At 59.6% G+C, this 57,671-nt stretch carries 57 protein-coding genes; 47 read left to right on the top strand and 10 right to left on the bottom strand.

The genetic code is table 11. From position 1 onward, the window contains the following. Window positions 1-135: 135 nt before the first annotated feature. The gene (rpmB, locus tag ABG996_RS02495; protein WP_022094725.1) at window positions 136-324 is read right to left on the bottom strand and encodes a 50S ribosomal protein L28; all 189 of its coding nucleotides are present in this window, start codon (window positions 322-324) and stop codon (window positions 136-138) included. Between the two features lie 451 nt (window positions 325-775). On the opposite strand from rpmB, the gene pyrR reads away from it, so the two are divergent. From pyrR to hflX, 42 genes are all read left to right on the top strand, one after another. Beyond that, window positions 776-1,360, top strand: coding sequence for a bifunctional pyr operon transcriptional regulator/uracil phosphoribosyltransferase PyrR (pyrR, locus tag ABG996_RS02490; protein ID WP_347478502.1), 585 nt, complete (start codon window positions 776-778; stop codon window positions 1,358-1,360). A gap of 4 nt (window positions 1,361-1,364) precedes the next feature. Continuing rightward, window positions 1,365-2,309 carry an aspartate carbamoyltransferase catalytic subunit gene (locus ABG996_RS02485; protein ID WP_035138537.1) on the top strand — a complete coding sequence of 315 codons (945 nt, stop codon included), beginning with the start codon at window positions 1,365-1,367 and terminating at the stop codon, window positions 2,307-2,309. Then, complete coding sequence (locus ABG996_RS02480; RefSeq protein ID WP_161161343.1) at window positions 2,293-3,582, top strand: dihydroorotase; 1,290 nt, start codon at window positions 2,293-2,295, stop codon at window positions 3,580-3,582. The genes ABG996_RS02485 and ABG996_RS02480 overlap by 17 nt, the downstream gene beginning before the upstream one ends. 116 nt (window positions 3,583-3,698) lie before the next feature. Beyond that, window positions 3,699-4,466 (top strand): dihydroorotate dehydrogenase electron transfer subunit, encoded by a 768-nt coding sequence (locus ABG996_RS02475; RefSeq protein ID WP_320678110.1) that lies wholly within the window; start codon window positions 3,699-3,701, stop codon window positions 4,464-4,466. Between the two features lie 14 nt (window positions 4,467-4,480). Continuing rightward, a complete protein-coding gene (locus tag ABG996_RS02470; RefSeq protein WP_192934394.1) occupies window positions 4,481-5,389 on the top strand; it encodes a dihydroorotate dehydrogenase in 909 nt (302 codons plus the stop codon). Then, window positions 5,383-6,099, top strand: coding sequence for an orotidine-5'-phosphate decarboxylase (gene pyrF, locus ABG996_RS02465; RefSeq protein ID WP_195233596.1), 717 nt, complete (start codon window positions 5,383-5,385; stop codon window positions 6,097-6,099). The genes ABG996_RS02470 and pyrF overlap by 7 nt, the downstream gene beginning before the upstream one ends. Window positions 6,100-6,339: 240 nt before the next feature. Next, window positions 6,340-6,648 (top strand): integration host factor, actinobacterial type, encoded by a 309-nt coding sequence (gene mihF / locus ABG996_RS02460; RefSeq protein WP_006236130.1) that lies wholly within the window; start codon window positions 6,340-6,342, stop codon window positions 6,646-6,648. After that, a complete protein-coding gene (gene gmk / locus ABG996_RS02455) occupies window positions 6,649-7,218 on the top strand; it encodes a guanylate kinase (protein ID WP_099431806.1) in 570 nt (189 codons plus the stop codon). Window positions 7,219-7,223: 5 nt separating this feature from the next. Beyond that, the gene (locus ABG996_RS02450) at window positions 7,224-7,505 is read left to right on the top strand and encodes a DNA-directed RNA polymerase subunit omega (protein WP_055250050.1); all 282 of its coding nucleotides are present in this window, start codon (window positions 7,224-7,226) and stop codon (window positions 7,503-7,505) included. Further along, on the top strand, window positions 7,506-8,750 hold the full coding sequence (thiI, locus tag ABG996_RS02445) for a tRNA uracil 4-sulfurtransferase ThiI (protein ID WP_118079857.1): 1,245 nt from the start codon (window positions 7,506-7,508) through the stop codon (window positions 8,748-8,750). Between the two features lie 214 nt (window positions 8,751-8,964). Continuing rightward, window positions 8,965-9,675 (top strand): helix-hairpin-helix domain-containing protein, encoded by a 711-nt coding sequence (locus ABG996_RS02440; RefSeq protein ID WP_329738166.1) that lies wholly within the window; start codon window positions 8,965-8,967, stop codon window positions 9,673-9,675. 350 nt (window positions 9,676-10,025) lie between these two features. Next, a complete protein-coding gene (locus tag ABG996_RS02435) occupies window positions 10,026-11,975 on the top strand; it encodes a DNA internalization-related competence protein ComEC/Rec2 (RefSeq protein ID WP_347478501.1) in 1,950 nt (649 codons plus the stop codon). Window positions 11,976-12,053: 78 nt separating this feature from the next. Continuing rightward, window positions 12,054-13,016 carry a DNA polymerase III subunit delta gene (gene holA, locus ABG996_RS02430; RefSeq protein WP_347478499.1) on the top strand — a complete coding sequence of 321 codons (963 nt, stop codon included), beginning with the start codon at window positions 12,054-12,056 and terminating at the stop codon, window positions 13,014-13,016. 133 nt (window positions 13,017-13,149) lie between these two features. After that, window positions 13,150-13,416, top strand: coding sequence for a 30S ribosomal protein S20 (gene rpsT / locus ABG996_RS02425; protein WP_022094714.1), 267 nt, complete (start codon window positions 13,150-13,152; stop codon window positions 13,414-13,416). A gap of 96 nt (window positions 13,417-13,512) precedes the next feature. After that, entirely contained in the window at window positions 13,513-15,324 is a 1,812-nt protein-coding gene (lepA, locus tag ABG996_RS02420; protein WP_347478498.1) for a translation elongation factor 4, read from the top strand. Between the two features lie 5 nt (window positions 15,325-15,329). Further along, entirely contained in the window at window positions 15,330-16,373 is a 1,044-nt protein-coding gene (gene dusB / locus ABG996_RS02415) for a tRNA dihydrouridine synthase DusB (RefSeq protein ID WP_347478496.1), read from the top strand. Window positions 16,374-16,375: 2 nt separating this feature from the next. After that, the gene (locus ABG996_RS02410; RefSeq protein ID WP_347478495.1) at window positions 16,376-17,608 is read left to right on the top strand and encodes a coproporphyrinogen-III oxidase family protein; all 1,233 of its coding nucleotides are present in this window, start codon (window positions 16,376-16,378) and stop codon (window positions 17,606-17,608) included. 58 nt (window positions 17,609-17,666) lie between these two features. Further along, window positions 17,667-18,770 carry a DnaJ domain-containing protein gene (locus ABG996_RS02405; protein WP_320678003.1) on the top strand — a complete coding sequence of 368 codons (1,104 nt, stop codon included), beginning with the start codon at window positions 17,667-17,669 and terminating at the stop codon, window positions 18,768-18,770. Window positions 18,771-18,851: 81 nt separating this feature from the next. After that, a complete protein-coding gene (dnaJ, locus tag ABG996_RS02400) occupies window positions 18,852-20,000 on the top strand; it encodes a molecular chaperone DnaJ (protein ID WP_195192322.1) in 1,149 nt (382 codons plus the stop codon). Between the two features lie 9 nt (window positions 20,001-20,009). Further along, entirely contained in the window at window positions 20,010-21,296 is a 1,287-nt protein-coding gene (locus tag ABG996_RS02395) for a MiaB/RimO family radical SAM methylthiotransferase (protein ID WP_347478494.1), read from the top strand. Then, on the top strand, window positions 21,283-22,269 hold the full coding sequence (locus ABG996_RS02390) for a PhoH family protein (protein ID WP_347478493.1): 987 nt from the start codon (window positions 21,283-21,285) through the stop codon (window positions 22,267-22,269). The genes ABG996_RS02395 and ABG996_RS02390 overlap by 14 nt, the downstream gene beginning before the upstream one ends. Further along, on the top strand, window positions 22,266-22,775 hold the full coding sequence (ybeY, locus tag ABG996_RS02385; protein WP_347478492.1) for an rRNA maturation RNase YbeY: 510 nt from the start codon (window positions 22,266-22,268) through the stop codon (window positions 22,773-22,775). The genes ABG996_RS02390 and ybeY overlap by 4 nt, the downstream gene beginning before the upstream one ends. A gap of 9 nt (window positions 22,776-22,784) precedes the next feature. Next, window positions 22,785-23,162 (top strand): diacylglycerol kinase family protein, encoded by a 378-nt coding sequence (locus ABG996_RS02380; protein ID WP_022094706.1) that lies wholly within the window; start codon window positions 22,785-22,787, stop codon window positions 23,160-23,162. 12 nt (window positions 23,163-23,174) lie between these two features. Beyond that, on the top strand, window positions 23,175-24,251 hold the full coding sequence (gene era, locus ABG996_RS02375; RefSeq protein ID WP_347478491.1) for a GTPase Era: 1,077 nt from the start codon (window positions 23,175-23,177) through the stop codon (window positions 24,249-24,251). Window positions 24,252-24,266: 15 nt separating this feature from the next. Beyond that, window positions 24,267-25,016, top strand: coding sequence for a DNA repair protein RecO (gene recO / locus ABG996_RS02370; protein ID WP_347478490.1), 750 nt, complete (start codon window positions 24,267-24,269; stop codon window positions 25,014-25,016). A gap of 138 nt (window positions 25,017-25,154) precedes the next feature. Then, complete coding sequence (gene rpsO, locus ABG996_RS02365) at window positions 25,155-25,433, top strand: 30S ribosomal protein S15 (protein ID WP_035138510.1); 279 nt, start codon at window positions 25,155-25,157, stop codon at window positions 25,431-25,433. Between the two features lie 150 nt (window positions 25,434-25,583). Further along, complete coding sequence (locus ABG996_RS02360) at window positions 25,584-27,830, top strand: polyribonucleotide nucleotidyltransferase (RefSeq protein ID WP_347478489.1); 2,247 nt, start codon at window positions 25,584-25,586, stop codon at window positions 27,828-27,830. Between the two features lie 648 nt (window positions 27,831-28,478). Further along, the gene (locus ABG996_RS02355) at window positions 28,479-30,149 is read left to right on the top strand and encodes a ribonuclease J (RefSeq protein WP_347478488.1); all 1,671 of its coding nucleotides are present in this window, start codon (window positions 28,479-28,481) and stop codon (window positions 30,147-30,149) included. Between the two features lies 1 nt (window position 30,150). Further along, a complete protein-coding gene (locus ABG996_RS02350; protein ID WP_347478487.1) occupies window positions 30,151-32,928 on the top strand; it encodes an FtsK/SpoIIIE family DNA translocase in 2,778 nt (925 codons plus the stop codon). Next, on the top strand, window positions 32,928-34,442 hold the full coding sequence (locus ABG996_RS02345; protein ID WP_347478486.1) for a helix-turn-helix domain-containing protein: 1,515 nt from the start codon (window positions 32,928-32,930) through the stop codon (window positions 34,440-34,442). Before ABG996_RS02350 ends, ABG996_RS02345 begins: the two co-directional genes overlap by 1 nt. A gap of 26 nt (window positions 34,443-34,468) precedes the next feature. Beyond that, on the top strand, window positions 34,469-34,966 hold the full coding sequence (locus ABG996_RS02340; protein ID WP_347478485.1) for a YajQ family cyclic di-GMP-binding protein: 498 nt from the start codon (window positions 34,469-34,471) through the stop codon (window positions 34,964-34,966). A gap of 26 nt (window positions 34,967-34,992) precedes the next feature. Then, on the top strand, window positions 34,993-36,342 hold the full coding sequence (rimO, locus tag ABG996_RS02335) for a 30S ribosomal protein S12 methylthiotransferase RimO (protein ID WP_347478484.1): 1,350 nt from the start codon (window positions 34,993-34,995) through the stop codon (window positions 36,340-36,342). Window positions 36,343-36,351: 9 nt separating this feature from the next. Further along, on the top strand, window positions 36,352-36,990 hold the full coding sequence (pgsA, locus tag ABG996_RS02330) for a CDP-diacylglycerol--glycerol-3-phosphate 3-phosphatidyltransferase (RefSeq protein WP_118079882.1): 639 nt from the start codon (window positions 36,352-36,354) through the stop codon (window positions 36,988-36,990). Between the two features lie 27 nt (window positions 36,991-37,017). Beyond that, window positions 37,018-37,533 carry a CinA family protein gene (locus ABG996_RS02325; RefSeq protein ID WP_347478483.1) on the top strand — a complete coding sequence of 172 codons (516 nt, stop codon included), beginning with the start codon at window positions 37,018-37,020 and terminating at the stop codon, window positions 37,531-37,533. A 257-nt stretch (window positions 37,534-37,790) separates the two neighbouring features. Next, window positions 37,791-38,939: a recombinase RecA gene (gene recA, locus ABG996_RS02320; RefSeq protein WP_118079887.1), complete on the top strand. Its 1,149-nt coding sequence runs from the start codon at window positions 37,791-37,793 to the stop codon at window positions 38,937-38,939. Window positions 38,940-38,950: 11 nt separating this feature from the next. After that, a complete protein-coding gene (locus ABG996_RS02315; RefSeq protein WP_347478481.1) occupies window positions 38,951-39,643 on the top strand; it encodes a regulatory protein RecX in 693 nt (230 codons plus the stop codon). A gap of 257 nt (window positions 39,644-39,900) precedes the next feature. Continuing rightward, the gene (gene rny, locus ABG996_RS02310; protein ID WP_115596193.1) at window positions 39,901-41,451 is read left to right on the top strand and encodes a ribonuclease Y; all 1,551 of its coding nucleotides are present in this window, start codon (window positions 39,901-39,903) and stop codon (window positions 41,449-41,451) included. A gap of 1 nt (window position 41,452) precedes the next feature. Beyond that, window positions 41,453-42,538 carry an ATP-binding protein gene (locus tag ABG996_RS02305; protein WP_347478480.1) on the top strand — a complete coding sequence of 362 codons (1,086 nt, stop codon included), beginning with the start codon at window positions 41,453-41,455 and terminating at the stop codon, window positions 42,536-42,538. Window positions 42,539-42,612: 74 nt separating this feature from the next. Then, window positions 42,613-42,930 (top strand): stage V sporulation protein S, encoded by a 318-nt coding sequence (locus ABG996_RS02300; RefSeq protein WP_006235982.1) that lies wholly within the window; start codon window positions 42,613-42,615, stop codon window positions 42,928-42,930. A gap of 45 nt (window positions 42,931-42,975) precedes the next feature. Beyond that, window positions 42,976-44,346 (top strand): tRNA (N6-isopentenyl adenosine(37)-C2)-methylthiotransferase MiaB, encoded by a 1,371-nt coding sequence (miaB, locus tag ABG996_RS02295; protein WP_347478479.1) that lies wholly within the window; start codon window positions 42,976-42,978, stop codon window positions 44,344-44,346. Further along, window positions 44,346-45,284, top strand: coding sequence for a tRNA (adenosine(37)-N6)-dimethylallyltransferase MiaA (gene miaA, locus ABG996_RS02290; RefSeq protein ID WP_347478478.1), 939 nt, complete (start codon window positions 44,346-44,348; stop codon window positions 45,282-45,284). Before miaB ends, miaA begins: the two co-directional genes overlap by 1 nt. Beyond that, on the top strand, window positions 45,284-46,573 hold the full coding sequence (gene hflX, locus ABG996_RS02285; protein ID WP_347478477.1) for a GTPase HflX: 1,290 nt from the start codon (window positions 45,284-45,286) through the stop codon (window positions 46,571-46,573). Before miaA ends, hflX begins: the two co-directional genes overlap by 1 nt. Here hflX and ABG996_RS02280 read toward each other — a convergent pair. Beyond that, window positions 46,558-47,262, bottom strand: coding sequence for a heparan-alpha-glucosaminide N-acetyltransferase (locus ABG996_RS02280; RefSeq protein ID WP_347478476.1), 705 nt, complete (start codon window positions 47,260-47,262; stop codon window positions 46,558-46,560). The two genes, hflX and ABG996_RS02280, sit on opposite strands and share 16 nt — an antisense overlap. After that, window positions 47,262-47,906 carry a transcriptional repressor LexA gene (gene lexA, locus ABG996_RS02275; RefSeq protein WP_347478475.1) on the bottom strand — a complete coding sequence of 215 codons (645 nt, stop codon included), beginning with the start codon at window positions 47,904-47,906 and terminating at the stop codon, window positions 47,262-47,264. The genes ABG996_RS02280 and lexA overlap by 1 nt, the downstream gene beginning before the upstream one ends. 163 nt (window positions 47,907-48,069) lie before the next feature. Between lexA and ABG996_RS02270 the strand changes: the two genes are divergently transcribed. The 3 genes from ABG996_RS02270 to dut are packed head-to-tail and all read left to right on the top strand — an operon-like array spanning window position 48,070 to window position 49,462. Then, window positions 48,070-48,519, top strand: coding sequence for a LysM peptidoglycan-binding domain-containing protein (locus ABG996_RS02270; RefSeq protein WP_347478474.1), 450 nt, complete (start codon window positions 48,070-48,072; stop codon window positions 48,517-48,519). Between the two features lie 51 nt (window positions 48,520-48,570). Next, entirely contained in the window at window positions 48,571-49,014 is a 444-nt protein-coding gene (gene nrdR / locus ABG996_RS02265) for a transcriptional regulator NrdR (RefSeq protein ID WP_022093781.1), read from the top strand. A 4-nt stretch (window positions 49,015-49,018) separates the two neighbouring features. Beyond that, window positions 49,019-49,462, top strand: a complete 444-nt coding sequence (dut, locus tag ABG996_RS02260; RefSeq protein ID WP_347478473.1) for a dUTP diphosphatase — start codon at window positions 49,019-49,021, stop codon at window positions 49,460-49,462. Between the two features lie 391 nt (window positions 49,463-49,853). Here the strand turns inward: dut and ABG996_RS02255 are convergent, their stop codons facing one another. After that, window positions 49,854-51,050, bottom strand: coding sequence for an MGDG synthase family glycosyltransferase (locus tag ABG996_RS02255; RefSeq protein ID WP_347478472.1), 1,197 nt, complete (start codon window positions 51,048-51,050; stop codon window positions 49,854-49,856). A gap of 222 nt (window positions 51,051-51,272) precedes the next feature. On the opposite strand from ABG996_RS02255, the gene ABG996_RS02250 reads away from it, so the two are divergent. Together ABG996_RS02250 and ABG996_RS02245 are read left to right on the top strand one after the other, a co-directional pair. Beyond that, on the top strand, window positions 51,273-52,211 hold the full coding sequence (locus ABG996_RS02250; protein ID WP_347478471.1) for an NAD(P)/FAD-dependent oxidoreductase: 939 nt from the start codon (window positions 51,273-51,275) through the stop codon (window positions 52,209-52,211). A gap of 154 nt (window positions 52,212-52,365) precedes the next feature. Beyond that, on the top strand, window positions 52,366-52,977 hold the full coding sequence (locus tag ABG996_RS02245; protein WP_347478470.1) for a DUF1836 domain-containing protein: 612 nt from the start codon (window positions 52,366-52,368) through the stop codon (window positions 52,975-52,977). A 72-nt stretch (window positions 52,978-53,049) separates the two neighbouring features. Here the strand turns inward: ABG996_RS02245 and ABG996_RS02240 are convergent, their stop codons facing one another. From ABG996_RS02240 to ABG996_RS02215, 6 genes are all read right to left on the bottom strand, one after another. Then, entirely contained in the window at window positions 53,050-53,916 is an 867-nt protein-coding gene (locus ABG996_RS02240) for a DegV family protein (RefSeq protein WP_347478469.1), read from the bottom strand. Between the two features lie 164 nt (window positions 53,917-54,080). Continuing rightward, a complete protein-coding gene (locus tag ABG996_RS02235) occupies window positions 54,081-55,208 on the bottom strand; it encodes a coiled-coil domain-containing protein (protein ID WP_347478468.1) in 1,128 nt (375 codons plus the stop codon). 32 nt (window positions 55,209-55,240) lie between these two features. Beyond that, complete coding sequence (locus ABG996_RS02230; RefSeq protein WP_347478467.1) at window positions 55,241-55,771, bottom strand: adenine phosphoribosyltransferase; 531 nt, start codon at window positions 55,769-55,771, stop codon at window positions 55,241-55,243. Between the two features lie 40 nt (window positions 55,772-55,811). After that, the gene (ftsR, locus tag ABG996_RS02225) at window positions 55,812-56,690 is read right to left on the bottom strand and encodes a transcriptional regulator FtsR (protein ID WP_195233683.1); all 879 of its coding nucleotides are present in this window, start codon (window positions 56,688-56,690) and stop codon (window positions 55,812-55,814) included. A gap of 3 nt (window positions 56,691-56,693) precedes the next feature. Further along, window positions 56,694-57,128 (bottom strand): FHA domain-containing protein, encoded by a 435-nt coding sequence (locus tag ABG996_RS02220; RefSeq protein ID WP_347478466.1) that lies wholly within the window; start codon window positions 57,126-57,128, stop codon window positions 56,694-56,696. Window positions 57,129-57,194: 66 nt separating this feature from the next. Then, a partial coding sequence (locus ABG996_RS02215; RefSeq protein ID WP_347500963.1) for a CDP-alcohol phosphatidyltransferase family protein occupies window positions 57,195-57,671 on the bottom strand: 477 nt, incomplete at its 5' end.

Below are 57,671 nucleotides of genomic sequence, written 5' to 3'. Positions count from 1 at the left end.
AAAGCACTCATGTAAGCCCGTCCCCAATGAGCGCAAAAAGGCGCCCTCTACAAGAGAGGGCGCCTTTGGTAAGTTCTATGTGAACGCGAGGTCTTTGACCCGGAGAGTCCGAGGTACTTGTTGGTAAGACCTTATTTAGGAGCGCGCAACCTTGCCGGACTTGAGGCAGGTGGAGCAAACGTTCATCTTGCGACGGTGACCATCGACGACGACGTAAACGCGCTGGATGTTGGGGCGGAACTTACGGTTGGTGACGCGGTGAGAGTGGCTGATGGAGCGACCGGCAACGGGGTGCTTACCGCAAACTTCGCAAACTTTGGACATAACTGACCCTCCTTGGGCGACAAACGAACATGTCGCGTTAACAAACAAGCCTGAACTATAGCACAGAAGCAGCTCCCTGTGCGTAATCTACACAGAGATATTTCTCTTTTGGCGATAGTGCCCACGCCACGGCCCTGGACGTAGATCCGATTTGCGTGCAGCAGAGGGGATTATGCCAGCTCGTGTGTGCGTTTTCAAGCTCGTCCCACAAATATATATAGGTTTATTGAGCATTGGGCTCCGTTTACGGATTGCTCTGTATTTATGCTCGCAATTAAGCTCGAGGTTGGCTACACTATCCCTTGACCATTAAAGGGGTACGAGATACCCACATGGAATTACATAGCTGCCAAAGAGCAGCCCTTCCTGTGGGTGTCTGGTCCGCTTTGAGCGGTCGGGCATCTATTTTTTTGACTGTGTCAGCAGTCAAGACATGTGAGGAAGGAGATCGATGGGCACGACTTCCCCCAAGGCGGTCATCATGGACGAGACCGCCGTCAATCGAGCGATGACCCGCATCGCGCACGAGATTCTCGAGCGCAACGAGGGCTGTGAAGACCTCGCTCTGGTCGGCATCGTCACGCGCGGCGACCTTCTGGCAAATAAGCTCGCCGAGGAGATCAAGGAGATCGAGGGCGTCGACGTTCCGCTCGGCAGCCTCGACATCAGCTTCTACCGCGATGACTACGCTACCAATTTCGCTCCCGCGATCCACGCCACCAACATTCCCTTTAGCGTCGACGGCAAGCGCGTCGTGCTGGTGGACGACATCCTGTATACGGGCCGTACCATTCGCGCCGCTCTCGACGCCGTCATGGACTTGGGCCGTCCGAGCCGTATTGAGCTGGCAGTCCTCGTTGACCGCGGCCACCGCGAGCTCCCCATCTCGCCGGACTTTGTCGGCAAGAACGTTCCCTCGTCGCATGAGGAGAACGTGCACCTATATATGAAGGAAGTCGACGGCCACACCGCCGTCGAGATTAACGACGTCGCGCCGGGTTCCCACGTGGGCTCCGCGCCGCTGGGAGGTGAGTAGTACCGTGGCGTTCAACCATAAGCACCTGATCGACATTACCGAGTACTCCGAAGAGGACATTAAGCTCATCCTCGAGACCGCCAAGGCGTTCTCCGAGGTCAACGAGCGTGCGATCAAGAAGGTCCCCACGCTCAAGGGCAAGACCATCGTCAACATGTTCAACGAGCCCTCGACGCGCACCCGCAGCTCCTTCGAGCTCGCCGAGAAGCGTCTTTCGGCCGACAGTCTTAACTTTGGCGGCTCCTCGACCTCCACGGTCAAGGGTGAGAGCCTCGTCGACACCGTCGAGACCCTCAACGCCTATAAGATCGACTGCATCGTCGTTCGCGATAAGCACGCCGGTGCTCCCTACATCGTCACGCAGAACTCGCCCGCAAGCGTCATCTGCGCCGGTGACGGCAAGCACAACCATCCCACGCAGGCCTTGCTCGACCTGTACACCATCTGGGAGCACAAGGGTGACTTCCACGGTCTGAAGGTCGCCGTCGTCGGCGATATCGCCCACTCCCGCGTGTGCGGCTCGCTGATCCCCGCCCTTAAGATCATGGGCTGCGAGACCTACGCCGTCGCCCCCGGCACGCTGCTGCCGCCGGCGCCCGAGGTCCTGGGCTGCGACCACGTGACGAGCGACCTCGATTCCGTCCTGCCCGAGCTGGACGTCGTCTACATGCTGCGCGTGCAGCAGGAGCGCCTCGAGGGTGCCCCGTTCCCGACCATTCGCGAGTACCACAAGCTCTTCGGCCTGACCAAGGACCGCGAGAAGCTCATGAAGCCCGATGCGATCATCTGCCACCCGGGCCCCATCAACCGCGGCGTTGAGTTCGACTCCTATATGGCCGACCACCCGCAACGCTCCGTCATCCTGGAGCAGGTCTACGCCGGTATCTGCGTGCGTATGGCTATCCTGTATCTGCTGCTTGGAGGTGCCGATAATGGCCTTGCTTCTTAAGAATGCCCACGTCGTCGACCCGTCCGTCGAGCTTGACGGTGTCGTTGACGTCCTGATTGACGGCGACAAGATCGCCGAGGTCGGCGAGAATCTCGCCGTCGAGGGAGCCGAGGTCCGCGACCTTTCCGGCAAGTACCTCGTCCCTGGCCTGGTGGATATGCACGTTCACCTTCGCGAGCCCGGCTATGAGGTCAAAGAGGACATCGAGAGCGGTACCCGCGCAGCTGCCAAGGGCGGCTTCACCGGCGTGTGCGCCATGCCCAACACCGATCCCGTCACCGATAACGGCACCGTCGTGGAGTTCGTCAAGTCCCGCGCTGCCGAGGTCGGTCACTGCCGCGTCTATCCGTCGGGCGCCATGACCCGCGGCCTTAAGGGCGAGGCTATGTCCGAGATGGGCGATATGGTCGCCCACGGCGCCGTCGCCTTTACCGACGACGGTCGCGGCGTACAGGGCGCGGGCATGCTCCGTCGCTGCATGGACTACGGCAAGATGTTCGGCAAGGTCTTTATGAGCCACTGCCAGGACGAGGACCTGGTCGGCCACGGCCAGATCAACGAGGGCAAGGTTTCGACCCGTCTGGCCCTCGAGGGCTGGCCGGCTGCCGGCGAGGAGCTCCAGATCGCTCGCGACATCGAGATCGCTAAGCTGACCGGTGCCAAGCTGCACATCCAGCACATCTCCACCGCCCATGGCCTGGAAATCGTGCGTGCCGGTAAGGCCGCTGGCGTTCAGGTTACCTGCGAGGCCACCCCGCACCACATGTTCCTGACCGAGAACGACCTGGACGAGACCTACAACACCTCGCTCAAGGTCAACCCGCCGCTGCGTACCGAGGAGGATGCCGAGGCTATCCGTCAGGGCGTCATCGACGGTACCGTCGACGTTATCGTCACCGATCACGCTCCCCACACCCCGTGGGAGAAGGCCCGCGAGTTCGAGCTTGCGCCCTTTGGCATGATCGGCCTCGAGACCTCGCTGTCGCTTGTACTTACCGAGCTGGTCAACACGGGCAAGATGAGCATGGGCCGCATGGTCGAGCTCATGGCCATCAAGCCGCGTGAGATCCTGGGCCTCGACCAGGTTCAGGTCAAGGCGGGCTCCGTTGCCGATCTGACCGTGTTCGACGCGTCCGCCACCTGGACGGTCGGCGAGGACGGTTACGAGTCGCGCGCCGAGAACTCCGGTTTCGCCGGCCGCACGCTCACCGGTCGTGCCACCGATGTGTTTGTCGGCGGCAAGCAGACGCTCGCCGACGGCTGCATCTGCTAGCATTGCCTTATCGCTTATGTGCGCGGCGCCCTTGCGGTGCCGCGCTTTCTGTTCGTTTTGACCATGCAACCGCATGGGGGATTGGAGCGTCTATGCCCACACCTTCCACTGCACGCATGCACGACTTCGAGGTCGTCTCGAACCAGGAGATCGCCGACGGCATCTTCTCGCTCGTCATCTCGGCCCCCAAGCTTGCAAGTGCGCTCAAGCCCGGTCAGTTTGTGAACATTGCCGTGCCCGGTGATGCGTCCTCGCTGCTTCGCGTGCCCCTGAGCTTCTATCGCGCCGACGCCCAGGCCGGCACCGTCGAGCTGTGGTACGCCGTCGTGGGCGACGACACCCGTCGTCTGTCGCAGATGGGCCCCGGCTCCACCTCTAATCTGCTGGGTCCTGGCGGCCGCGGCTGGTTCGTGCCCGAGGGCACCAGGAAGGCGCTGCTCGTGGCGGGCGGCATCGGCGTTCCGCCCGTGCTGTGCCTTGCCGGTAAGCTTGCCGAGCAGGGTGTGGCCGTCGACGTGTGCCTGGGCTTTGGTACCGCGTCCAAGGCCGTGGGCATCGATGAGTTCCGCGCTTTGTGCGACACGGTCAGCGTTTGCACTGACGACGGTTCGCTTGGCACGCACGGTTTTTGCACCGATCCTGCCGCCGAGCTGCTCGGCGAGGGCGGCTACGACTACGTGGCCAGCTGCGGTCCCGCCGTCATGATGAAGAAGGTCGCCGCCGCTGCCGCCGAGGCCGGTGCGTACTGCGAGGTTTCGCTCGAGCGCATGATGAGCTGTGGCTTTGGTGCCTGCAACACCTGCAATGTCGAGACGGTCGACGGTATGAAGGGCGCCTGTATGTGCGGCCCCGTGTTCGATGCTTCCAAGGTGGTGGTCTTCTAGTGGGTACCGTGAACATGGCCGTCGACTTCGGCGGCGTCAAGATGCAGAACCCCATCAACACCGCAGCCGGTACCTTTGGCTACGGCTGGCAGTTCCAGAACTTCTTTGATGTCTCCCAGCTGGGCGCCATCACCACCAAGGGTTGTGCTGCCGAGCCCTGGCCCGGCAACCCCGCGCCCCGCATGGCCGAGATCCCGGGCGGCATGATCAACTCCGTGGGCCTTCAGAACCCCGGCGTGGCTGCCTTCGCCCGTGAGTCCGGTCCCTGGCTCGAGCAGCTCTCCAAGGACGGTTGCCAGGTCATCTGCCAGGTCGCCGGCCACTCCGTTGACGAGTTTGTGCGCGCGCTCGAGATGTATGTCGAGCTGTGCCCCTGGGCTGCCGGCTACGAGATCAACGTCAGCTGCCCCAATATTGCCGCCGGCGGTGCCGCCATGGGCTCCTCGCCCGAGGGCGCCTCTGCCGTTATGGCTGCCTGCCGTAAGGTGACCGATAAGCCGCTGTTCGTGAAGATGGCGCCGGTTAACGTCGCCGAGATTGCCAAGGCTCTCGAGGCCGCGGGAGCCGACGGCCTTTCGGTCATCAACTCCATCCAGGGCATGGCCATTGACGTTCATACCCGCAAGTCCCGTGTGGCCAAGCCCAAGGGCGGCCTTTCGGGTCCGCTGTGCCACCACATCGCCGTTCGCATGGTCTGGGAGGTCGCTCAGGCCGTCGATATCCCCATCAACGGTGTCGGCGGCGTCATGACGGGCGAGGATGCGGCCGAGTTTATCCTGGCCGGCGCCACCTGCGTGTCGGTCGGCATGGCCAATTTCGTCGATCCGTGCGCCTCAATTAAGATCGCGCACGAGCTCGAGGCCTGGGCGGAGTCCCAGGGCGTGAAGGACATCAACGAGCTGGTAGGTGCTTTCGAATGCTAGAGACCGACGCCCGCGACCGCGTTATCGTCGCCCTCGACTGCGACCGTGAGCGTGCGCTCGAGCTCGCCCACGAGCTTTCTGGTCATGCCGCTTGGCTCAAGGTGGGCATGACGCTCTATTACGCCGAGGGGCCCGAGATCGTCAAGACGTTCAAGGACCTGGGCTTTAAGGTCTTCCTCGACCTCAAGTTCCATGACATTCCGCATCAGGTGCGCGGTGCCGCCCGTTCGGCCTCGCTTGCCGGTGCCGACCTGCTCTCGGTCCACGGCCTGGGTTCTGGTGCTATGCTCGCTGCGTGCCGTGAGGGTGCCGAGGAGGCGCGCGAGGACCGCGCCAAGCTCGTCGCCATCACCGTGCTCACGAGCATGAACCAGGATTCGCTGGCTGAGATCGGCGTCGAGTCACCCGTGGCCGAGGAGGCCGCCCGCCTGGCAAAGCTTGCCCAGGCCAACGGTATCGACGGCATCGTGTGCTCGCCGATGGAGGCCCATGACATGCGCGAGCTGCTCGGCCCCGACGCGTTGATCGTGACTCCGGGCGTTCGTCCGGTGGGTGCCGCCCTTGGTGACCAGTCCCGTGTGGCGACGCCTTCTCAGGCTATCGAGCGCGGCGCGAGCCATATCGTGGTGGGCCGACCCATCACCGGTGCCGACGACCCGGTTGCCGCCTTTGACGCTATCGTTGCCGAGCTGGTCGAAAACGTCGCCTAAAAGATTCCCTCAAGTCACCACTTTTGGGTCTCATTAGCACAAATTAGCCCCTGTGCCTGCGAAAACTTTCCCATCCTTTGTGTGGAATCGCAGGTCAGGGGCTCAACTTTAACCTCCGTATATTGCACTTTTCGCAGGTATCGTCTAACCTATGGTGCCGTCGATTGGGCATTTAGTGCGTTTGACGTGCTAAAATGCCAATTATTGCATCAGATATAACCCAACTATTTGGAGGTTCGAATGGCACTCCCTCAGCTTACCGACGAGCAGCGCAAGCAGGCTCTTGAGAAGGCTGCCGCCGCACGTCACGCCCGCGCTGAGCTTCGCGAGCAGATCAAGAAGGGCGAGAAGTCCCTCGAGTCCGTGCTCAACTCCGATGACCCCATCGCTTCCCGCATGAAGGTTTCCACCCTCATCGAGTCTCTCCCCGGTTATGGCAAGGCCAAGGCCGCCAAGATCATGGAGGAGCTCGGCATCTCCGCTACCCGTCGCGTCCAGGGCCTCGGCGTCCGCCAGCGCGAGCAGCTCCTCGAGCAGCTGACCAAATAAGTGAGCGCTCAGGATTCAAAGCTCTTTGTGATTTCTGGACCGTCAGGTGCAGGCAAGGGCACGCTCGTCACTCGTGTGCGCGAGCGTCGCTCGAACCTGGGCCTGACGGTTTCGGCTACCACGCGAGCACCACGCAAAGGTGAGGTCGACGGCGTCAACTACTTTTTCCTGACGCGCGAGGAGTTCGACCGCCGCGTGGCAAACGGTGAGTTTGTTGAGTGGGCCGAGGTCCACGGTAACTGCTACGGCACCTTGGTGAGCGAGGTCACATCCAAGCTCGCCTCTGGCTCGTCTCTGATCTTGGAGATCGATGTCCAGGGAGCCCTGCAGGTCAAGGAGCGTTTCCCCGAGGCCGTGTTGATCTTTATCAAGCCGCCTTCGCTCGAGGTGCTCCGCGAGCGTCTGGTCGGTCGCGGTACCGAGACGCCCGAGACGATTGAGCTGCGTATGGCAAACGCCGCCGATGAACTTGCCCTTGCCGACCGCTACGACGACGTCGTGGTGAATGACGATCTCGACCGCGCGACCGATGAGCTCGTTCGCGTTCTCGATATGCATGAAAGGATCTGAGGTCCGTGTCCGTTGTAAAGCCTTGCATTGACGATCTTCTGGAGAAGACCGATCACAACCGCTTCCTGCTCGCCTCGCTTGCCTCCAAGCGCGCCTGCGACATTAACAGCATGTTGCGTGGCCAGCACAACCGCGTGCTCGCCGTCCAGGATGTCGATGACATCACTATTGCGCTTTCCGGCGCCGATACCATCTCGATGGCTATGGACGAGATTGTCGACGGCGACATCTCCTACGACGAGGCCCGTTACGAGAAGGCACTCGGCCATAAGGTTGCTGAAGCCTAAATGGCAGCCCGCGTCTGCCTGGTCCACTATCACGAGGTTGGACTAAAGGGCAAGAACCGCGCACATTTTGAGCATATCCTCATGGATAACATCAAGGCGGCCTTGGCCGCCTTTTCCGTGAATGCCGTGTCTCGAATTTCCGGTTATATCCTCGTGACCTTTAACGAGCATCAGGCCGACGAGGCGGCGCGCGTCATTCGCACCGTCCCCGGCGTTGCTCGCGTGTCCCTGGCATATCACACGAACCGCGACCCGCAGGAGTACTGCGCCGCCGCCGTGAAGGCGCTGCGCGAGTTTGGTCCCTTTGAGTCGTTTAAGGTGCATGCCAAGCGCTCGAACACCGACTACGAGCTCACCTCGATTGATATCAATCGTCAGGTGGGAGAGGTGTTGTGCGAGGCGTTTCCCGATAAAAAGGTCCAGATGCACGACCCCGACGCAATGGTGCACGTGCTGGTGGTCCAGGGTAGCGTTTATGTGTACGCGCGCTCCGAGCGCGGCGTGGGCGGTCTGCCGGTGGGATCTGCCGGCAAGGTCGTGACGCTACTGTCGTCGGGTATCGATTCTCCGGTAGCGACCTGGATGCTCGCGCGTCGCGGCGCGGTGTGCGTGCCGGTACATTTCTCCGGTCGTCCGCAGACGCCCGACACGAGCGAGTATTTGGTGCAGGACATCATCCGTGCGCTTGAGCCGGGTGTCCAGATCGGCCGCCTGTACGTGGTGCCGTTTGGCGATTGTCAGCGTGAGATCTCGGTGACCTGCCCCAGCAACCTGCGCGTGATCATGTACCGTCGCATTATGTATTCGGTTGCCGAGCGCATTGCGCATATCGAGGGCGCCAAGGCTATTGTGACCGGTGAATCGCTCGGTCAGGTTGCTTCCCAGACGCTCGAGAACATCATGGCCGTCAACGAGGCCGTCAAGATCCCCGTGTTCCGCCCGCTGATTGGTTCGGACAAGCAGGAGATCATCGCGCGTGCCGAGGAAATCGGTACCTTCGATATCTCGACCGAGGCCGCTCCCGATTGCTGCACGCTCTTTATGCCGCGCCGCCCCGAGACGCACGCCAAACTCGATGCCGTGCATGAGGCGTGGGAGCTGTTCGATCACGAGGAGATGATTGAGCGCTTGCTCAAGCAGACCGAGTATATCGACTTCGAGAGCAACACGTATAAGGCCCCTAAGACCTTAAAACGCAAACATTCCGAGCTCGCTCCACGTGAGATTTACCAAGATCACGAATAATGTTGTGTATAGACCGGCGGTGATTTTGCATCGTCGGTCTTTTTCTATCTGGGCATTAGGCGATAAACGGTTCATTTGTCGACGTGTGCCTGAATAAATGGGCACTTTTCCGCAAGGTTTTGGTCAGCTTTTGGTTTGACCGCGAAAACCGGTGTGGGCGTGCGGAGGCTGCGGCGTTCGTTTCCTGACACGATGGTGTTGGGAGGTTTTTGCTATGGCGCAGCGCGAGCAACACGAACGGGTTAAACGGATGGACCGCTGGGCAGAAAAGCTGCTCGGCCATAAGGCGATGGTCGTGGCGATCCTGGTTGTCATTGCCGCCGCGAGCGGCTTGGCGATGGCAGGTTTTGGTGGTCACTCCAGCGACGTATCGTTTGAGCGTAGTGATGAGGCGAGCGCCTCGGATGTGCGCGGGGCCGGGGATGCCTCTCCTGACGATGCCGATGAGCCGTCTGCCAAGAGCTCCTCTGCTGCCGAGGTGTACGTCGATGTTGATGGCGCCGTTGTGAAGCCTGGCGTGTACCGGCTTAAAGATGGAGCACGGGTGTCCCAGGCGATTGATGCCGCCGGAGGGCTTACGGCCGAGGCGGATGTGACGGTTCTTAACCGTGCGTCCAAGATCACCGATGGTCAAAAGATCTATGTGCCGACGGTAGGGGAGCAACAAACGGCTGCGGCCGTCGGCGCCGCCGAAAGCAGTGCTTCCACGACCCCTGGTACAGGGTCTTCGTCGGGACTTGTGAATATCAATACGGCAAGTGCGGCGGAGCTGCAGACGCTTTCGGGCATCGGGCCTTCTATGGCCCAGTCAATTATCGACGAACGGACGCAAAACGGGGCCTTTGCCTCGGTCGATGACCTTATGCGCGTATCGGGGATCGGTGAGAAGAAACTCGCCAAAATTAAAGATTGCATCTGCGTATGAGTGCGACCGAGCGCGAGCATGTGATGCCACCGCGCCCATTGATGCCGTGGGCGATAGCCCTTTGTGCCGGCTTGTGTGCGAGCTGTGGGTTAGTGCTTAACATGGCGGCCGATGCGCTGCTGGGAGAGCGGGCGGCGCCCGTCACATTGCTTATGGCCATTCCCTTCGCGGCTGCGACGTGCATCGTATTGGCACGGTCCTGTATGCGTCTTGTGCGGTGGAAGCGATGGCTGTATGCCGCGGCCCTTGGCCTCGTTGCGGGAGCGGTCGTGTCCGCGGCTTGGGCGATAGGAGCGCTACACGCATCGAGGGCACTGGATAATCGGGCTGCGAGCAGTCTTGAGTTTGTTGTGCACGGCGATCCGTCCATCAATGACGGTGTGTACTCCTATACCTGCGATGCGTTTGCGGGCGAAAAGCATTTGGGTCAGGTATGGCTGTCGTGCGATCCTGAGCTCGGCGTCGGTTCGCATGTACGTGCTATCGGTCGAATTTCGCGCTTTGAGAATGATGCGTATGGGCGCTCACGCGTGCTTCGGGGCGAGCTTCGAAAGGTTAAAGTCGTCCGGTTGGTATCGATCGACGAGGGCCCTCCAGGCCCGTTGTCTTGGCTTCGAAACGAGCTCCTTGCCGTTATCGCGCCCGCGACCGATCCAGCGCGCTCGCTCATTGCCGGCGTTGTCTGCGGACGCTCGGCCGAGCTGCGTGCCCAGCCGGCGGGCGATTGGTTTTCGGTAACGGGCACCGCACATCTTATCGCTGTCTCGGGTAGTCATCTTGCCATCGTGGGGTTTGTGATTGAGAGCGCCCTGCAAAAGACACGCCTCTCTCGTGGGCTGCAGCGGGGGCTGTTGGTGCTGGCCCTCGCTGCCTATGCCGTTTTTACGGGCGCTTCGCCCTCGGCCGTGCGCGCGTGCTGCATGGTGGCGGCGTCGCTTGTCGCCAACGGCGCCGGGCGTCGTCGGCATGGCCTCTCGGCTCTGTTCGTCACCATGGCAATCTTTGTGTTGCTGCGTCCGACGGTATTGTTCGAAATGGGTTTTCAGCTTTCGTGCGCCAGTGTCTTTGCCATCCTTTGTTTTTGCCCCTACGCCACCTACGCCTTGGGCGAGCTGGGCATGCCATCGGGTGTCGCCAGCGTTTTGTCTGTCACGCTGTGCTCGCAGCTGGCGACACTTCCCGTTACGATTCCCGCATTTGAGACGTTTTCGCTCATTGCCCCACTTGCAAATGCCGTGATCGGTCCGGTGATAAGCGTGCTGCTCGCTGTATCGGTTGTGCTGGTGCCCTGCTCGCTTGTGCCGCTGCTGCGTCACGGGGCGCTCGTGGTGCCCATGATTGTCGCCCGCTGTGCGCTGTTCTTTGAACAGCTCTTTGCTGCCGTTCCGGGCGCATCCGTAAGCGTGCCGCCCGATACGCCCTTGGTATATGTGGTGCCGTTCGCGCTGGTGGCCCTCTTGGTCTGGTGGCCATGCCCCCGCGCGCGGAGCATGGCAGCGGGGCTGCTGTGTTTAATGCTCGCAGCGGGTGTTCCGTATGTCTATTGGGATCGATGTGCGCCGCCTTCGGTAACGGTCCTCGATGTTGGCCAGGCCGATGCGATTCTGGTTCGTCAGGGTGGCGCCGTGGCACTCGTCGACTGTGGGCTCGATGACCGCGTGGTGTCGGCGTTGGTTCGCAATAACGTCCACCATATCGACGCCGTCTTCGTGACGCATTGGGATGAAGACCATTGGGGCGGTCTTCCCGACGTACTCGATCGTTTTTCGGTTGGAACCATTGCGGTCGCGGCCGATGCACTTGACGGCGCGCCTACTGAGGTTCTGAATCGCCCGGGTGTAACGTATCGGCAGGTGGCTCGCGGAGACACGGTCGATATCGGCGCATTTCGGGCTCGTGTGATGTGGCCGTTTGACACGGTGGATGGCGAGGGCAATGAGGACTCTCTTGTTTTGCTGCTCTCCTACGCTCAGGAAGGCAAGAGCCTGCGTGTGCTCCTTACTGGTGACGCCGAGCTCGATCAGGAGCGCGAGTTTGTACAGGAGGTGGGAGATATCGATGTGCTCAAGCTGGGGCATCATGGCTCAAAAGTTTCCGTCGACACAGACCTGCTGGGCACGCTTAAGCCCGAGTTCTCTATCGCGAGCGCCGGCGAGGGGAATCGTTACGGCCATCCGTCGGATGCCTGCATCGATGCAGTTAAGGAAGCGGGTGGTGCGTTCGCATGCACCATCGAACAAGGAGACATCACCGTCTTGCCGACCGTATCCGGTTTTGCCATGCGATGCCAACGACCGTGATGCTGCCGTTAGCGCGGGACCAACCCGTGGGCTAGAATGGCACGGTACGAACACGAGAGCCTGCGGGAGGGGAGCGCGATGTCCGAAACCGGTCTGTTGCCGGCATATCTGATCGTCGGTACCGATGGAGTCAAACGCGACCACGCCGTCTCGCGTATGAAGGCGCGTCTGGAAAAGACGGGCATGGTCGAGTTCAACCTCGACGAGCGCGATATGACCAAAGACCCCGATATCGAGTCGATTATTGGATCGCTCAACACCTTTCCCATGGGCAGCGAGTTTCGCCTGGTAATCCTTGACGGCTGCTCAAAACTCGCCAAAGCGATCTCTGAGCCGCTTGTCGAGTATCTGGCGAGTCCCAGTCCCACGACGGTTTGCCTCATAATCGCCGATTCGCTTGCCAAGAACACGCGCCTGTACAAGGCGATCGCCAAGATTGACAAGAAGGCCGTGATCGATTGTTCGGGCACCAAGCGCTGGGAGCTCCCGCGCCGCGTGCAGCAGATGGCGACGCAGCACGGAAAGTCCATCTCGACGGCGGCCGCCGAGGAGCTCGTTTCGCGCTCGGGCGAGAACACCCGCATGCTCGATAACGACTTGACCAAGCTCGCCCAGACGGTCGAGGGGCCGCAAATTGAGCTTGCCGATGTGGAGCGCTGGATCGTGCGCACGGCCGAAGTCCAGCCCTGGGACTTTCTCAATGCGGTCTCGGCCCGTGACATGCGCCGCTCGCTTGAGCTCTTCAATCTACTGCCCGCCAAGAGCTACGTGTGGACCTACACGCTGCTATGCGGTCGCATCCGCGAGTTGATCGTCGCCAAGGCGCTCGACTCTCGTGGGCAGGGGCGTGAGCTCGCCGCGACACTCAAGCTTCAGGCCTGGCAGGTCAAAAATCACCTGACCTGGGCACGCCGCTTTTCGATGGCGGAGCTTGTCGCTGCGCTCGAGGGCGCGGTCGATGTGGAGCTCGCACTGAAGGGTTCTGCCGATTCGGAGACCGCGCTTTTGCTCTGGATTACGAACATCTTGAGAAAATCGTGATGATACCTGCCTATTTGACAAATTCGTTCTATCCCTTTGAGGGGGAGCGTGCTATAGTAGGCGCTTGCATGACCTCACCGTGTCTCAGAGGTGTCATACATTTTTTGCAAGGAACTCGAAAGGAACTCCAGAAGTGGCAAACATCAAGTCTCAGAAGAAGCGTATCCGCACCAATGAGGCAGCTCGCATGCGTAACAAGGCTGTCAAGTCCGAGCTCAAGACGCTGACCAAGCACGTCCAGTCCGCCGTCGCCGAGGGCGACGCCGAGAAGGCCCAGGCTGCCCTCAAGACCGTCACCAAGCGTCTCGACATGGCTGCCGCCAAGCATGTTATCCACAAGAACCAGGCTTCCAACCGCAAGTCCGGTCTTGCCAAGCTCGTGAACAGCATCAACGCCTAAGTTGTAAATTTCACACCACACAGATTACGCGCATAAATGGAGCCTGTTTTATGGAACAGGCTCCATTTTTTGTACCGCTCGGGTAAGATAGTCCGCATGAATACTTCAATTGACATTTCCCACATCCGCAACTTCTCGATCGTTGCGCACATCGACCATGGCAAGTCCACGATCAGTGACCGCATCCTCGAGCTCACCCATACCGTCGACGAGCGCGACATGGAGTCGCAGCTGCTCGACACCATGGATATCGAGCGCGAGCGCGGCATCACGATCAAGTCCAACGCCGTTCGCGTCTCCTATGACGCCGACGACGGCGAGACGTATCAGTTCAACCTGATCGATACGCCGGGCCATGTGGACTTCACCTATGAGGTCTCGCGTTCGCTTGCCGCTTGCGAGGGTGCGGTGCTCGTCGTGGACGCCACTCAGGGTGTCGAGGCGCAGACCGTTTCCAACGCGACGCTCGCCATGAACGCCAACTTGGACATTGTTCCGGCCATCAACAAAATCGACCTTCCTTCGGCTCACCCCGACGAGGTCAAGACCGAGATCGAAGACGATCTGGCCATTCCCGCTGACGATGCCGTGTGCGTGTCGGGCAAAACCGGCGAGGGCATCCACGATCTGCTGGAGTCCATCGTCTTTTTGATCTCGCCTCCCAAGGGCGATGCAAATGGCCCTCTCAAGGCACTTATTCTGGATTCGTACTTCGATGAGTACCGCGGCGTCGTCGCCACGGTGCGCGTCTTTGACGGTTCCATCAAAAAGGGCGATACCCTGCGCATGATGCAGGCAAAGGGCGACTTTTTGGTCGATGGCGTGGGCGTCAAGCGTCCCGCCGAGACCCCGGTCGACGCGCTCACGGTCGGCGAGGTCGGATACGTGGTCACGGGCGTGAAGGACCCCGAAGCCGTTCGCGTGGGCGATACCCTCACGTGGGCGTCGAATCCCTGCCCCGAGCCGCTTCCCGGCTACCGCGAGGCCAAGCCCATGGTCTATACGGGCCTGTTCCCGATCGATAACAAGGACTACGAGAACCTGCGTGACGCGCTCGATAAGCTGCACGTCAACGACCCGTCGTTGGTGTGGGAGCCCGAGACCTCGGTGGCTCTCGGCTTTGGTTTCCGCGTGGGCTTCTTGGGCCTGCTGCATATGGAGGTCGTCAAGGAGCGCCTGGAGCGCGAGTTCAATCTGGATCTGATTGCCACGAGCCCCTCGGTGGACTACCACGTCTACAAGACCGACGGCGAGATGATTGATGTCCGCAGCCCGCAGGATCTGCCCGAGGCTACGCGCATCGAGCGCATCGAGGAGCCCTACCTCAAGGCCAAAATTATCTGCCCGCCCGAGTATACGGGCGCTGTCATGCAGCTCGCTATCGAGCACCGCGGCATTACGACCGACATGATCCATCTCACGAGCAAATCGGTCGAGATGCGCTTCGACATGCCGCTCGCGGAGCTCATCCTGGACTTTTTTGATCAGCTCAAGAGCCGTACCAAGGGATATGCCTCGCTCGACTATGAGTTTAACGAGTATCGTCCTTCCGAGCTCGTCAAGCTCGATATCCTGCTTTCGGGCGACGAGGTGGATGCGCTTTCGTTTATCGTGCACAAGGACAAGGCCTATGGCCTGGCCCGCGGTCTGTGCGACAAGCTCAAGGAAATCATCCCGCGCCAGCTGTTCGAGGTGCCTATTCAGGGTGCCATCGGTAACAAGATTATCGCCCGTTCCACCGTCAAAGCGCGTCGCAAGGACGTTCTTGCTAAGTGCTACGGCGGCGATATCTCGCGTAAGCGCAAGCTGCTCGAGAAGCAGAAAGAGGGCAAGAAGCGCATGAAGGCCATCGGTTCGGTCGAGGTCCCGCAGGAGGCCTTTATGGCGATCCTCAAGGTGGACGAGTAGGTTCCATGGCGCTTTCTGAATATAGTACGCGGCTGCTGGGTGCCTATGCCGAGCAGCCGTTCCTTATGGCTCCCATGGCTGGCGTGACCGACCCCGCCTACCGCATCATGTGCCGCCGCCGCGGTGCCCGTCTTGCCTATAGCGAGATGGTGAGCGTGGCGGGCCTTGCCTATGCCAGCAACAAGACGTGGCGCCTGGTGCTGCCGGCCGATGAGGAACAGCAGATCTGCGTGCAGCTCTTTGGCTCTAAGCCCGATCAGTTTGCGAGCGCTGTCGCCGCCGTCGAGGAACGTGTGGGCGATCGCCTGTCGCTGATCGACATCAACATGGCCTGCCCGGCTCGCAAGGTCGTCACCAAGGGCGAGGGCTCGGCGCTTATGCGTACGCCCGAGCTGGCCGAGCAGATCGTCGAGGCGGCGGTCGGCGCGGCGCACGTGCCCGTGACCGTCAAGATTCGCAAAGGCTTTTATGCCGAGGAGCGCAATGCCGCGACGTTTGCCCAGATGCTCGAGGGGGCAGGGGCCGCTGCGGTGGCGGTACATGGTCGCTGTGCCACGCAGCTCTATACGGGCCAGGCCGATTGGTCGGTCGTCGATGAGGTGGCCGACGCCGTCGAGATTCCCGTTATCGGTTCGGGCGATGTTTTCTCGGCCGAGGATGCCGCGGAGCATCTGCAAAGCTCGGGTGCCAGCGCGGTGTTCATCGCGCGCGGTATCTATGGTAACCCCTGGGTGTTCGGCGATGCCCGCGCCCTTGCGCTCGATGGCACGCCGGTACCGGTGCGTAGCTCGGTCGAGCGACTGGGCGCCCTGCGCGAGCACCTGACGCTCACGCACGAGCTGTTGCCGCTCATGTCGCGTGCCCGTACGTACGCGAGTTGGTATTTAAAGGGCATGCCCCATGCTGCGGCCTGGCGCGCCAAGGTGGTGCGCTGCTCCACGTACGAGGAGTTCATGGCATTGGTCGATGATATCGAGCGCGATGTGGTGGCCTGCGAGGCCGCACTTGCCGCCGGCGAGTCGGTGCCCGCGCATCCGCTGGAGGCCTAAGGGTGGCCGTTACCGCGCTGTACATGCACGTGCCGTTTTGCGCCCAAAAGTGCCGGTACTGCGACTTTGACTCGCGCAGTTTTGCTCCGTGCGACCTGAGCGCTGCGCTCGATGTCTATTTTGAGCAACTGTATGCGCGCCTCGATGCCTTTGGCGACGCAGGCGCGCTTGCGCAGGTCCGCACCGTCTATGTTGGCGGCGGTACGCCGTCGCTGGCAGGAGAGCGTCTGGTGGAGCTTGCCCGGCGTATTTGCATGTGGTGCAAGCCCGTTGAGTTTACCTGCGAGGCCAATCCCGAGTCGTTGACCGCCGGGCTTGCCACTGCGCTTGCCAAGGTCGGTGTCACACGCGTCTCTCTGGGAGTTCAAACCCTTGACAACGCCGAGCTTGCTGCGATTGGCCGTATTCACGATGCCGATCGGGCGCTCGCTGCCATCACGACGGTTAAGGACGCTGGGCTCGATGTGTCCTGCGACCTGATGTGCGGACTTCCCGGGCAGACCGCCGTAAGCTGGCAACGCACGCTCGATGGCGTGCTGGCGGCGGCGCCGCATCATGTGTCGGTGTACCCGCTCACGCTCGAGGAGGGCACGCCGCTCTACCACATGGCGTGTCGCGACGAGTCGCTCGAGCCCGACGAGGATTTTCAGGCTGCGTGCATGGACGCGGCGCGTGAGTGCCTGGGTGCGGCCGGCTATCACCCGTATGAGGTGGCAAGCTACGCGCTCGACGGACATGAGTGTGCCCACAACATTGCCTATTGGACAGGACGGGGCTATCTGGGCTTGGGCCGCTCTGCCGCCGGTATGCTCGACGCCGAGGATTTCGATCGCTTGGCCGGGCTGTTTCCCGACGTGCCTGCTCGCGGCGATGCGTATCGCGTGCGCTTGGTGCAACGCGACGACGCCGCGACGACGTTTGATGCCGAGTATCTGTCGCAGCGCGAGGCTGCGGCCGAGGATTTGATGCTCGCCTGCCGCATGACGCGTGGCATTGGGCCCGATCTGTTGGTTCGCTCGGCAAGCGTGATCGCTGCAGACGAGCTGGTGGCGGCCTGTGACCGTGCGCTCGAGTTGGGTCTTGCCACTTGGGTGCCCGATTATGTCGAGGGGCATGCGGGGTGCGTCGCCTCGAAAGACGTTATCGCAGGTCGTGCCCACGCCCGTTTAGCGCCCACCCACTTGGGCTGGCTCGATGGAAATGTGCTGTTCGAGCTGTTTTGGGGTCTAGCTTAGGCCGCTCGGGTAGAATTACCGCAATATATACGCTGCTGTGAGCAGGAGGTTGCCGCGCATGGCGACGATGAACGAAAAAGATTACTACGAGATTTTGGGTGTCTCCAAGGACGCCACCTCGCGTGATATACAGAAGGCCTTCCAGCAAAAGGCCCGCAAGCTCCATCCGGACGTCAACAAAGAACCTGATGCCGAGGAAAAGTTTAAAGAGGTTTCCGAGGCCTACGCCGTGCTTTCGGACGAGCAGAAGCGTGCGCGCTACGACGCCATGCGCTCGGGCAACCCCTTCGCCGGCGCTCCTACGGCTTCGCCCTATGGCGGCGGCTACGCCGGCAGCGCAGGCTATGGCAATCCCTTTGAGGGCGGCTTTCCCTTTGGTGGCGCCTGGGGCCAGCCGCGTCGCGGGCAGGCTGCCTATAATCCCGAGAACGGCGCCAACGTGGTCGTCGATATCAAGCTCGACGCTAAGGAGGCCAAGGGCGGTGCCCGCAAGACCGTCCGCTATACGCGCTTCGATACCTGTGGCCACTGTGGCGGCTCGGGTTCTGTTTCGTCCGAGCATGCACATACCTGTCCGAGCTGCGGTGGTCGCGGCCACATCGATGTCGACCTGTCCTTCCTGTTCGGTGCCGGCACGTTTCAGTCGGTCTGCCCCGAGTGCGGCGGTTCCGGTAAGGTCGTCGCCGACCCCTGCCCCGATTGCGGCGGCAGCGGCCGTGTCCGTGTGACCTCCGAGCAGACGATTGAGTTTCCTGCCGGTACGCACGATGGCGACGAGGTCCGCATTGGCGGCATGGGTCACGCCGGCACCAACGGTGCCTCGGGTGGCGATCTGGTCGGCCGCGCTCATGTCGAGGCCGAGCGTCTGGAGGGCAAGGCCCGTACCGGTTTTTACCTGATGGGCATCGTGGCGCCGTTTTTGGTGCTGTCGGCCATCTCGGGCGTGTTCTCGGCCTTTGCCGTGATGTGCTTTATTCCGTTTGCCATGGGCCTGTTCATGGTGGTCTCGGACGGCGTGCTGCACCGCAGCCTGCTGTGGTGGAAGCGCGGCGCGATGCAGTTTGCCAACGGTTTTGCCAACGGATTTATGTTTGCGCTCGTGTCGGTTTGGTTTGCGAGCTGCTCGCAACGTGCCATGCTTTCGCCCTACGCAATGCAATAACATCAACCCCTCTGTTTGCGGCCGGCCCAGCTTGGGTATAGGACGCACTGTGACAATAATGAAAGTCGGAAGGATTCGGTCGTGTCGGAAAATAGGGATTACTACGAGGTACTTGGCGTCGACAAGGATGCCGACGCGCGGACGATTAAGCGCGCGTTTCTAAAGAAGGCCCGTACCGTACACCCGGACGTTTCGGACGACCCCGAGGCCGAGGCCAAGTTCAAAGAGCTCAACGAGGCGTATTCCGTTCTTTCCGACGAGCAGAAGCGTGCTAACTACGACCGTTACGGCACCGCGGACGGCCCCGGTGGCTCTGGCTATGTCGACATCAACGATATCTTTGGTGGCATGGGCATGGACGACCTCTTCTCGTCGTTCTTTGGCGGCGGTGCCGGCGGTGGCGCCCGAAATCGCCGTGAGCGTCGTCGCGGCCGCGATATGGCCATCTCCCTTTCGGTGACCCTTGAGGAGGCGGCACTCGGTTGCAAAAAGACGATCAGCTATGACCGCCTTGCCCCCTGCGAGGATTGCAACGGCACCGGTAGGGCCGAGGGCGCACAGGAAAAGCAGTGCAGCCGCTGCCACGGCACGGGCTATGTGACGACGGTCCAGCGTTCTTTCCTGGGCCAGGTTCAGTCCTCTTCGCCCTGTCCCGACTGCCACGGCGAAGGCACGGTCATCGACCATCCCTGCGAGACCTGTGACGGTCAGGGCCGCACGCCTTCGCACGAAAAGATCGATATCGATATTCCCGCCGGCGTTTCGACCGGTCGCCAGCTGCGCGTGAGCGGTTTTGGCGAGGCCGGCCTTCGCGGCGAGCCGTCGGGCGACCTGATCGTCAACGTGCGCGTCGCCGACCACGAGCGTTTTAAGCGCAACGGCGATGACCTGTACCTCGTGAGCGATATCTCGATTGCGCAGGCTGCGCTCGGATGCGAGATCGAGGTCGAGGGCATTATGCCTGACGAGGTCGTCAAGGTGTGCGTCCCCGCTGGCGCCCAGTACGGCGACACCGTGAGCGTCAACAATTACGGCATGCCGCGTATCGGCGGTGGCGGTTCGCGCGGTCGTCTGATCGTGCAGCTGCGTGTGGTCGTCCCCACGAACCTTTCCAATAAGCAGCGCGAGCTGCTTCGCGCCTTTGCCGACGAGATGGGCGATGACGTCGCATCCGGTAAGAAGTCGGTGACCGACCGTATCAAGAGTGCCCTCGACGACATCCTCGATTAAGGAGCCCGCGTGCTCGCACCTCATATCTCTGTCGTCAACCTCGGCTGCCGTGTCAACCGGGTTGAGTCCGACCGTATCACTGCCGATCTAATGCGCCTGGGCTTTGCGATGGTGGAGCCTCAGGATGCTGAGCTGATCGTCATTAACACCTGTGCCGTTACGGGCGAGGCCGAGGCCAAGACCCGTAAGGCCGTTCGCCATGCGCTGGCCTATCCAAACGAGCCCTATGTGGTCGTGACCGGATGCGTGGTCAATCTGCATCCCGAGGAGCTGCTGGAGCTCTCGGACCGCGTGATCGCCGAGCCGTCCAAGATCGATGTCGCCGAACGCGTCTGTGAGGTGCTGGGCGTTGAGTCCGATGACGTTCCCGCCTGCAGCGACGGCGAGGTTGTCGACGCGCTCGGTCGCTCGCGTCTGGGCGTGAAGATCCAGGACGGCTGCAACCATCGTTGCACCTATTGCATTGTGTGGAAGGCCCGCGGCCCCGAGCGCTCCGTGCCGGTCGAGTCCGTGCTCGAGCAAGTTCGCGAGGCACAGGAGGCCGGCGTGCCCGAGGTGGTGCTGACGGGTGTGAACCTGGGCGCCTACGATGGCAAGAGCGCGACTGATGAACACGTCGAGATCGATGAGCTGCTCGAGGCGATCATGGAGCGCACGTCCATTCCGCATGTGCGCATTTCCTCGGTCGAGCCCATGGATATCTCCGAGTCCCTGCTTAAGGTCATGGCGCGCTATCCGAAGCGCATCGCCCCGTTTTTACACCTGCCCGTGCAGTCCGGCTGCACCAGGACACTGCATCGCATGGGCCGTCCCTATAGCGCCGAGGCCTTCGAGGAAACGGTGCGCATGATTCGCACCAACTTGCCTCAGGTGTCCCTTTCGTGCGATGTCATCGTCGGTTTTCCCGGTGAGACGGACGAGGAGTTTGAGGAGTCGCTGGCACTGTGCCGCCGTGTGGGCTTTTCGCGTATGCACGTGTTCCGCTACAGCAAGCGTCCCGGTACCCTTGCTGCCGATATGCCCGACCAGGTGCCGCCCGAGGTTATGGCCGAGCGTAGCCGCCGCATGAGGGCCGCGGCGCAGGAACTCGCCATTGCCGACGCTCGCCGTCGCGTGGGAACCGTCGAGCGTGCCGTGCTTGAGTATGGCGACAACCTGACGCTCGGTTCGTTCCATCATGCCCGTCTTGACGATACCTGTGGACTCACAGCCCCGTGCCTGCTCGATGTTGCTATCATCGGAGTCGATGATTCCGGCTTGGTCCATGCACGCAGGGAGGTTCATGGAAGCCTCTAAGATTAGACTTACCGTTCCCGAGGGTATTGACCCCTCGCGCGTTTTGGGCGCCGGCGACGGTGTCCTTCGTGCACTCGAGAGTTTGGCTCGTGCCCATGTGGTCGTCCGTGGCGACAGCATCGCCGTGAGCGGTGACCCGGACGAGGTCGAGCTCGTGGCGCGTTTTTTCGACCATACTTTTCGCGAGGCGGCCGCCGGACGCACGCTGTCTGCCGACGATGTTTCTCGCTGCCTGGCCGTCTTGCGCGACGGTGAGCACGAGGCTACGTCGCTTCGCGATGATGTGCTGCTTTCGTATCGCGGTCGTGCCATTCGCCCCAAGACGCTCGGCCAAAAGCGCTACGTGGATGCCATCCGCTCGCATACCATCACGTTTGGCCTTGGTCCCGCCGGTACCGGTAAGACCTATCTGGCCATGGCGCTCGCCGTTGCCGCGCTCAAGCGTCACGAGGTGGGCCGTCTGATCTTGACGCGTCCGGTTGTCGAGGCGGGGGAGAATCTGGGCTTTTTGCCCGGTACCCTCGAGGAAAAGATTGACCCCTACATGCGTCCGCTCTACGACGCCCTTTTTGACATGATGGATCGCGAGCGCACCGATGAGCTCATGGAGCGCGGCGTGATTGAGATCGCCCCGCTTGCCTACATGCGCGGCCGCACGCTGAGCGATGCCTTCGTGGTGCTCGACGAGGCGCAAAATACCACGCCCGAGCAGATGAAGATGTTCCTGACGCGCCTGGGTTTTAACTCCAAGTTTGTGATTACCGGCGACCTGAGTCAGCGCGACCTGGTGGGTCGTCGCGGCGGTCTTGCCGACGTTGAGCGGATTTTAGGCCGTGTCGACGATGTCGCATTTTCTCACCTCGAGCGTGCCGACGTGGTGCGCCATGCCTTGGTGGGGCGTATCGTCGAGGCATACGATGCTTATGATGATGTGCGCGATAAGCGCGTGCACGACCGAAAGGAGTCCCGTTGAGTGTATTGATCAGCAACGATGCCGAGCTCGATACGCTGCTCGACGCGCAGGAGGTAGAGCACATCTGCGAGGTCGTGCTTGCCGCCGAGGGCGTTGAGCGTGAAGTTGAGATTTCCCTTTCGTATGTCGATGAGGACGAGATGCACGAGCTCAACCACGAGTGGCGCGGTATCGACCGTACCACCGATGTCCTCTCGTTTGAGTGCGACTCGGCCTTTGACGAGGATATTCCCGCCGACGAGACGCTCGAGCTCGGCGATATTATCCTGGCCCCGGAGGTCATTGCCCGCCAGGCCCCCGGCTTTGGTAATAGCCCTACCGACGAGTGCCGCCTGATGCTCGTGCATGGCATGCTGCACCTGCTGGGGTATGACCATATCGAGGACGACGAGGCCGAGGTCATGGAGGCCCGCGAGGACGCCATCTTGCGCGATCTGGCGCTCGAGCGCGGCGAGGACCCCAAGCTGGTCCACGTCGGCCCCATCACCAACCACGCCCACGACTAGGAGCCGTCTATGATTCCCGGATCGAACAAGGACCATCCGTCCTTCTTAAAGTCGTTCTCCTACGCCATGGAGGGCTTCGTCACCGCCGTTAAGACCGAGCGCAACATTAAGGTCATGCTCGTGGCGGGCGTGTGCACCGTCATTGCCGGCTGCATCGTGGGGCTCGACATTGCCGAGTGGGCCACGGTTATCATCTGCTGTGGCTTGGTGATTCACGGCGAGCTGTGCAACACCGCCATGGAGGCGATCGTCGACCTGGCGACCCAGGAGCTCCATCCGCTGGCAAAGCGTGCGAAGGATATCGCCGCCGCCTCCGTATACGTACTTTCCATCACCGCCGCGATTGTGGGATTGCTGGTATTTGCCCACGCGCTCGACTTTATTTAGAAAGGGATTTTCATGTCCGACAATATGCAGCCTTTCGATGAAACTCTGGACGACGAGTCCCTGGATGCGGTGGATGCCGAAGCGACCGAGGATTGCGAGGATGTCGAGGAATTCGATCCGTTTGAGGGCATGAGCGACGAGGAGCTCGACGCCCTGTGCGACGAGGATGAGAGCCTCGCGGGTTTTGGCGACGTGGAACCCGGTTTTCGCAGCGGCTTCGTGGCCCTGGTCGGCCGTCCCAACGCCGGTAAGTCCACGCTGCTCAACGCCTGCTATGGCAAAAAGGTTGCCATCACCTCGCCGGTGGCCCAGACCACCCGCCGTCGCATGCGCGCCGTCGTCAATCGCCCCGGCTACCAGCTGGTCTTTGTCGATACCCCGGGTATTCACAAGCCCAAGGACGGCCTGGGGTCCGAGCTCAACAAGAGCGCGCTGTTCGAGCTGAACGATGTCGATGTCGTCGCGTTTTTGATTGATGCCACCAAGCCGATCGGCAGGGGAGACGCCTGGGTTGCCGAGCGCGTCAAGAATGCCCGTTCCAAGAAGGTCCTGGTGCTCACCAAGGCCGATGAGGCCGACCCCGCACAGGTCATGGAGCAGCTTAAGGCCGCCCACGAGCTTATGGAATATGACGACGAGATCGTGACGTCGTCGGTCAAGAACTTCAACGTCGATGCCTTTATCGAGACCGTTGCGCACTTTTTGCCCGAGGGTCCGCGTTGGTTCCCCGAGGACATGGGTACCGACGCTTCCGATGAGACGCTCGTTGCCGAGTTTGTGCGCGAGAAGGTCTTGCGCCGCACCCGTGATGAGATCCCGCACTCCGTTGGCGTGATCTGCGATGCGCTCGAGCAGACCAAGAAGGTGCTGCGCGTGCACGCTACCATTTACGTCGAGCGCGAGGGCCAAAAGGGCATCATCATCGGCAAGGGCGGCGAGATGATCAAACATATCGGTATCGACGCTCGCCGCGATCTTGAGCGCATCTTTGGCACGCAGGTCTTTTTGGAGCTGGACGTGAAGGTCAAGGCCGGCTGGCGTGACGACGAGGCCCAGATTCGCCGCTTTGGCTACAACGCCGAGGACTAAGGACGCGCGGCGCGCATGGCAGGCTCCCGGACATATCGCACGAAGGCGCTCGTCCTCGACAAGACGAAGCTCAAAGAGACGGACCTGATCCTGACGATGCTTGACGAACGGGGTCGGCAGGTTCGCGCCGTGGCAAAGGGCGCCCGCAAACCCGGTGGGCGCCTGGCTGCGCGCTGCGAGCTGTTCTGTACCGTCGATATGCTGCTCGCGCATGGACGGTCGTTTGACGTGGTTTCGCAGGCCGAGCTTATGGAGGCGCCGCTCGGCGCAGCGCCCGATTACGAGACGACTTGCGCCGCAAGCGCAATCGCCGAGGTCGCGCGCGTGTGCTCGTTTGAGGACGCCGAGGACCCGTTTACCTTTGCCATCACGCAGCGAGCGCTTGCCCTGGTGGGCAGCGGGCTCGACACGGCGCACATGGATCTACTTGTGGCGGCATATGTGTTTAAGCTGCTGTCGCACGTTGGCTACCGACCCGATTTTTCGGCCTGCGTGCTGTGCGGAGACCCCATGCTGTCGTATTTTTCGCCCCAGGCGGGCGGTCTCATGTGCGGGTCGTGTGCGTCGAGCGTTCCGGGTGCCGAGCTGGTGTCGACCGGTGAGGTCGCGTGGCTGCGCGCCCTCATGTCCATGACCTTCGATGCGCTCATGGCCGAGAGGGTTGATCCCCATACTGCCGCTTTTTTGTTGGGGCTTTCGCATGTCTGGGCGGCAACTCATACCGATCAGCGCCTCCGTGCGATGGAATTCATGTTGGGTCGGTGATGATGCGCAGGCGTGGGCTGCTTGTGGTAACATACCGACCTGTTGGTACCTCGATCTTGGATGCTCGCTCCACCGGCGGCTTCCCAGTCCGAGGCGAATAGCGTCGCCCGAGGGCGACAAGAAACGAAAGGTGAAACAATGACTGTTTCCAAAGAGCGCAAGGCGGAGCTGACTGCCCAGTTCGGTAACACCCCGGTCGACACCGGCAACCCCAAGGTTCAGGTCGCCATCCTGTCCGAGCGCATCAAGGAGCTGACCGAGCACATGAAGTCCCACCAGAAGGACTTCCACACCCGTCGTGGCCTGCTCATGCTCGTCGGCCGTCGTCGTCGTCTTCTCTCCTACATTAAGAAGAACGACATCGTCGAGTACCGTGAGCTCATCAAGGCTCTGGGCATCCGCGACAACATCCAGTAAGGATTTGTACATGCTAAGAGCGTCCTGCGCAGCGGGGCGCTCTTTTTGTGTAAGGGCGCGAACAATCACGCTCTGAAGCGTGGCGGGGGCAGGGGGCCCGCGTCACATGAGAAGCCCGCAGGCAAGGGGCCTGTGGGGTAAAGGAGAACAATGACACTCGTATCCAAGACCTTTGAGCTGTACGGCAAGACCTACACCTTTGAGTCGGGCGAGCTTGCCAAGCAGGCCACCGGCGCCTGCCTGGTCAAGCAGGGCGACACCACGATGCTCGACACCGTGGTCGTCTCCAAGGAGCGCAAGAACTACGACTTCTTCCCGCTGACCGTCGACTTCAACGAGAAGATGTACGCCGCTGGCCGCATCCCGGGTGGTTACCTCAAGCGTGAGGGCCGTCCCAGCGAGAAGGCCACGCTCACCGCGCGCATGATCGACCGTCCGATCCGCCCGAGTTTCCCGGACGGCTTCCGCAACGAGGTGCACATCGTCGCCACCTCGCTCGTCGCCGACCAGGTCAACCCCTTCGACGTCATCAACGTCATGGGTGCTTCCCTGGCCATGACGCTCGGTGGCGTGCCCTTCGAGGGCCCGCTTGCCTGCGTGCGCATCGGCCGTAACGTGGAGACTGGCGAGTTTATCGTCAACCCCACCTACGAGGAGCGCGAGAACTCCGATCTGGACCTGGAGCTGGGCGGCTCTGCCGACTTCATCTCGATGGTCGAGGCCGGCGCCGAGGAGATCTCCGAGGACGACATGCTCGCCGCCATGAAGTTTGGCCAGGAGGCCCTTGCTGCCTTCTGCCAGGCCCAGGACGAGTTCGTCGCCGAGTGGGAGCAGGTCAACGGCCCCATCGTCAAGAAGGAGTACCCGCTCGACCAGCCCGTCGAGGAGGTCCAGGAGCGCATCTTTGCCCACTACGACGAGATGGCAGTTGCCCTTCGCGACGCCGACAAGCTCTCTCGTATCGGTAAGGTCGAGGCTCTGAAGGAGTCCATCCGCGCCGAGTTTACCGAGGAGGAGCAGGCCGCTTGGGAGCGCGAGATCCCCGTGGCGCTCAAGAAGCTCGAGAAGAAGGCCATGCGCACCATGGTCGTCGAGACTGGCGAGCGCGTCGATGGCCGTGCTGCAGACGAGATCCGTCCCATCATGGTGAAGGATAACTACCTGCCGCTCGTTCACGGCTCCGGTCTGTTCCAGCGTGGCCAGACCCAGGTGCTCTCCGTCCTGTCGCTCGGCATGCTCAACGAGGGCCAGCGTCTGGATACCATCGAGCCCACCGAGGGCAAGCGCTATATGCACCACTATAACTTCCCGCCGTTCTGCACCGGCGAGACCGGCCGCATGGGCAGCCCCAAGCGTCGCGAGATCGGTCACGGCAACCTTGCCGAGCGCGCTCTGCTCCCGGTGCTCCCCGACGAGAACGAGTTCCCCTACGCCATCCGCGTCGTCTCCGAGGTCATGGAGTCCAACGGCTCCTCTTCGATGGCTTCGACCTGCGGCTCCACGCTCGCCCTTATGGACGGCGGCGTGCCCATTAAGCGCCCGGTCTCCGGTATCGCCATGGGTCTGATCCAGGAGGAGGGAAAGACCGTGGTCCTGTCCGATATCCAGGGTCTCGAGGACTTCTTGGGCGACATGGACTTTAAGGTCACCGGCACCACCGAGGGCATCACCGCCCTGCAGATGGATAACAAGGCCACCGGCCTAACCTTCGACATCCTGGCCCGCGCCCTGCAGCAGGCCAAGGAGGGTCGCGCCTTCATCCTGCAGAAGATGCTCGATGTGATTCCCGAGCCGCGCCACACCACACGCAGCACCGCTCCGCGCATCGTCTCCATCCAGGTTCCTACCGATAAGATTCGCGACGTCATTGGCTCCGGCGGCAAGGTCATCCGCGGTATCCAGGACGAGACCGGCGCTTCGGTCGACATCCAGGAGGACGGCACCGTCTTTGTCGGCGGCACCGGCGAGTCCGTCGACCAGGCCGTCGAGCGCATCAAGCTCATCATCAAGGTTCCCGAGCCGGGCGAGGAGTACACCGGTCGCGTGGTCTCCATCCAGCCCTTCGGCGCCTTCGTCAACCTGCTGCCTGGCAAGGACGGCCTGCTGCACATCTCCCGCGTCGCCAAGGGCCGCGTGGAGAAGGTCGAGGACGTTCTCAACGTGGGCGACGAGGTCAAGATCGTCGTCATCGAGGTCGACGATCGCGGCAAGATCTCGCTTGATCGTCTCGACAAGCCCGAGGCCCCGGCTCGCTCTGAGGGTTCCTCCGAGGGCGATGGCGAGCACTTCCAGCGCCGTGAGCGTCCGCGTCGCGAGCGCTCCGAGCGCAGCGACCGTCCGCGCCGTCCCGGCGACAACGGAGGCCGCAAGCCCCGCCGTCACCACGACGCCGAGTAACAGCTAAACATAAGCAGCTCAACAAGGGCGACTCCGGACAGGGGTCGCCCTTTTGCTTGCGCCCGGGAGGGCCGCATATGAAGTTTCCTGCTCTACAGTCCTGCGCAAGACGGAAAGCACATTAAGTGCTTTCCTTTGCGTGCGGAACTCGCGATAAACTTCATATGCGTCCCTCCCGGGCGCAAGCAAAAGGGCTGGTTAGTGCCGCTCGCTATTGAGTTAGACAGTCTATTCAGTAGTCAGATTTCAGATCTGTAGATAGACGTAGCAGCATTTCCTCAGATAAAACCTACTTAAATAAACCTGTCCTTTATTGGCAGGTCTGGTCTCAGCGGCCCCGGCACGGGCTAAGTTTATCGCGAGTTCCGCACGAACAGGAGGCCACTTAATGTGGCCTCCGTCGTGAGCAGGACTGTAGAGCAGGAAACTTAGCCCGTGCCGGGGCCGCTGAGCCCAGACCGGCGGGATACACAGGTTCAGATGGGGCTTTGATGCATGGGTGGTCTGTTGGTGGGCAAATGGGTATCATACTGTGGCTACTGCATCGACTCTATGGTGCATGTTTGTACGTTCCCGGCGGTCGGTTTGCCAGAAGCGCCCCGTCGGTTGTTCCAGACCCGTTTCGAAGAAAGGAAACCACACGAACCTATGGCAGCTAAAAAATCATCTCCCTTGAAGATCATTCCGCTCGGCGGCCTTGACGGCATCGGCAAGAACATGACGGTCTTCGAGTGCGGCGACGACATGGTGCTCGTCGACGCCGGCCTCATGTTCCCCGACGACTCCCAGCCCGGTATCGACCTGGTGCTTCCCGACTACACCTATGTCCTGGAGAACGAGGAGAAGCTCCGCGGCATCGTCGTCACCCACGGCCACGAGGACCACACCGGTTCGCTTCCGTACCTGCTGCAGGACCTCAACAACAAGGTGCCCATCTTCTCGAGCAAGCTGACGCTCGGTTTTATCGAGGGCAAGCTCTCCGAGTTCCGCATTCGCGCGCCCAAGTTCCGTGAGGTCAAGGGCGGCAGCCACGTCAATCTCGGTGGCATCTCGCTCGACTTCTTCTCCATGACGCACTCCATTCCGGGTGCTTTGGGCGTGTTTATTCGCACCAACCAGGGCACCGTTATGCACACGGGCGACTTTAAGCTCGACCAGACGCCCATCGACGGCGTCACGCCCGACTATGCCGCCATCAGCCGCTTTGCCAAGCAGGGCATCGACCTGCTGCTTTCCGACTCCACCAACGCCACGGTTCCTGGCTTTACCAAGTCCGAGGCCGAGGTCGGCCCCAACCTGCTGCACGCCATCAAGAACGCGCCGGGCCGCGTGTTCGTCGCGTCGTTCTCGAGCCACATCCATCGCCTGCAGCAGATCTGCGATGCCGCCCGCAAGTGTGGCCGCAAGGTCGTCGTGACCGGACGTTCCATGCTCACCAACACCCGCGTGGCGCGTGAGCTTGGCTATCTCAACATCGACGATGCCGATATCATCGATGCCTTCGATATCGATAACCTGCCCGACGATAAGATCGTCGTCATGTGCACCGGTTCTCAGGGCGAGCCGCTGTCGGCCCTGTCCCGCATGGCCAACGGCGAGCACAAGACGCTTTCTATCCACGAGGGCGATACCGTCATCCTCTCGGCAACTCCCGTTCCCGGCAACGAGAAGGCAGTTCAGCAGGTCGTCAACAGCCTGGCCAAGCTTGGCTGCGACGTCTGGGATAAGTCCCGTGCCCTCGTCCATGTCTCGGGCCATGGCAGCCAGGAGGAGCTCAAGCTTCTGATGGCCATGGCCAAGCCCACCTACTTTATGCCGGTTCACGGCGAAGCCGTGCATCTGCGCGCCCATGCCCAGCTTGCCCGTAAGATGGGCATCAAGGACGATCACATCTTTATCCTTGATAACGGCGACACGCTCGAGATGCGTGGCGGTATCGTCAAACGCGGTGCGCCCGTCGAGTCCGGCGTCGTTTATGTCGACGGTCTGCGCATCGGCGACACCGACCCCATCGTCCTTCGCGATCGCCAAAAGCTCGCCAACGACGGTATGGTCACGGCTGTTGCCATCGTCTCGCTCAAGCACAAGAAGATCGAGGCTATCGAGTTCTCGGGCCGCGGCGTTTCGTTTGCCATCGACGACCAGTTCTCCGAGGATGCCTCCGCAGCCATCATGAAGACGATCGAGAAGGGCAAGTTTAGCTTTACCAGTAGCGGCTCCGATGCCATTCGCAAGGCCGTGCGCGATTCGCTCTCCAACTTTATCTGGAGCCGCACGCGCACCCGTCCGATGATCATCCCAGTCGTCATGGAGGTTTAGTTTGGCGCGCGGATCTGCACAAAACGCCAAAGGCAACAAATCCAACAACCAACCGGCATCTGCTAAGGGTGCCGGTTCCCATCTGCGTGCCAATAAGGGCCACGAGTCCGAGTTCGATGAGTTCGAACCCCTGGTCGAGCCTTCGGCCAATCGCGATATCGCCGGCGTTATCATTGCCGTTTTGGCGATTGCGTCCTTCATTGCCGTGATTTCTCCGGCAACGGCACCCGTGACAGCTGCGGTTGCCGGTTTCTATCACCTCGGCTTTGGTCTGGGCGCCTACGTGCTGCCGATCGTCATCTTGCTGTTTGCCGCCACGCTCTTTTTGGGTGAGGACTCGCCGCTCAACATTCGCTCGGTCGCGGGTGGTGCCGTGGTCTTTGTGGCCATTGTTTCTATCCTATCGTTGATGGTTCCGGGTACGACCGACTCGTGCGACCTCATGTTTACGCCGCAGAACCTTTCCGCCTCGGGCGGCTACATTGGCGCCTTTATCGCAAGTGCCTTGCAAAACGCCCTGGGTAAACCTATCGCTATGGTTGTCTTGCTGGGCCTTGTCGTCGTTGGCCTGGTCATCATTGGCTTTTCGGTGGGTGGCGTTTTGCGCTCCGCACGTGATCGCGCTGCCGATTTTGCCGAGCGCCGTCGTGCCGATGTCAACGCGAGCCCGTGGGGCGATGAAGAGGCCCTGTCGGTTCCCGGCGTTGCCCGTCCGCACCTGAGCATTCTGCGCCAGAAGGGGGCTGACGCCGCGGTGACCACGTTCATGGGTGGCGATGCCGACCCGGTTTTGGATGACGACGAGGACGATGACCCGTTTGTCGACGTGTCCGAGGCCGTGGAGGCCGAGCGCGCCAAGACCACGCTGCTGCCGCGTCGCCATGCCAAGAAGGGCAAGGCCGCGCCCAAGCTCAACACGAGCGAGCCTGACCCGTCTTGGTCCGATAGCGAAATTGAACTCACTGAGGGCGATGACGATTACGACGAGGCTCCGCTCGAGACCGCCAAGACCACCTTGCTGCCGCGTCGCCGCGCCAACGCAGGACAGGTCACCGGACAGTTTTCGATGGAAGACGACCCGGACAAGGCTGACGAGTCAGAGCCGCCATTTGCCGTGAATCCCGTTTCGGCAGCTCCGCAGATCCCTGACTTCCTAAAGCATCCCAAGGTTTCCGATGCCTCCGCCCCCACGGCTTCCGCTGCTCCTGTTGCAGCCGGCGATGGGGGAGCGGACGGTACCAATGCCGATGCCGAGGGCGACCAAGAGGACGGCCTCAAGCTTCCGCCGCTCGAAATCCTGCATGCCAACCCGCAGTCGGCGTCCTCCGCGTCTTCTGACAAGGAGCTGGAACAGACTGCCGAGTCGTTGCAGTCCACCTTGCTTGAGTTTGGCCGTAGCGCCCGCGTCGTCGGCTGGATTGCCGGCCCCACGGTCACGACTTTTAAGCTGCAGCCCGGTGAGGGCGAGCGCGTGAGCAAGATCTCGAGTCTCGAGGACGATATCGCGCTTTCGCTTGCCGCCCAGTCGGTGCGCATCTTTGCGCCGATTCCCGGCACCTCGCTCGTTGGTATCGAGATTCCCAATCGCAAGCGTCAGAACGTCAACCTAGGCGACGTACTTCCCTATGTGAAGGGCGGTCCGCTCGAGCTTGCCATCGGTCGCGATGCCGAGGGCACGCCGGTTGTCGCCGACCTCGCCAAGATGCCCCATCTGCTGATCGCCGGTACCACGGGTTCCGGTAAGTCGGTCATGATCAACTCCATCATCACGACCCTGCTCATGCGCGCGCTTCCCGAGGACGTTCGCTTGATCATGGTCGACCCCAAGCGCGTCGAGCTCGCAGGCTATAACGGCCTGCCGCACCTTTACGTGCCCGTAGTGACCGAGCCCAAGCAGGCCGCGAGTGCCTTGCAGTGGGCGGTGTCCGAGATGGAGCGCCGCCTGAAGGTCTTCGAGCGCCTTAACGTGCGCAAGATCTCGACCTATAACGAAAAGCAGGCCGCCGGCGAGTTTGAGCATTACGATAACCCGCCGCAAAAGATGCCCTATCTGGTCATCATCATCGACGAGCTTTCGGACCTGATGATGGTAGCCGGCAAGGATGTCGAGGCCTCGATCGTCCGTATCGCCCAGCTGGGCCGTGCTGCCGGTATTCACCTTATCGTGGCTACGCAGCGCCCCAGCTCCAACGTGGTGACGGGCCTTATTAAGGCCAACATCACCAACCGTATCGCCTTTAACGTGGCTACGGGCATCGATTCCCGCGTCATTATCGACCAGATGGGCGCCGAAAAGCTTACTGGTTTGGGCGACATGCTGTTCTCAAAAGTCGACTGGGGCAAGCCCCGCCGTATCCAGGGCTGTTTTGTCTCGGACGACGAGATCAACGAGATCGTCGAGTTCGTTAAGTCGCAAAGCGAGCCCGACTACCACGAGGAGATCCTGTCTGCCGTGGCGCCCGCTTCCATGTCCATGGCTGGTGGCGGCATTGTTCGCACGGGCGTTGCCGAACCGCAAGATGACGACCCGCTTATCTGGGAGGCCGCCCATATTGTGGTGGAATCGCAGCTGGGCTCCACATCTGGGCTGCAACGCCGCCTCAAGGTTGGCTATGCGCGCGCCGGGCGTATTATGGACATGCTGGAAGAAAAGGGTGTCGTCGGCCCGCCCGATGGTTCCAAGCCGCGCGAGGTCCTGCTGGACGAGGAGGGGCTCGCCGCGTTGGAGTCTGTCGACGCCGAGATGGCACGTGAAGATCGTGAGTTTGGAGGATTCTGATGGCTGCACGCTTTGGTGACATGCTGCTCGAGCAGCGTCGCCGGATGGGCCTTTCCATCCAGCAGGTCGCCAACACCATCAAAATCAGGCCGCAGATCATCGAGTTTTTCGAGACCGGTAACTTTGCATCGATGCCTCCGCGCGGCTATGCGCAGGGCATGATTTCGAGCTATGCTCGCTTTTTGGGGCTTAACCCGCGCGAGGTCGTCAACGCTTATTTTGATGACCTCATGGCATATGAACGCGAGACCTCGCAGCAGGGCGGTCGTTTTCAGGATGCTGCCGGCTACGTTAACTCGCGTTCGTCGGTCGATAACGGACGCTTTCTGATGGTTCAGGGTGGTCGCTCGACGCGGTACGGCCAGCGCCCTCCGCAGGCGGGCTATATCACCGAGACGGGCTCCAGCGAGGAGATTCGTTCTCAGCGAGATCGCTTTCGCAGTACGCCCATGCCGGATGATCGTGCGCTTCCCGCCGCTCGCGGGTTGAGTCGCGATCCCCGCGCCGGTTACGGCGACGGTGGCTACTCCGGTCGTGGTTATCGCGGAGTTTCTGCCGGGCGTTCCCACGGTGGATATGCCGACGCCGATACCACGCAGGTGACGCCGCGCCTCCGTTCTCAATCGCAGCCTTACGGGCAACGCTCTTCGGCGCCTCGCTCTGGCCAGCGTGGCTATCAGAACCGTGGCGAGCTTGCGCCGCGTTCGGGTCAGCGCGGCTCGCAGAGCCAAGGCGGATATCGTGGTCGTCCCGATAGCAGTCGCGGCCGTATGCCGCAGGTAAACGGTCGCGGTGGCTCTAATCGCGGACGCGGCGGTGGACGTGCCCCCCAGAACAATGGACTCGATCCGCGCATCATCTACGCCGGCATCGGTGCCGTGGCGCTTTTGTTGATTCTGCTCATCGTGGTCCTCCTGCGTGGCTGCGGCTCTTCTGCACCCGAGTCGACGCCCGAGACGCCCGCGGCTACCAAGACGACGACCAAGAAGTCTTCCAAGACGACCGAATCTGTTGACGAGGATGAAGGCATCGACGAGGCGACGGATTCTGCCGATTCCGATGCCGCCAAGGCGAACGCGAAAAAGAAAGAGGACGAGGTTATCAAGGTCAAGGTCTCCGTTGCCAAGGGCAAGACCGCCTGGATCGAGGTCAAGGTCGACGGTAAATCGGTCTTTGGCGCCCAGGCAACCGGTCCCTTTGAGCAGGAGTACACGCCCGAGTCCTCGATCGAGATCACCACGTCCAAGCCCTCCGATGTCACGGTTACCAAGAACGGTGAAAAGGTTCGCTACGACACCAAGACATCGGGCGTGGCGCGCGTGACCATTACCGTTCCTAAGAAGGAGACCACTGACTCCGAAGACGGTGAGAGTGCCGACGGCACCGATACCGCCGACGGCACCGACGCCCAGTCTACCGACGGCACCGACGCCCAATCTACCGACGGTACCGACACGGCATCCGACGGCCAGACTGCAAACGATTCAGATGACTATTCGTACGACAGCTACTAAGGCTCCCCGTACCGAAAGGAAGAACCATGGCTAAAGATTCCAGCTTCGACGTTGTGTCCGAGGTCAATATGCAGGAGGTCGATAACGCCTTCCAACAGACCACCCGCGAGATCTCTCAGCGCTATGACCTCAAGGACTCCGGCGCCACCATCGAGCTTTCGAAGGGCGACAAGCTCTTTACGATCAATGCCCCGGCCGATTTTGTCTCCAAGCAGATCATTGACGTGCTGAGCTCTAAGCTCATCAAGCGCGGCATCGACCTTAAGTCTGTCTCTTGGGATGCGCCGCAGGCGGCTTCGAGCGGTACCGTGCGCGTGCTCGGCCATATCGTCGAAGGCATCGACCAAGCGACCGCCAAGAAGATTAATAAGGACATCAAGGATCAAAAGCTCAAGGTCAAGGTGACCATCGAGGCCGATAAGCTGCGCGTTACCTCGGCCTCTAAGGACGCGCTTCAGACGGTGATCCAGTTCCTGCGCGACCAAGACTACGGCCAGCCGCTGCAGTTTACCAACTACCGCTAATTTACTCGAAAGGACCGTTCTCCAACATGGATACTCCGTTGGGTTCCGTACTCTACATCACGCTTGGCTGCGCTAAGAACGAGGTCGATACCGACCGCATGCGTTCGCTGCTGACCGCTGCGGGCTACGAGGAGGCATTCGACCCGCAGGATGCCGATATCGCTATCGTCAACACGTGCTCGTTTCTCGCCTCGGCGACGTCCGAGAGCATCGAGACCACGCTCGAGCTCGCTAACGAGGTGCAGGACGGCGTTCGCGCCTGCCCCATCGTCATGTGCGGTTGCGTGCCGTCTCGTTACGGCGATGACCTGCCCGACGAGCTTCCCGAGGTCGCTGCCTTTGTGAAGGCCGATGAGGAAGACGGTATCGTATCTGTCATCGACAACGTTCTTGGCGTGGAGCGTGAGATCGCAGCCTATATTCCGCATGTCAAGCGTACTGTCGAGGGCGCCGTTGCCTACGTCAAGATCTCCGATGGCTGCAATCGTTTTTGCAGCTTCTGCATGATCCCCTACATTCGCGGTCGCTATCATTCGCGCAATGCCGAGAGCATTATCTCCGAGGTTCGCGACCTGGTTGACGGCGGTGTGCGCGAGATCGTGCTGATCGGCCAGGACACGGGCATTTGGGGCACCGACTTTGCCGATGATGACGTTGCCGAGGGCTCGCCGCACAATCTGGCGCAGCTGCTGCGCGCCGTCGCCGAGGCCGTGCGCCCGCACAATGTTTGGGTCCGCGTACTCTATCTGCAGCCCGAGGGTATGACCGACGAGCTTATCGAGACGATTCGCGATACGCCTGAGGTGCTGCCCTATATCGATATCCCCGTGCAGCACTGCGACGCCCGCATCCTTAAGGCCATGCGTCGCTCCGGTTCGCGCCAGGAGCTCGAGGATTTGTTCCGCGACCTTCGCGAGCGCATCCCCGGCATCGTGATTCGCTCTACGGCCATGGTCGGCTTCCCGACCGAGACCGACGACGAGTTCCGCGACCTTATCGACTTTATGGACACCGTCGGCTTTGACTACACGAGCGTCTTTGCCTACTCGCGTGAGGAGGGCAGCCTGGCCGCCAAGATGGAGGGCCAGGTCGATGAGGAGGTCAAGCTCGAGCGCGCCCAGGAGGCCATGGATCTGGCCGAGTCGCTCGGTTTTGCCGCCACGGCAGCCCATGTGGGTGAGCGCGCCCAGGTGATCGTCGATGGCATCGAGGAGACCGAGGACGGCGCCGAGCTGATCGGTCACGCCTGGTTCCAGGCGCCCGATTCCGATGGCGCGGTGCATCTGGACGCCAGCGAGGCGTCCGTGGGCGATATTCTGACCGTCGAGTTTACCGATAGCTTCTGCTATGAGCTTATCGGTCATGTTGTGGAGTAGGAGAGCGTCGTGGCAAACGAGAGCAATAAGGAACTGACGAGTGTTTGGACGCCCGCCAACATCGTGACGTGCGTTCGCATCGTCTTTATCCCGGTGTTCATGATCGTTTCGGCCCTGTCTCACGCGAGCGTTGCCGGTACGGACTGGAGCACCTTCGACGGCCCGCTCGCCGCCGCTGCCTTCATTCTGTATGTGATCCTGTCGTGCACCGATAAGGTCGACGGCTATCTGGCGCGCTCGCGCAACGAGATCACCGATTTTGGCAAGTTCTTGGACCCCATCGCCGATAAGCTGCTCGTGTTTTCGGCCCTGCTGCTGTTCCTTGATTTTGGCGCGGTGACCGTGTGGTCCGTGTTCATCATCCTGTTCCGTGAGCTGCTGGTGAGCGCCCTTCGCATGGTCGCGAGTGCTGCCGGTGTAGTCGTTGCCGCCGATAAGCTCGGCAAGTACAAGACGGCGACCACGATGGTCTCCATCTGCGGCTATCTGTGCGTCTTTGCGATGGCCGGCCTTCAGCTGGGGCCGGTGTCGCTGCTGCTCGGTGTCTATTCGGTGTCGCGCTTCCTGTACGTCATCGCCGTGATTTTGACCATTGTCTCGGGCGCCCAGTACTTCTGGAACTGTCGCAAGATCGTCTTTTCGGTCTAGGTCCTGGTGGGTATGACGGAGTCTTATTTGCAGATCGTCGCAAACAACGAGGAGCTGGCGCGCTATATTGTCGAGCGCGCGAGTGCCCGTGGTGTGACGGTGTCGACGGCGGAGTCGCTGACGGCGGGCATGATCGCCTCGACGATTGCCGATATCCCGGGTGCCTCTGCGGTGCTTCGTGGCGGTGCGGTGACCTACTGCGATGAGATCAAACATCGCGTGCTCGGCGTCGAGCAGGAAACGCTCGATCGGTTTAGCGCCGTGTCGCACCAGACGGCGCGCGAGATGGCCGTGGGCTCGCTGGACCTCTATCAGAGCGATGTGGCCGTGAGCGCAACGGGCTACGCTGGGCCCGGTGGTGGCACTGAGCAAGACCCCGCCGGTACGCTCTATATTGGCTGGGCGTATCGCGCGACCGATGGGGGAGCGCCGGTTGTCGAGTCTGCGCGCTGTCATTATGAGGGCGATCGGTCGTGCGTTCGGGCCTATGCGGTCGCGGAGGCTTTGGAGCGCATTGTCCGCGTGCTCAATTCTATGGATTAGACGTGGTTTAAGGGGCCTTAGGGCCCCTTAATTGTGGAGATAGGGACCTTTGATGATATTGCCGTTTGGGCTGGTACAAGGCTTAAATTTGTTCGAACACCCGTATTTGTGATTGGCGTGGTCAAGCGTTTGGTCGGTGATTGGTCGGCGTTTGGTCGGGTTTTGGAATGGTCGGGTGCATATGATGAATCTGAACGGTTGACCACGAACAGCCGTTCGTTTATTATCGTTTCAGGTTGTTAAGAGGAGGGCTATTCATGGCCAAGAATTCAGGTCCCGTACGTACCGTTCATGCACGCACAACGGGTAAAGAGCGCGATGAGATGATCGCCACCACCAAGGCCGAGATCGAGAAGAAGTTCGGCCAGGGCTCTATCATGAGGTATGGCGACGGCGGTCCGGAGCTCGAGGTCGAGGCTATTCCGACGGGCTCTCTGGCGCTCGATGCCGCCTTGGGTATCGGCGGCGTGCCGCGCGGCCGTATCGTCGAGATTTATGGTCCCGAGTCCTCCGGTAAGACGACGCTTTCGCTCGAGATTCTTGCAGAAGCACAGGCCATGGGCGGCGTCGTTGCATTTATCGATGCCGAGCACGCGCTTGATCCCACCTATGCCGCGCGCATCGGTGTTGATATCGATGAGGTCCTCATTTCCCAGCCCGATACGGGCGAGCAGGCGCTCGAGATCGTCGATATGCTTGTGCGCTCAGGTGCCATCGACGCCATCGTCGTCGACTCTGTTGCCGCCTTGACTCCACGTGCCGAGATCGAGGGCGAGATCGGTGACACGACGGTGGGTCTGCAGGCTCGCTTGATGAGCCAGGCACTCCGCAAGCTCGCCGGCTCGCTTGCCAAGTCCAACACGACCTGCATCTTCATTAACCAGCTGCGCGAGAAGATCGGCGTCATGTTCGGCAACCCCGAGACCACCACGGGCGGCCGCGCGCTCAAGTTCTTCTCTTCCGTGCGAATCGATATTCGCAAAATCGATACCATCAAGCTCAAGGACGAGGTTATCGGCAATCGCGTTCGTGCCAAGGTCGTTAAGAACAAGGTGGCGGCTCCGTTCCGTTCGGCCGAGTTTGACATCATGTACGGCACCGGCATCTCCAAAGAGGGCTCGATTCTGGATATGGCCGTCGAGTGCGGCATCTGCAAAAAGATGGGGTCCTGGTTTGCCTATGGCGAGGACAAGCTCGGCAATGGTCGCGAGGCCGCCAAGACGTTCCTGCGCGAGCACCCCGATTGCGCCGACGAGATCGAGCACAAGGTTCGCCTTGCCTGCGGTCTTGAGTATGACGACGATGCCCCCTCTGAGGTTGAGTTGACCGATCAGCCCGCCCCCGAGGAGTTTGATGAGCTGTACGCCATCGATGGCTCCGCAATGCTCGACGATGACGACGAGTAGCGGATGCCGACATGTCGTATACGGTGACCGAGGCTACGGTCGTCTTTCCCGATAAGAAGGCGGCCTCTTCGTTCTCGAGTGGTTATGCGTCTAAAAAGCCCTGCGCGCATATCGATTGCGATCTCGAGGGCGGTTTCGAACGTTCCATTTGGATTCCCGTGCGCGTGGCGCGCCTGTACGTTAAGAACCGCCCCGATCTTCCCTGTGATTGGGATGACTTTCGCGAGGCGGTGCAGCTTATCGAACGCAAATGTGCACTCACCATGGTGACCGAGATGCTTTCGCGCCGCGATCATGCCACGGGCGAGGTGCGCGATAAGTTGGCGCGCTATGGCTTTCGACAGCCCGCGATCGATTTTGCGGTTGCTCGAGCGACCGAGTATCGGTTTTTGGACGAGAACCGTTTTTGCTCGTACTTTATCGAAGAGCGCAAACGTCGCGGCTGGGGACAGCGCAAGATCGAGGTTGAGCTCAAGCGTCGTCATGTCGTGCTTGACGATATCCCCGGGTATCCCGAGGCATATTTTGCCGTGGATGACGACTTGGCCCGCGCTTCGGCCTTGCTCGCTAAACGTCGCGTCCCCGAGGTCCGTGCATTCGAAAAGCTCGTCAGATTTTTGATGGGTAAAGGCTTCTCGTATCACATCGCCGCCGATGCCGTTAAGGCACGTCTCGATTCCGAACGCGAGGAATGTGCAGTTTAGGCGTATGCGCTTTGTGGCCCTGCCGTTTACCGCGTTTTAGCCGCCGTGCTGGGGCCATTTATTTGACAGTTGTTGTGGTTCAACGTACGATAAACACTGTCATTTGCTTTGTGATATGTGCTCATCTGTGATGAGTTTGTTTATATGTTTATCTGTATCCGACCCGCATAAGCTGCGCCCATATTACTCAAATGTCGCGAGCCGTTCGTAAGGACGGTTCGCTTTGTTGTGTAACGAATCCATAAAAAGGAGTGAGCATGCCTATCATCGCAGCGCTCGTTGGCATCGTTTTGGGTGCCATCGCCGCCATTGCCTACATGCGCACCGCCAAGCAGGGTAGTCTTCACGAGGCCGACGAAAAGATCCAGTCGGCACACGCACAGGCTGAGTCCCTGATCGGTGATGCTAAGCGTCAGGCCGAGACCCTCAAAAAAGAGGCTCTACTCGAGGCTAAAGAGGAGATCATCAAGAACAAGCAGGCCGCCGAGGCCGAGGACAAGCAGCGTAAGAGCGAGATTCGTACGCTCGAGAACCGTGTGATGCAGCGCGAGGAGTCCCTTGATCGCCGAAACGACGCTCTCGACAAGCGTGAGCACCAGCTGTCCAGCCAGGCCGGTCAGGTCGAGAAGCGCTCCCGCGAGCTCGAGGAGCTCTGCGCCAAGCAGACCTCCGAGCTCGAGCGTATCGCCGACCTGACCCGCGAGGACGCTCACAAGGAGCTCCTCGATAAGGTTCGCGGCGAGGTCACCCACGAGGCTGCCACGATCATTCGCGAGTCCGAGCAGCAGGTTCGCGCCGAGTGCCACAAGACCGCCCAGGAGATTCTGTCCCTGGCGATTCAGCGCTGCGCTGCCGACCACACAGCCGAGGTCACCGTTACCTCCGTGCACATTCCCTCTGATGACCTCAAGGGCCGTATCATCGGTCGCGAGGGTCGCAACATCCGGACCTTCGAGCAGGTTTCCGGCGTCAACCTCGTGATCGACGACACGCCCGAGACCGTCGTTCTTTCGAGCTTCGACCCGGTCCGTCGTGAGACCGCCCGTGTCGCCCTCGAGAACCTCATCGCCGACGGCCGCATTCACCCCGCCCGCATCGAGGAGATGTATCACAAGGCTGCCGACCTGGTTCAGCAGCGCGTGCGCGAGGCTGGCGAGCAGGCTGCCTTCGATACCGGCATCCACGACCTGCACCCCGAGATCGTCAAGACCCTTGGTGCCCTGCGCTACCGTACCTCGTTTGGTCAGAACGTGCTTCAGCACTCCCTCGAAGTCTCTGACCTGTGCGGCGTGATGGCTTCCGAGCTTGGCCTGGACGTTGTGACCGCCAAGCGCGCCGGCCTGCTGCACGACCTGGGCAAGGCAATCGACCATGACGTCGAGGGCCCGCATGCCGTCATCGGCGCCGAGCTTGCCCGCCGTTATGGCGAGAAGCCCGTTATCGTCCACGCTATCGAGGCTCACCATGCCGACGTCGACCCCAACACGGTGCTCGATGTCCTGGTACAGGCCGCCGATGCTGTCTCTGCCTCTCGCCCCGGTGCCCGTCGCGAGTCTGCCGAGAACTACATCAAGCGTCTTGAGAAGCTCGAGGAGATCGCCAACTCCCATGATGGCGTCGAGCGTACCTATGCCATGCAGGCTGGTCGCGAGGTCCACGTCATGGTTCAGCCGGACAAGATCTCCGATGCGCAGTCCACGGTCCTGGCTCACGATATCGCCCATCAGATCGAGGAAGAGATGGAGTATCCCGGTCAGGTGCGCGTCGTCGTGATTCGCGAGAGCCGCGCTGTCGATATCGCTAAATAACATGAGCGACGCGAACGAGCTCATCTCATTTATCGCGTCGATGTCGGGGGAGGGCAACCTTCGCGTCGAGGAGAACCTTGGCGAGGGGTATGTCCGCCTCCGCGTTTCGGAGGCCGAGCGGCGCCAGGCAAAGCACGACATTCAGCATATCGAGGATATCGTCATCGAAATGCTCCGTAATGCTCGCGATGCTGGCGCCGACAAAGTCTATCTCGCTACGACCAAGGAAGATGGCGTCCGCACGCTTGTCTTTCTGGATAACGGTTCGGGCGTTCCGCAGGATATGCAAGAGCGAATCTTCGATGCCCGCGTTACCTCCAAGCTCGAGAGCATGAAGATGGACCGTTGGGGCGTTCACGGTCGTGGCATGGCATTGTTTTCGATCAAGCAGAACACCGACGAGGCCCGTGTGGTCACGTCTGGTGTCGACCTTGGCTCGGCCTTTAAGGTGAGCGTTGCGGCCGACCGCCTCAGTGAGCGTGCCGATCAGTCCAGCTGGCCCCAGGCCGTCAAGGATGAGGATGGACGTTATGTCTGTGCTCGCGGCCCGCATAATATTATTCGCGCTGCTTGTGAGTTTGCGCTCGAGGAGTTGCGTGGTTGCGATGTCTATCTTGGTTCTCCGTCTGAGATTGCCGCGACCCTTTATGTTCAGGCGTCAAGTAGGCTCGATACGTCTCGTCTCCTGTTTATTGATGACGAGAGCGAGCTTCCGGTTGTCGATCGTTTAGGCCTTGCCTCTGATGCCGAGGACTTTATCCGTATCTGCTCGGGTTTGGGTCTTGAGATGTCCGAGCGCACGGCACATCGCATTTTGGCAGGGCAGATTAAGCCCGTTCGCGGTGTGACCGCGCGTCTGCTGCGCGAGCGTGATTCGTCCTCGCATGCGCCGGCTCCTGTCGATCTCGCGAAGGATCGTCGCGGGCTACGTATTGCCAAGGATGACATGGCACAGTTTTCGCGTGCTGTGGAGCGGGACTTCAATGACCTTGCCGCCAGGTACTATCTCAACCTTTGCGGCGACCCAAAGATTCGTGTTTCGCGTGATCGAATCACTGTGACTTTCGATCTTGCCAAAGAGGAATAGTGCCTTTACCGAGTCCTCTCGGTACGATACAGTTATTGCAGTTAAAACGTACTTTTAAACGCAGGAGTTTCTTCATGGATTGCCTGAAGGTATCAAGCAAATCATCGCCCGCGTCCGTTGCCGGCGCCATCGCCGGCATGGTCAAGGATGGTGTACCCGTCAACATCCAGTGTGTCGGCGCTGGTGCTGTCAACCAGGCCATTAAGGCCGTTGCCATCGCTCGCGGTTTTTTGATCCCAACCGGTTTTGATATTTCCTGCGCGCCCGTGTTCTCCGACATTCTCATTAACGGGGAGTCGCGCACGGCCATCCGCCTTTCTATCTACGTTCACCAGATCAATCGAGCTGCTATGGATAACGTCGTCATGGATGATGTTAAGCCTGTGGCATAGCTTCTGCTAGCCTCGTTTCGCTCCCCAACGTTAGGACTTATGCACATGGATCAGCGTTCCGTACGCGATATTCTTGCCGGTAAAACCTACTTTATCCGCACCTTTGGCTGCCAGATGAATCAGCACGACTCTGAGCGCGTGAGCGGTCTGCTCGATTCGTATGGTTGCCTCATGGCGCTCGATCTTGAGCATGCCGATATCGTTGTCTTCATGACATGCTGCGTGCGCGAGGCCGCCGATACTCGCCTGTACGGTCAGTGCAATTCCTGCAAAAGCCTGCCGCCTTCGCCTTCGGGCAAGCGTGTGGTTGCCGTGGGCGGCTGCATCGCGCAGCGTGATGGCGAGGGACTGCTCACCAACGTCGATAACGTCAATGTCATCTTTGGCACGCATTCTATCGCACATGTGGCCGAGCTCATTGCCGAGGCGTTCCTTGACGGCAAGCGTCATATCCGCACCAATGAGCATGAGGATACGGATGCCATGAGCATGCCGTGGCATCGAGAGACCCAGTATCACGCTTGGGTGCCCATCATGACGGGCTGCAATAATTTCTGCACCTATTGCATCGTGCCGTACGTGCGCGGTCGCGAAAAGAGTCGCCCCTTCGAGGAGATTGTCGACGAGGTGACCGGTTTGGTGCGCCAGGGCGTGCGTGGGATTACGCTGCTAGGCCAAAACGTTAATTCATATGGTCGCGATCTGTTTGGTAAGCCGCGTTTTGCCGATCTGCTGCGTGCCGTGGGCGATACGGGTGTGGAGCGTATCTTCTTTACGTCTTCGCATCCCAAGGACCTGTTGCCCGAGACCATCGACGCCATGGCCGAGACGCCTGCCGTTATGCCGCAGCTGCACTTGGCCGTCCAGTCAGGTTCGACGCGGATCCTCAAAGAGATGAATCGCCGTTATACACGCGAGGACTATTTGGGCCTGGTCGATCGCATTCGCAACCGTATGCCCGATATCGCGCTCTCGACCGACATTATCGTCGGCTTCCCGGGCGAGACTGAAGAAGACTTTGAGCAGACGCTCTCGCTTGCCGAGACGGTCCGCTATGCTCAGGCCTATACCTTCATCTATTCCAAGCGCGCCGGTACCCCGGCCGCAGAGATTGACGATCCTACGCCGCATGAGGTTATTCTCGAGCGTTTCAACCGCCTGGTTAAGGTTATCGAGACCACGGCACACGAGTATAACCAGGGTGAGCTTCATACTGTGGTTCCGGCGCTTATTGAGGGAACGAGTAAAAAGAACGACGCGGTCCTGCTGGGCAAGAGTCCTAAGAATCAGACCGTTCATGCGCCCATCCCCGAGGGCTACAGCATCGATCAGCTTGTTGGCAAGATCGTTGATGTTGACGTTGACGTTGCCAAGACCTGGTATTTGTCCGGCTCCGTTGTGGGCGAGCCGCGCTAATGGTTTCTCCCGGGGCAGGTCTTTCCGCCGTTGCGATCGTCGGTCCGACGGCGGTTGGTAAGAGTGATGTTGCCGACCGTTTGGCCGCTCGTCTTTCGTCCGAAGTGCTGTCGTGCGATGCGATGCAAATCTATCGCGGCATGGACATCGGTACCGCAAAGATGGCGCCCGATGAGTGTACGGCGCCGCTGCGTCTCGTCGACATTGTAGAGCCGGGTGTGGCATATTCTGCTGCGCTTTATCAGGCTGACGCTCGCGCGCATGTTGAACGTCTCCTTGGTTCGGGTTGCCTGCCGGTTTTTTGCGGAGGTACGGGGCTGTATCTCAAGGCCGCCCTCGATGAGATGGACTTTCCCTCGGGCGAACTTGAGGACGATCGCCGTGCGGGCTATCAGGAGCTTGCCGAGCGCATAGGCGAGGAAGCGCTGCACGCGCTGCTTGCCGAGCGTGACCCCGAGTCCGCTGCGGTCATCCACCCCCATAATGTTCGCCGCGTGATTCGTGCGCTCGAAATGCACGATGATGGCGTCTCCTATGCGCAGCAAAAGTCGCAGTTTAGTGTTCCGCGCGAGCATTATCACGCTCTGTGGTTTGGTCTGACGCGTAATCGCGAGGTGCTCTATGAGCGCATTAACCTGCGCGTCGATCTTATGTTTGAGCAGGGTCTTGTTGATGAGGTTCGCGGTCTTATGGACCAGGGGCTGGGAGATGCCCTGACTTCGATGCAGGCAATTGGCTATAAAGAGATCATCGATGCTTTCAATGGCGTGATGAGCATGGATGAGGCTCGCGAACTCATTAAAATGCGTTCGCGTCGTTATGCCAAGCGTCAGCTTTCGTGGTTTAAGCGCGATGACCGTATCGTGTGGTTCGATATGGACGAGTTTACGATCGATGAGGTCGTTGAGGACATCCTGCATCGTATTGAGGCTGCCTAATGGCCCGTTTCCCCCTTGTTCCCACGGCACCCGAGCCCGAGCGTGCCATATTAGTTGGTGTTGAGTGGCGCGACAATGCATGGCCGCTCGATCGTTCGCTTGACGAGCTTGAGCGCCTTGCCCATACGGCTGGCGCCCAGTGCGTGGCGCGTTTGTCACAGCGTCTGGTTAAGCCGTATCCAAAATCGTTTATCGGCTCCGGTAAAGTTGAGGAGCTTTGCGGGCTCGTGCATCGTATGGATGTTGATGTTGTTATCTTCGACGACGATTTATCGCCCTCGCAGCAATCCTATTTGGAGAAAGCCGTGGGCGAGCCGGTAAAGATTATCGATCGTACAGCACTGATCCTGGATATCTTTGGCCTGCATGCTCAGACGCGTGAGGGACGCCTACAGGTACAGCTGGCACAGCTTCAATATCTGTTGCCTCGTCTGCGTGGCATGTGGAGCCATCTCGCCAAGGAACAGACGCGCGGCGGCATCGGCTCACGCTTTGGTCAGGGCGAAAGCCAGCTCGAGGTTGACCGATGTTTAATTCGCAACAAGATCGCCGCGCTTCGTCGCGAGCTTAAGCAGGTTGAACAGCGCCGCGATGTCCAGTCAAAGAGCCGTATCGAGTCGCCAGCGTTTCGCGTTGCCTTAGCCGGTTATACCAATGCCGGTAAGTCGACGTTGCTCAATCGCCTGACCGGGTCTACGGTGCTTTCACAGGACAAATTGTTTGCCACGCTCGATCCGACGACGCGCTCGTATCGCTTGCCCGGCGGTCGTGGTATGACCATTACCGATACGGTTGGCTTTATTCAAAAGCTACCGCATGGTCTCGTTGATGCCTTTAAGTCCACGCTGTCCGAGGTCCTTGGTGCCGATCTGATCCTTAAAGTTGTGGATGCCTCTGACGAGGACTACGAGCGCCAGCTCGAGGCAGTCGATCGCGTTCTTGACGAGATCGGTGCCGGCGAGCGTTTGACACTTACGGTGTTCAATAAAATCGACCTACTCGATAGCGTCGATCGATTGAGTTTCCGTCGTCGCTATCCCGAGGCCGTGTTGTTCTCGGCCCAGACGGGCGAGGGGCTCGACGATCTCGTCGACCGCATTGCTCGTGAGGCGGCTGCCACCGATGTCTTGCTCTCCGCTGATATCCCGTATCGCGAGGGCGCCCTCATTACGCTGGTGCATGAGCAGGGAACCCTTCTGCATGAGGAATATCTCGAGGACGGCGTTCGCATTGTGGCGAAGTTGCCGGCCCGAATCGCGCCGCGTCTTGAGCGCTATCGTACGGAATAAACGAGCTCTAGCACGCCTAGAATGACAGGCTGATGAAGCAGGTAGAACGGTAAGGCATGCCGACCGAGGACTGCGAGCGCCGGGATGGGATTGGCGTATGCCCATGCTGACGCTTCGAGGCTTGATGCTTGTGCCACCTGGGCAGCAAAAAAGCCGGTAAGGTACATAAAGACAAACGGAATGAGCGGATAGTAATCTCCCGAAACAAAGCCCGGGCCCGGAAATCCTAGCCATGCCAGGTAGGGGAGTGGGTAGACCGCCTTTGGAATGCCCCAGGTTAGGGCAAAAATAACAAGGCACACTGCGATGCCCCACGAGCCCGGTATTTTTTGGAGTAACGGACGGGTGAGTGCAACCACCGCGGTGCACGCCGCCATGCAATAAATGATGCCAAAGTTTACCGAATCGTCGACTGACACTAGTGTGGTTGCAATCCATACGATCAAGGCTGCGGCTGCGTATTTGAGGGCACGCTTACCGTTATTACGCGAGAGCGTGCACATCCACCAGGCGATAAACAAAAATACCCAGCTGATACTAGCGCGCCAGATATCCTGGAAAACCGTTTCGGTAAACCATGGCATATCCCATCCATATAGGTAGGCCAAATCGTAGCAGGCGTGAAAACCTGCCATCGATAGCATCGTAAACCCGCGGACGGTATCAAATATGGTGATGCGTTTTTGCATTACGAGAACCGGCGCATTAATCCGACAACCTTACCCAAAATAACGGGGTTCGTCGCATAGATGGGCTCCATAGTGTCGTTCTCGGGCTGCAAGCGCACGCGCCCCTGCTCCTTGTAGAACGTCTTGACGGTCGCCGAGCCATCGATCATGGCCACGACAATTTCGCCGTTCATGGCGCTCTTTTGCTCGCGAACGATAATGTAGTCACCGTTGTAGATGCCGACATTGATCATTGAGCTGCCGTGCACTTCAAGGATAAAGGAACCCTGATCGGTGGCGATTTCGGTCGGGATAGTAAAAGTGTCTTCGATATTCTGCTCGGCCAGAATGGGAATCCCAGCCGCGACGCGACCAACGAGCGGTAGCGAGACCGTTCCGCGAGGTGCGGTGGGCTCGTCAGATTTAGAAATTGAGACCGAGGAGCCGTCCTCGTTAAAGAGTTCCAGGGCGCGCGGTTTGGTGGCATCGCGCTTGAGTAGCCCACGTGCCTCCAGGGCAGAGAGATGGGCGTGCACGGTGCTGGGGGAGGAAAGACCCACGGCAGAAGCCATCTCGCGCACGCTGGGCGGATAACCCTTCTCCTGCTGATATTCCTTGATGAAGTCGTAAATTTGCTGCTGACGCTTGGTAATTTTGCGAGCCATCAGGGCATCCTCTCTACCCATGTCAAACAAATGTTCGAATTTTGCTTGACAGGAACAACTGTTCGAAGATAATAATAACCGAACATTCGTTCTCGCGCTAGACATTTTTGTCCGCGCGGCTTGATAAAACTGTTCTCAGCAAAACACGCGAGAGGAGAACATGATGAACGCAACGAATATGGTCCAGGGAAACCTCGCCCTTAAGCTCGAGACGCCTGCCGCGCCCGCTTTTACTGTTGTCAAGGGTGGTCGTTCCGGTTATCAGCCTTTGCCCGTAAAGTCTGCTCGTAATCAGCATGCTGTTGCCGCGCCGACTCCCGTTGCCCTGAAGGTCTCGACGATTGTCGCCGTTGCCGTTGCGCTCGCACTCTTCTTTGTCCTCGCTACGTCGGTCTTTAGCGCTCGTCACGCCGCGTATGCCGAGTCCGTTTCCAACGTTACCTACGAGACCATTCGCGTTCAGCCTGGCGATTCTCTTTGGTCGCTTGCCGAGGAATATCCAATCGAAGGCCTTTCCACGCATGAGACTTCCGACATGATCCGTAACGTCAATTATCTGGAGCATGGTTCGCTCGCCGCCGGTGCGTATCTTAAGGTTCCTGCTCGTTCGTAATCATTATCGCGCTGCGCATGGTACCCTTGTTATCGTTTAAGAGGAGGTACCATGCGCTGTCCCAAATGCGGCAAGGCACATACCCGCGTCGTTGATTCCCGTATGCAGGAGTCAAACAACACCATTAAGCGCCGTCGCGAATGTTGCTCGTGTAACTATCGCTTTACAACGTTCGAGCGATGCGAAGACCCAATCGAGGTCATTAAGTCGGACGGAACCAAGCAGCGGTTCGATCGCAATAAGCTGCTCGTCGGCTTGATGCGCGCCACCATCAAGCGCGATATCGACACTAAGAAGCTCAATGAGATTATCGATGACATCGAGGTCGAGCTGCGCTCTCGCACGCTGACGGCCGTTACGTCCCATGAGTTGGGTGACATGGTGCTCAAGCGCTTGGCCAAAATCGACAAGGTGGCGTACATCCGCTTTGCCTCGGTCTACCGCGATTTCAAAGACGTCGATGAGTTTCTGCAAGAGCTCGACAAGCTAAGGTGATTCCATGTCCAACATTACCGTCAACATAAAGCGTCTCGACCCCACCGTCGAGCTTCCCAAATACGCCCATCCCACCGATGCCGGCTTGGATCTGCGCTCCAACGAGGACTGCGTCCTGAAGCCCTTCGAACGCCGTCTGGTCTCTACTGGGCTGGCCATCGCCCTGCCCGATGGCTACGCCGGCTTCGTCCAGCCCCGCAGCGGCTTGGCCATCAAGCAGGGCCTGTCTATAGTCAACACGCCAGGTCTCATCGACGCCCACTACCGAGGAGAACTCAAGGTTATCCTCATCAACCTGGACCCCTCCAACAACATCCAAATCAACAAAGGCGACCGCATAGCCCAACTCGTCATCCAAGAAGTCCCCACGGTCAACCTCATAGAAGTAGAAGAACTAGACGTAACCGACCGAGGCAACGGAGGCTTCGGCTCCAGCGGCGTCGCCTAGGGCGCTCGTATCCCTCCCGCCCGGGGCTTACCTATATCATTCCATGCTCAAACATTCTCGCGTCGCTTCGCTCGCTGCGAAACTGCGCGTGGAACGATATAGGTAAGCCCCGGGCGGGCGGCTACTCGCTTGAAACAATATTTACTTTTCTAGTAAGCCGATGCGACAAAGGGGCTGTCCCTTTGTCGCATCGGCTTACTGTATTTATATTTTCCTGTTTTACCTTTGCAGGTTCTAATGGAGGGGATACCGAAGTAGCTGCTAGTAAGTAAACGCAGCCGCTCTGCCGGAGCCGCCCTTATATCGTTCCACGCGCAGTTTCGCAGCGAAGCGAGAATGTTTGAGCATGGAATGATATAAGGGCGGCTCCGGCAGAGCGGCGGACATTCGACTAGCGGATATGCGCGGGCTTTCCGCCCCAGTAGAAGCGGCAGAAGGCTCGTTTGCGCTTTTGGGGTTTGCCTACGAGCTCCATGGTTGCGATGGCGATGTCCTCCGCTGCGCGTGGACGGCGTAGGACATCGCCGTTGATGAGTAGCGCTTTGAGCGATTCAGGGTGGTCGTGCAGGTGACGAAGCGTCACGATGAGCTCTCGTGCCGTGGTGACGTGCATGCTGGCGCCCATGCCGGTGAGCATCGTGGTGTTGGCCTTTTCTTGACCGTATGATTTGCCCAGCAGGATCATCGGCAGATGTGCGCATAGGCACTCGGTGACCGTGAGTCCGCCCGATTTGAGGATTGCCAGGTCGCAGCCGTGCATGAGGGCCGCCATGTCGTCCACGTAGTCCAGAACCGTGACGTTTTCGAGCTTCATGGCGTCGAAGAGCGTCTTGAGGCGGGTGGCGTATTCCTCATCCTTGCCCGGCAAAAAGACAAAGTGCATGTCTTCGAAGCTGCGCAGGAAGGGGAGTGTGTGGTCCATCGCTGCGCGAAAGCGGACGTAAGGCTGAGGCAAGCTGGCACCGGCCATTACCAGCACGACGGTCTTGTCGATGGGGAGGTTGAACTTGGCTAGCTCTTCCTCGCGATTGTAATCCGTGTCGAATCCGGCGCGGATAGGAATGCCGGTAATGCGAATCTTTGCCTCGGGTACCTTGCGCGGGCGCAGCGTTTCGGCCATAAACTCGTTGGCTACGCAGAATAGGTCGGTGTCCTTGTGGGGCCAAAATCCTTCGACTTCGTAATCGGTCGGCACGCAGATGACCGGAAAATCAATACCCGTGATGACGCGGGCGCCCACAGCGACGTTGGCCGCCGTAATGTGTGTTGCGACCACGGCTATGGGCCTGCGGGTCCGGACGTATTCGTTGAAGGCGGGGAACATAATTCGTGACCATGCTGTGCCGCCGCCCCAGAGCAGATGTCCTGTAAGCGTATATCGCCAGGTCAGGTCGTAAATGGGACGCGTGGCGCCGGTAAACGACGCTGCTGTTTTATTACCATCGAACCTAATGCGTCCAAAATCGAGGATATCTAGGACTTCGATCTCAATATCCTCAGGGATTCCCTTGGTGCCGCGGATAAGGTCAAATGCTTGTGCAATCGCGTTGGCGGCGGCTTTGTGGCCCGATCCAACCGATGCGTGCACAATGGTTACCAGGGGTTTTTGTGCAGGTAAAACGGTCATTTGCTCCGGTTGGGGAGTGGCTTGCATGGGCAGGGGAGCGCTATTGCTCGTCTGCGTTTGATCCATCGATAACTCCCCTTCAGCTTTGTTACGCGATTTATCATTGTAGTGCATGAGTGTCATGTTCACGTAAATTTGGGTATGAGCGCAAAGAACGACAACGTTTCGACGAGAGGATTCTTCATGACTACCGATCAGCCGATTGATGTTGCGATTATCGGTGGAGGCCCCGCGGGCTATGCTGCCGCCATTTACGCTGCGCGTGCCAACCTGACGACGACTGTGATTGAGCAGGGCATGTCGGGCGGACAGATCGCCACGACCAATGAAGTCGAGAACTATCCGGGCATTCCGCTCTTGAGTGGCGCCGAACTCGGCGAGCGTTTTCAGCAGCATGCAGAGGGCCTGGGAGCACAGGTCGCATGGAGCATGGTTACGGGTATCGATTACGATGCCGATGCAGCGCTGTTTACGGTGCATCACGATATGGGCGATACACTGGCCTCGAGCGTTATCGCTTGCATGGGTGCCACGCCGCGTCCGGCAGGTTTCGCTGGCGAGGATACGTATCGCGGTCGTGGCGTTTCATATTGCGCAACATGTGACGGCATGTTCTTCCGCGGCAAACAGGTCTTTGTAATCGGTGGTGGCAATTCGGCATGCGAAGAGGCGCTGTTCCTGTCAGATATTGCCAGCAGTGTGACCATCGTTCTGCGCCGCGACCAGTTCCGTGCGCCTGATGGTGTTGTTCAGAAAGTACTCAAAAAGGACAATATTAAAGTTAGGTACCAAACTAGTATTGTTGAGCTTTCTGGTGAAGCGATGCCCACGACAATTACGTTCAAGGACAATGCAAGCGGTAAGACGCATGCCGAGACCTTTGATCCTGGCTCGTTTGGCATTTTTGTCTTTACCGGCACGCAACCCAATACCGAGCTTGTTGAGCATCTAGTCGATCTGGCGCCTGATGGCGGCATTCTTACTGATGAATCCATGGCGACCCGCACGCCAGGTCTATTTGCCGCTGGCGACATCCGTTCCAAGCGTTTACGCCAGGTTGTGACTGCCGTTTCTGATGGAGCCATAGCGGCAACGAGCGTATACGCGTTTCTCCGTGGATAAGTACGATAATATATCTTATGTAAGGTTGCTATCTTTAAACAAAGTGGTTGGACGATGCATCAATGTGCAGTCCAACCACTTTTACTTAGCGGCTATGTGGTATGCAAAACTAGATAACCTAGAATACAATATAGCAAACGAACGGAGGCCTCTGATGAACCACGTCAAACATGTTATCCCGATGTCCGATACGTCGGTCGGCATTAAGCCGGAGGATATTCAACCGACGGTACTGCCGGACGCATTTATTCAGTCCGATATGGTGGGTAAACTTAACACTTTGAGCCTGCCACGCTATGACCAGCTGCCCAACGTATCGCTCTATCGCGATCAGGTTATTGAATATGTTGCGCAGTGGATGGAGCCGCTTTCGATTTGCGTAGAGAAACCCGTTATCACTCCATCGATGATCAATAACTACGTGAAGGTCGGCCTCGTTCCTGCTCCGGTTAAAAAGCAGTATGGCCGTGAGCAGATTGCGCGTCTCATCGCCATTTGTATCTTTAAGCAGGTGCTGCCTATCGCTGCGGTTCAGGCGCTTTTTAATATTCAGCGCTTGAGCTATGACGCTCCGACGGCTTTCGATTATGTAGTCGATCAACTTGAGGCATCGATTCGTGCGGCGTTTTCCGTCGAGCAGACTCCCGTGCCCGATACCGCACATCAGGTTACGCGCGAGTCGCTGCTTGTACGCAGTGCAGTATCGTCCTTCGTTTCGAAGGCCTACCTGATGAGCTATCTAAAGTTCAATGGGTTTAATAGCTAACCGAGGTATAAAACGGTCGGGATAAGAGGCCAGTGGCCCCTTATCCCGACCGTGCGTTTGTCTAGTTGGACATTATCGGCCCGAAGCCACGTCCATGCCGTAGCCGATGATGAGGCCGTGCATCTCGGCATAGTATGAATCTAACCCGTTACAGGGCATGATGATAGTCTTGGAGCCTGGCCAGCGCTCCACAATGCGGCTGGTAAGCGCCTGGGCTCCAGATTCGTTCTCAACGTGATCGATGATGACCTCGCCGCCCGTGAAACCCTCGGCCTCCATGGTGTCGACAATCTTGGTGAGCATCTTCTTTTCGCCGCGCGTGTGCCCAACGAGTTCAATTTTGCCCGCTTCGCTCGCCGTGCCCAAAATGCGGATATTGAGCTTGTTGGCAATGACGCCGGCTGCCTTAGGAATGCGTCCGGCCTTCGCAAGGTTTTCGTAATTACACAGGCTAAAGAGGATCTTGCTGTTCTGCTCCAAGCTATCAAAGTAAGCGCAGGCGTCCTCAAAGGAAACATCCGGGTTACACGCAAGATATCGATCAAACAGTAAGAAGATCAGGTCCATCTTGCCGCCCGCTGCCCGCGAATTGACCAGGTGAATCTGGCGGTTGGGCTCCTCGGCAAGTACCATATCGCGTGCCGTAGCAGCAGCATTGTAGCTTCCCGAGACGCCCTCAGAGATGGGCATGCAGATCGTCTTGTCGGCAAGTCTGAAGAGTTCGGCCCACTCCCCTACGCTTGGACAGGCGCTCGAAGAAGCGCTCGACTCCGCCTGCACGGCGCAATTGAGCTCGTGAACATCGAGCGAGAGGTCGTCAACGAATTCACGCTCCCCCACTCGGATCTTAAGGGGTGCAAATGCAAAGGTGGTATGGGGCGCGGTCGGTTGCCAATCGCGGAGGTTGCAGCTTGAATCGGAGATAAGTGCCCAGCGCATAGAGGGTCCTTTCTAATTGTTCCCATACAATTATAGCCATCTTGCAGACCGATTGGGCCGCTATCTAGTATTCAAAACTAGATAGCGGACTGCACGAAAGGCATAAGAATGGACCCCATGGCTCAAAGCCACGAGGTCCACATTCACACGCTGTGTAAGATGACTTAGTAACGCACGAAGATGTAGTTATTGTTCATGCCGGCGGCAACGGAGCTGATGATAACACCCGTGTTGTAGTCGGAAGCATGAATCATCTGACCACCACCGATGTAAATGCCGGTATGGTACGAGTTGACCACAACGTCACCGGGCTGCGGATCGGACACACGCGTCCAGCCCATAAAGGTACCCGTGGTGCCTAGTCGGCAATAGCGACCAGTGAGGCAATAGCTAACAAAACCAGAGCAGTCGAAGCTGTTCGGGCCAATTCCGCCCCAGGAATAAGCGCAACCAAGCTTACTGTATGCACGCGAGACAACAGAACCGCCGTCGACGGACTGGCTCGGAGCAGAAGGCGTCGGAGCCGGAGCGGGCGTGGAGGGCTGCGGCGTCGGAGCAGGTGCCGGCGCAGGAGCCGGAGTGTTGCCGCCCTGGTTGTTGTTATTGCTGGTCTGGCCACCGTTGTTGGTGTTCTCGGTCGTACCGGCAGTCTCGTTGCTCACCGTGGCCTTCTCGGCGGTGCTGGCGTTGATGCCGGCCTGCAGCGCGGCGTTGGCCTCGGCCTCGGCGGCAAGCTCGGCCTGCAGCTGTGAATCCAGAGAGTTTACGACGTTCTGGGCTTCAGCCTGCTGGGCATTAAGCTCGTCGACCTTCTTTTGCGTGGCGGCGACGTTCTTCTCCTGCTCGGCCTGCTTATCGGTGAGCTGCTGCTTAAGCTCCTTGACCTCTTGAATGGTCTGAGCTTGCTTATCGGAAACTTTGCCGTAGTAGAACAGACGGTTGAGCATATCGCTCAGGTCATCGACACCCGTCAGAACCTGAAGCAGGCTCAGACCGCCGGTTTTGTACTCGCCGGCGACATAGGTCGAGAGCTTGGCCTGACCATCGGCGATCTCCTGCTGCTTTTGCGTGATCTCGCCGGCAGTCTGATCGAGTGCCTGCGTCTGCGTGGCGAGCTCATCGTAAATCTGCTGAGTTTGGGTGCCGATCTGCTCGAGCTTCGTACGAGCAGCGGCAAGGTCGGATGCGGTATCGGCGTAGGCAGGAGCCGCGAGGCCCAAGCCCAAAACACAAGCGAGGGTTGCCGTAGCAGCGCAGCGTGCCATGTTTTTGTGCGTGTTTGCTGTGCGCATGTAGCTTCCTTTCCAGTAACTAAGGGTAACGGCTAGTCCACCGTCACCAGGCTAAAGAGCTCCACATCGTCATTAGACGGCGTGAGCTTCTCGCGCGGGTTGAGAAACGCAAGCTCAAGGATACAACCGTAACCGACAAGCTTTGCGCCCATATCTCGCACCAGTTTACCTGTTGCCTCGACGGTTCCGCCCGTCGCGACCAAGTCGTCCAGAATCAACACGGTATCTTTAGAGCTGATAGCGTCGGCATGGATCTCAATTGAATCGGTGCCGTACTCGAGCTCGTAGCTCTGGCTTACGGTCTCGCGCGGCAGCTTGCCCGGTTTACGTGCGGGAACAAAGCCAGCGCCAAGGGCTACAGCCACCGGTACGCCAACCATAAAGCCGCGAGCCTCGGGACCCACGACCTTGGTGATTCCCATGCCGGTAAAGTGCTCGGCGAGCGCATCGGTCATGGCTTTGAGCGCCTCGGGATTGCCAAAGAGCGGCGTGATGTCTTTAAAGATGACTCCGGGCTCGGGATAGTCGGGGATGTCGACGATTTGAGATTCGAAGTCGTACATTGTGTGACCTTTCAATGGGTTGCCGAAATTTCAGCTGAGGTTATTTGCCTGCGGTGGAGGAGCCGGATTGCGAAGGGGCGACGACCTTGAGCGGCTTTACGAGAGAATCCTCGTGCGAAGCCGGCGCGGCTATCTCTTCGTTTTTGGCCTTGGTGGACTCGGAGCGAGTGATTTCCTCATCGAGTGCATCGATGTCGGCGTCCTCGACCACGGCGTTGAGCGACTCAAAAACGCGGTTCTTGAGCAGCGCAGTGTGCACACCTTCCGTCAGGTCGTGAAGCTTCTTAAACGCACGCTCGAGCTTGGCGTCGCGCTCGTCATCGGAGGTATCCATTCCGAGCATGCTCACGAGCACCTGCTCAAACATCGAGGACTCGCGGTTAGCGGAAGACACGTACTGACGCAGGTTGCGTGGCTCGATATGGAAGCGCGACAGCTCGGAGCAGTAACGGATGATCGGAAAATCGCGACCATCGACGAGCTCGCGGTTCTGCGGGCTTTTGATGATGCGAATGAGGTCGTTTTCGGCGAGCGACCTGATAAACGAGATTTCGACACCCAGCATATCGGGAATGGTCTCGATGGGATGCAGCTTTTGCTTAGTCTCCTTGGGCTCCGTCTTGAGCGGAACATCGGACAGCAAGCCCACCTCGTAAGCGAGCGTTGACAGGTCCGTGGCGTTTTCCAAGCGCTGCTTAATTACGTTGAGCGGCATGTAGCGAGTCTTCTGCAAGTGCAGAATGACCTCCAGGCGATCAACGTCCTCCTTGGAGTACTGACGGTATCCCTTAGGCGTACGATGAGGGGTAATGAGCCCCTCATCCTCTAGAAATCTAATTTTTGAGTTCGAAAGATCGGGGTATGCGCCTCGAAGTAGGTTGACGACTTGGCCGATACTCAGATAGTTGCGTTCGGCCATGCCCTACTCACCGGTTTCGATGCGCTCCGGCGTGCTCTCGTGGTAGATGAGCGTAAACGTACCGATTTGGACGGAAGAACCGTCGTGCAGCGGGGCTGCGTTGACAATGGCGCCGTCGACCCAGGTGCCATTGAGCGAGCCCAGGTCCTCGATGTGAGCGCCGAGGCCCTCGCGAATAATGCGCGCATGGCTGCGCGAAACGGTCATGTCGTTGAGGAAGATGCCGTTCGCGGGATCGCGACCGATGGTGGTCACGTCGTCCTCGAGCTCAAAGGCGGCACCAGTCTGCGGACCCTTGACGATGGACAGAACGGGGGCGGTGATGCGCACGTTGGCCATGAGGTCGGGAACGGTGACGTCGCTTGAAGGCACGCGGAATACGCAGGTAGCGTCAGCAGTCTTATCATTCTGAGGCATATTGTTAACCATGTTGTCCATGACAACCCCTAACTTATCGCGGACGTGCCGCAAATTATGAACCGTACGTAATCATACCCCAACGAATCAGTCTTCGATTTCAGGGTTCAGAAAGTCGATGTCCTCGTCCTCGGGATGCGTGAGAGCCTGTTTAATGGCCGCTCCGCCCTTAATGGAGTAGATGACAGCCGTGAGCATGGAGAAGATCACGCCGCCGTACACAAAGAAGATGCCGAGGGGCACCGAGCTTCCGTTGAGGCCCGGGAAGGCCGTGAGGGTAGAAGGCAAAAGATGCAGGCCGTCAACAACGGGGAACCCGAGCAGCATGAGCGAGAAACCAGTCATGAGCAGCGCTGTGGCAATCTTTCCGGGAAAGACGACATCGATGGGGCGACGGTGATAATGACGAACGATGAGCGTGCCGATGCCCAGATAGATGTCGCGGCCAATAATGAGCACGCAGACCCAGATGGGTAGCTCTCCGCGGACCACCAGTCCCAAGACGCCGGTGAACAGCAGCGCACGGTCGCAGATGGGATCCATGACCTTGCCGAGCCATGAGAC

It is taken from the genome of Collinsella aerofaciens (genome assembly GCF_039836695.1).
GTDB lineage: Bacteria > Actinomycetota > Coriobacteriia > Coriobacteriales > Coriobacteriaceae > Collinsella > Collinsella aerofaciens_BD.
Note: the sequence above shows the minus strand (reverse complement) of the source record. Positions and strands in the feature narration are given on the sequence as shown.

Excerpts from the sequence above, each read along its gene's own strand:
- thiI (WP_118079857.1), top strand. The coding sequence starts at position 7,506 with ATGGCAGCCCGCGTCTGCCTGGTCCACTATCACGAGGTTGGACTAAAG.
- dusB (WP_347478496.1), top strand. The coding sequence starts at position 15,330 with ATGGCGCTTTCTGAATATAGTACGCGGCTGCTGGGTGCCTATGCCGAG.
- ABG996_RS02230 (WP_347478467.1), bottom strand. The coding sequence starts at position 55,771 with ATGTACGACTTCGAATCTCAAATCGTCGACATCCCCGACTATCCCGAG.
- ABG996_RS02360 (WP_347478489.1), top strand. The coding sequence starts at position 25,584 with ATGACACTCGTATCCAAGACCTTTGAGCTGTACGGCAAGACCTACACC.
- ABG996_RS02240 (WP_347478469.1), bottom strand. The coding sequence starts at position 53,916 with ATGCGCTGGGCACTTATCTCCGATTCAAGCTGCAACCTCCGCGATTGG.
- holA (WP_347478499.1), top strand. The coding sequence starts at position 12,054 with ATGTCCGAAACCGGTCTGTTGCCGGCATATCTGATCGTCGGTACCGAT.
- ABG996_RS02300 (WP_006235982.1), top strand. The coding sequence starts at position 42,613 with ATGGATTGCCTGAAGGTATCAAGCAAATCATCGCCCGCGTCCGTTGCC.
- ABG996_RS02220 (WP_347478466.1), bottom strand. The coding sequence starts at position 57,128 with ATGGACAACATGGTTAACAATATGCCTCAGAATGATAAGACTGCTGAC.
- ABG996_RS02440 (WP_329738166.1), top strand. The coding sequence starts at position 8,965 with ATGGCGCAGCGCGAGCAACACGAACGGGTTAAACGGATGGACCGCTGG.
- ABG996_RS02235 (WP_347478468.1), bottom strand. The coding sequence starts at position 55,208 with ATGCGCACAGCAAACACGCACAAAAACATGGCACGCTGCGCTGCTACG.
- hflX (WP_347478477.1), top strand. The coding sequence starts at position 45,284 with ATGGCCCGTTTCCCCCTTGTTCCCACGGCACCCGAGCCCGAGCGTGCC.
- mihF (WP_006236130.1), top strand. The coding sequence starts at position 6,340 with ATGGCACTCCCTCAGCTTACCGACGAGCAGCGCAAGCAGGCTCTTGAG.
- nrdR (WP_022093781.1), top strand. The coding sequence starts at position 48,571 with ATGCGCTGTCCCAAATGCGGCAAGGCACATACCCGCGTCGTTGATTCC.
- recO (WP_347478490.1), top strand. The coding sequence starts at position 24,267 with ATGGCAGGCTCCCGGACATATCGCACGAAGGCGCTCGTCCTCGACAAG.
- miaA (WP_347478478.1), top strand. The coding sequence starts at position 44,346 with ATGGTTTCTCCCGGGGCAGGTCTTTCCGCCGTTGCGATCGTCGGTCCG.
- ABG996_RS02405 (WP_320678003.1), top strand. The coding sequence starts at position 17,667 with ATGGCGACGATGAACGAAAAAGATTACTACGAGATTTTGGGTGTCTCC.
- ABG996_RS02315 (WP_347478481.1), top strand. The coding sequence starts at position 38,951 with ATGTCGTATACGGTGACCGAGGCTACGGTCGTCTTTCCCGATAAGAAG.
- pyrR (WP_347478502.1), top strand. The coding sequence starts at position 776 with ATGGGCACGACTTCCCCCAAGGCGGTCATCATGGACGAGACCGCCGTC.
- lexA (WP_347478475.1), bottom strand. The coding sequence starts at position 47,906 with ATGGCTCGCAAAATTACCAAGCGTCAGCAGCAAATTTACGACTTCATC.
- dut (WP_347478473.1), top strand. The coding sequence starts at position 49,019 with ATGTCCAACATTACCGTCAACATAAAGCGTCTCGACCCCACCGTCGAG.
- pyrF (WP_195233596.1), top strand. The coding sequence starts at position 5,383 with ATGCTAGAGACCGACGCCCGCGACCGCGTTATCGTCGCCCTCGACTGC.
- rpmB (WP_022094725.1), bottom strand. The coding sequence starts at position 324 with ATGTCCAAAGTTTGCGAAGTTTGCGGTAAGCACCCCGTTGCCGGTCGC.
- ABG996_RS02480 (WP_161161343.1), top strand. The coding sequence starts at position 2,293 with ATGGCCTTGCTTCTTAAGAATGCCCACGTCGTCGACCCGTCCGTCGAG.
- ABG996_RS02390 (WP_347478493.1), top strand. The coding sequence starts at position 21,283 with ATGGAAGCCTCTAAGATTAGACTTACCGTTCCCGAGGGTATTGACCCC.
- rpsO (WP_035138510.1), top strand. The coding sequence starts at position 25,155 with ATGACTGTTTCCAAAGAGCGCAAGGCGGAGCTGACTGCCCAGTTCGGT.
- ABG996_RS02305 (WP_347478480.1), top strand. The coding sequence starts at position 41,453 with ATGAGCGACGCGAACGAGCTCATCTCATTTATCGCGTCGATGTCGGGG.
- recA (WP_118079887.1), top strand. The coding sequence starts at position 37,791 with ATGGCCAAGAATTCAGGTCCCGTACGTACCGTTCATGCACGCACAACG.
- ABG996_RS02340 (WP_347478485.1), top strand. The coding sequence starts at position 34,469 with ATGGCTAAAGATTCCAGCTTCGACGTTGTGTCCGAGGTCAATATGCAG.
- ABG996_RS02245 (WP_347478470.1), top strand. The coding sequence starts at position 52,366 with ATGAACCACGTCAAACATGTTATCCCGATGTCCGATACGTCGGTCGGC.
- ABG996_RS02355 (WP_347478488.1), top strand. The coding sequence starts at position 28,479 with ATGGCAGCTAAAAAATCATCTCCCTTGAAGATCATTCCGCTCGGCGGC.
- ABG996_RS02345 (WP_347478486.1), top strand. The coding sequence starts at position 32,928 with ATGGCTGCACGCTTTGGTGACATGCTGCTCGAGCAGCGTCGCCGGATG.
- era (WP_347478491.1), top strand. The coding sequence starts at position 23,175 with ATGTCCGACAATATGCAGCCTTTCGATGAAACTCTGGACGACGAGTCC.
- ABG996_RS02270 (WP_347478474.1), top strand. The coding sequence starts at position 48,070 with ATGAACGCAACGAATATGGTCCAGGGAAACCTCGCCCTTAAGCTCGAG.
- ABG996_RS02280 (WP_347478476.1), bottom strand. The coding sequence starts at position 47,262 with ATGCAAAAACGCATCACCATATTTGATACCGTCCGCGGGTTTACGATG.
- ABG996_RS02380 (WP_022094706.1), top strand. The coding sequence starts at position 22,785 with ATGATTCCCGGATCGAACAAGGACCATCCGTCCTTCTTAAAGTCGTTC.
- lepA (WP_347478498.1), top strand. The coding sequence starts at position 13,513 with ATGAATACTTCAATTGACATTTCCCACATCCGCAACTTCTCGATCGTT.
- miaB (WP_347478479.1), top strand. The coding sequence starts at position 42,976 with ATGGATCAGCGTTCCGTACGCGATATTCTTGCCGGTAAAACCTACTTT.
- ftsR (WP_195233683.1), bottom strand. The coding sequence starts at position 56,690 with ATGGCCGAACGCAACTATCTGAGTATCGGCCAAGTCGTCAACCTACTT.
- rny (WP_115596193.1), top strand. The coding sequence starts at position 39,901 with ATGCCTATCATCGCAGCGCTCGTTGGCATCGTTTTGGGTGCCATCGCC.
- ABG996_RS02470 (WP_192934394.1), top strand. The coding sequence starts at position 4,481 with ATGGCCGTCGACTTCGGCGGCGTCAAGATGCAGAACCCCATCAACACC.
- ABG996_RS02250 (WP_347478471.1), top strand. The coding sequence starts at position 51,273 with ATGACTACCGATCAGCCGATTGATGTTGCGATTATCGGTGGAGGCCCC.
- ABG996_RS02475 (WP_320678110.1), top strand. The coding sequence starts at position 3,699 with ATGCACGACTTCGAGGTCGTCTCGAACCAGGAGATCGCCGACGGCATC.
- rimO (WP_347478484.1), top strand. The coding sequence starts at position 34,993 with ATGGATACTCCGTTGGGTTCCGTACTCTACATCACGCTTGGCTGCGCT.